Origin of the sequence: Lysobacter yangpyeongensis (assembly GCF_042655745.1) — a bacterium.
GTDB classification, from domain to species: Bacteria; Pseudomonadota; Gammaproteobacteria; order Xanthomonadales; family Xanthomonadaceae; genus Agrilutibacter; species Agrilutibacter yangpyeongensis.
Genome location: NZ_JBHSNM010000002.1, coordinates 732,531 through 781,085, shown reverse-complemented (window position 1 = coordinate 781,085; position 48,555 = coordinate 732,531). Strand labels below are relative to the sequence as shown.

39 protein-coding genes (1 of these 39 cut by a window edge) are annotated in these 48,555 nt (G+C 68.0%); 19 read left to right on the top strand and 20 right to left on the bottom strand.

Translation table 11 applies throughout. The annotated features are described in order from the left end of the window. Positions 1-134 precede the first annotated feature (134 nt). Positions 135-2,297, top strand: coding sequence for a PxKF domain-containing protein (locus tag ACFPN1_RS10305; protein WP_386754824.1), 2,163 nt, complete (start codon positions 135-137; stop codon positions 2,295-2,297). Positions 2,298-2,389: 92 nt separating this feature from the next. After that, positions 2,390-2,596 (top strand): YdcH family protein, encoded by a 207-nt coding sequence (locus tag ACFPN1_RS10300; protein WP_386754874.1) that lies wholly within the window; start codon positions 2,390-2,392, stop codon positions 2,594-2,596. Between the two features lie 72 nt (positions 2,597-2,668). Here ACFPN1_RS10300 and plsB read toward each other — a convergent pair whose 3' ends face one another. Together plsB and ACFPN1_RS10290 are read right to left on the bottom strand one after the other, a co-directional pair. After that, positions 2,669-5,527 carry a glycerol-3-phosphate 1-O-acyltransferase PlsB gene (gene plsB / locus ACFPN1_RS10295; RefSeq protein ID WP_386754873.1) on the bottom strand — a complete coding sequence of 953 codons (2,859 nt, stop codon included), beginning with the start codon at positions 5,525-5,527 and terminating at the stop codon, positions 2,669-2,671. A 70-nt stretch (positions 5,528-5,597) separates the two neighbouring features. Continuing rightward, a complete protein-coding gene (locus ACFPN1_RS10290) occupies positions 5,598-6,530 on the bottom strand; it encodes a hypothetical protein (protein WP_386754823.1) in 933 nt (310 codons plus the stop codon). Positions 6,531-6,790: 260 nt separating this feature from the next. Here ACFPN1_RS10290 and ACFPN1_RS10285 point away from each other — a divergent pair, with 260 nt between their 5' ends. The 5 genes from ACFPN1_RS10285 (at position 6,791) to ACFPN1_RS10265 (ending at position 12,400) form a co-directional block, all read left to right on the top strand. Further along, positions 6,791-7,306 carry a Csu type fimbrial protein gene (locus ACFPN1_RS10285; RefSeq protein ID WP_386754822.1) on the top strand — a complete coding sequence of 172 codons (516 nt, stop codon included), beginning with the start codon at positions 6,791-6,793 and terminating at the stop codon, positions 7,304-7,306. A 2-nt stretch (positions 7,307-7,308) separates the two neighbouring features. Further along, positions 7,309-8,022: a fimbrial biogenesis chaperone gene (locus tag ACFPN1_RS10280; protein ID WP_386754821.1), complete on the top strand. Its 714-nt coding sequence runs from the start codon at positions 7,309-7,311 to the stop codon at positions 8,020-8,022. Continuing rightward, positions 7,982-10,387 carry a fimbria/pilus outer membrane usher protein gene (locus tag ACFPN1_RS10275; RefSeq protein WP_386754820.1) on the top strand — a complete coding sequence of 802 codons (2,406 nt, stop codon included), beginning with the start codon at positions 7,982-7,984 and terminating at the stop codon, positions 10,385-10,387. Before ACFPN1_RS10280 ends, ACFPN1_RS10275 begins: the two co-directional genes overlap by 41 nt. Further along, the gene (locus tag ACFPN1_RS10270; RefSeq protein ID WP_386754819.1) at positions 10,384-11,319 is read left to right on the top strand and encodes a Csu type fimbrial protein; all 936 of its coding nucleotides are present in this window, start codon (positions 10,384-10,386) and stop codon (positions 11,317-11,319) included. The genes ACFPN1_RS10275 and ACFPN1_RS10270 overlap by 4 nt, the downstream gene beginning before the upstream one ends. Positions 11,320-11,737: 418 nt before the next feature. Next, a complete protein-coding gene (locus tag ACFPN1_RS10265) occupies positions 11,738-12,400 on the top strand; it encodes a peroxiredoxin (protein ID WP_386754818.1) in 663 nt (220 codons plus the stop codon). 1,491 nt (positions 12,401-13,891) lie between these two features. Here ACFPN1_RS10265 and ACFPN1_RS10260 read toward each other — a convergent pair. Both ACFPN1_RS10260 and ACFPN1_RS10255 read right to left on the bottom strand, forming a co-directional pair. After that, positions 13,892-14,800, bottom strand: a complete 909-nt coding sequence (locus ACFPN1_RS10260) for a 5'-nucleotidase, lipoprotein e(P4) family (protein WP_386754816.1) — start codon at positions 14,798-14,800, stop codon at positions 13,892-13,894. Positions 14,801-14,898: 98 nt separating this feature from the next. Beyond that, on the bottom strand, positions 14,899-16,878 hold the full coding sequence (locus ACFPN1_RS10255; RefSeq protein ID WP_386754815.1) for a UvrD-helicase domain-containing protein: 1,980 nt from the start codon (positions 16,876-16,878) through the stop codon (positions 14,899-14,901). 217 nt (positions 16,879-17,095) lie between these two features. Here ACFPN1_RS10255 and ACFPN1_RS10250 point away from each other — a divergent pair, with 217 nt between their 5' ends. The 3 genes from ACFPN1_RS10250 to ACFPN1_RS10240 all read left to right on the top strand — a co-directional run bounded on the left by ACFPN1_RS10250 (position 17,096) and on the right by ACFPN1_RS10240 (position 19,453). Continuing rightward, positions 17,096-17,908 carry a tetratricopeptide repeat protein gene (locus ACFPN1_RS10250; protein ID WP_386754814.1) on the top strand — a complete coding sequence of 271 codons (813 nt, stop codon included), beginning with the start codon at positions 17,096-17,098 and terminating at the stop codon, positions 17,906-17,908. Positions 17,909-18,018: 110 nt separating this feature from the next. After that, positions 18,019-18,777: an SEL1-like repeat protein gene (locus ACFPN1_RS10245; RefSeq protein ID WP_386754813.1), complete on the top strand. Its 759-nt coding sequence runs from the start codon at positions 18,019-18,021 to the stop codon at positions 18,775-18,777. A 46-nt stretch (positions 18,778-18,823) separates the two neighbouring features. Next, positions 18,824-19,453, top strand: coding sequence for a thymidine kinase (locus ACFPN1_RS10240; protein ID WP_386754811.1), 630 nt, complete (start codon positions 18,824-18,826; stop codon positions 19,451-19,453). A 16-nt stretch (positions 19,454-19,469) separates the two neighbouring features. Here ACFPN1_RS10240 and ACFPN1_RS10235 read toward each other — a convergent pair whose 3' ends face one another. From ACFPN1_RS10235 to mutM, 3 genes are all read right to left on the bottom strand, one after another. Then, the gene (locus ACFPN1_RS10235) at positions 19,470-22,280 is read right to left on the bottom strand and encodes a serine/threonine-protein kinase (protein ID WP_386754810.1); all 2,811 of its coding nucleotides are present in this window, start codon (positions 22,278-22,280) and stop codon (positions 19,470-19,472) included. A 46-nt stretch (positions 22,281-22,326) separates the two neighbouring features. Next, positions 22,327-22,890: an ECF-type sigma factor gene (locus tag ACFPN1_RS10230; RefSeq protein ID WP_386754808.1), complete on the bottom strand. Its 564-nt coding sequence runs from the start codon at positions 22,888-22,890 to the stop codon at positions 22,327-22,329. A 116-nt stretch (positions 22,891-23,006) separates the two neighbouring features. After that, entirely contained in the window at positions 23,007-23,819 is an 813-nt protein-coding gene (mutM, locus tag ACFPN1_RS10225; RefSeq protein ID WP_386754807.1) for a bifunctional DNA-formamidopyrimidine glycosylase/DNA-(apurinic or apyrimidinic site) lyase, read from the bottom strand. A gap of 347 nt (positions 23,820-24,166) precedes the next feature. Between mutM and ACFPN1_RS10220 the strand changes: the two genes are divergently transcribed. The 8 genes from ACFPN1_RS10220 to ACFPN1_RS10185 all read left to right on the top strand — a co-directional run bounded on the left by ACFPN1_RS10220 (position 24,167) and on the right by ACFPN1_RS10185 (position 29,924). Next, positions 24,167-25,354: a DesA family fatty acid desaturase gene (locus ACFPN1_RS10220; protein ID WP_386754806.1), complete on the top strand. Its 1,188-nt coding sequence runs from the start codon at positions 24,167-24,169 to the stop codon at positions 25,352-25,354. Positions 25,355-25,440: 86 nt separating this feature from the next. After that, positions 25,441-25,773, top strand: a complete 333-nt coding sequence (locus tag ACFPN1_RS10215; RefSeq protein ID WP_386754872.1) for an EF-hand domain-containing protein — start codon at positions 25,441-25,443, stop codon at positions 25,771-25,773. Positions 25,774-25,950: 177 nt separating this feature from the next. Further along, a complete protein-coding gene (locus ACFPN1_RS10210) occupies positions 25,951-26,916 on the top strand; it encodes an NAD-dependent epimerase/dehydratase family protein (protein WP_386754805.1) in 966 nt (321 codons plus the stop codon). A gap of 112 nt (positions 26,917-27,028) precedes the next feature. Continuing rightward, positions 27,029-27,754, top strand: a complete 726-nt coding sequence (locus ACFPN1_RS10205; protein WP_386754804.1) for a glycosyltransferase family 2 protein — start codon at positions 27,029-27,031, stop codon at positions 27,752-27,754. A 31-nt stretch (positions 27,755-27,785) separates the two neighbouring features. Next, the gene (locus ACFPN1_RS10200) at positions 27,786-28,127 is read left to right on the top strand and encodes a lipid-A-disaccharide synthase N-terminal domain-containing protein (protein ID WP_386754871.1); all 342 of its coding nucleotides are present in this window, start codon (positions 27,786-27,788) and stop codon (positions 28,125-28,127) included. A gap of 344 nt (positions 28,128-28,471) precedes the next feature. Then, positions 28,472-28,708, top strand: coding sequence for a 50S ribosomal protein L28 (gene rpmB, locus ACFPN1_RS10195; RefSeq protein ID WP_386754803.1), 237 nt, complete (start codon positions 28,472-28,474; stop codon positions 28,706-28,708). A 12-nt stretch (positions 28,709-28,720) separates the two neighbouring features. Then, positions 28,721-28,888, top strand: coding sequence for a 50S ribosomal protein L33 (gene rpmG / locus ACFPN1_RS10190; protein WP_175489134.1), 168 nt, complete (start codon positions 28,721-28,723; stop codon positions 28,886-28,888). A 553-nt stretch (positions 28,889-29,441) separates the two neighbouring features. Next, entirely contained in the window at positions 29,442-29,924 is a 483-nt protein-coding gene (locus ACFPN1_RS10185) for a hypothetical protein (protein ID WP_386754802.1), read from the top strand. 82 nt (positions 29,925-30,006) lie between these two features. On the opposite strand, the gene ACFPN1_RS10180 is transcribed toward ACFPN1_RS10185, so the two are convergent. The 10 genes from ACFPN1_RS10180 to acs form a co-directional block, all read right to left on the bottom strand. Continuing rightward, a complete protein-coding gene (locus ACFPN1_RS10180; RefSeq protein WP_386754801.1) occupies positions 30,007-32,232 on the bottom strand; it encodes a M20/M25/M40 family metallo-hydrolase in 2,226 nt (741 codons plus the stop codon). Between the two features lie 200 nt (positions 32,233-32,432). After that, positions 32,433-34,694 carry a M4 family metallopeptidase gene (locus tag ACFPN1_RS10175; protein WP_386754800.1) on the bottom strand — a complete coding sequence of 754 codons (2,262 nt, stop codon included), beginning with the start codon at positions 34,692-34,694 and terminating at the stop codon, positions 32,433-32,435. A 665-nt stretch (positions 34,695-35,359) separates the two neighbouring features. Further along, the gene (locus ACFPN1_RS10170) at positions 35,360-35,914 is read right to left on the bottom strand and encodes an NADPH-dependent FMN reductase (protein ID WP_386754799.1); all 555 of its coding nucleotides are present in this window, start codon (positions 35,912-35,914) and stop codon (positions 35,360-35,362) included. Between the two features lie 273 nt (positions 35,915-36,187). Then, positions 36,188-37,960, bottom strand: a complete 1,773-nt coding sequence (locus ACFPN1_RS10165) for a GGDEF domain-containing protein (RefSeq protein WP_386754797.1) — start codon at positions 37,958-37,960, stop codon at positions 36,188-36,190. Between the two features lie 49 nt (positions 37,961-38,009). Next, positions 38,010-38,288, bottom strand: coding sequence for a hypothetical protein (locus ACFPN1_RS10160; RefSeq protein WP_386754796.1), 279 nt, complete (start codon positions 38,286-38,288; stop codon positions 38,010-38,012). 74 nt (positions 38,289-38,362) lie between these two features. Then, complete coding sequence (locus ACFPN1_RS10155; protein WP_386754795.1) at positions 38,363-38,563, bottom strand: hypothetical protein; 201 nt, start codon at positions 38,561-38,563, stop codon at positions 38,363-38,365. Positions 38,564-38,627: 64 nt separating this feature from the next. Next, entirely contained in the window at positions 38,628-39,590 is a 963-nt protein-coding gene (locus tag ACFPN1_RS10150) for an SAM-dependent methyltransferase (protein ID WP_386754794.1), read from the bottom strand. Between the two features lie 67 nt (positions 39,591-39,657). Further along, on the bottom strand, positions 39,658-40,236 hold the full coding sequence (locus ACFPN1_RS10145) for a GNAT family N-acetyltransferase (protein ID WP_386754793.1): 579 nt from the start codon (positions 40,234-40,236) through the stop codon (positions 39,658-39,660). A 70-nt stretch (positions 40,237-40,306) separates the two neighbouring features. Beyond that, complete coding sequence (locus ACFPN1_RS10140) at positions 40,307-41,590, bottom strand: pepsin-like aspartic protease (RefSeq protein WP_386754792.1); 1,284 nt, start codon at positions 41,588-41,590, stop codon at positions 40,307-40,309. Positions 41,591-41,817: 227 nt separating this feature from the next. Further along, entirely contained in the window at positions 41,818-43,767 is a 1,950-nt protein-coding gene (gene acs / locus ACFPN1_RS10135; protein ID WP_386754791.1) for an acetate--CoA ligase, read from the bottom strand. A 177-nt stretch (positions 43,768-43,944) separates the two neighbouring features. Between acs and ACFPN1_RS10130 the strand changes: the two genes are divergently transcribed. Further along, positions 43,945-46,053 carry a M13 family metallopeptidase gene (locus tag ACFPN1_RS10130; protein WP_386754790.1) on the top strand — a complete coding sequence of 703 codons (2,109 nt, stop codon included), beginning with the start codon at positions 43,945-43,947 and terminating at the stop codon, positions 46,051-46,053. 228 nt (positions 46,054-46,281) lie between these two features. Here ACFPN1_RS10130 and ACFPN1_RS10125 read toward each other — a convergent pair whose 3' ends face one another. From ACFPN1_RS10125 to pip, 3 genes are all read right to left on the bottom strand, one after another. After that, a complete protein-coding gene (locus ACFPN1_RS10125) occupies positions 46,282-46,734 on the bottom strand; it encodes an SRPBCC family protein (RefSeq protein WP_386754788.1) in 453 nt (150 codons plus the stop codon). An 86-nt stretch (positions 46,735-46,820) separates the two neighbouring features. After that, the gene (locus ACFPN1_RS10120) at positions 46,821-47,600 is read right to left on the bottom strand and encodes a TSUP family transporter (RefSeq protein ID WP_386754787.1); all 780 of its coding nucleotides are present in this window, start codon (positions 47,598-47,600) and stop codon (positions 46,821-46,823) included. Between the two features lie 4 nt (positions 47,601-47,604). After that, on the bottom strand, positions 47,605-48,555 hold the 3' portion of the coding sequence (pip, locus tag ACFPN1_RS10115) for a prolyl aminopeptidase (RefSeq protein WP_386754786.1). Its footprint extends 6 nt past the window's final position; only the last 951 of its 957 coding nucleotides appear in the window; its start codon lies beyond the right edge, outside the window — the gene reads right to left on this strand; the stop codon is at positions 47,605-47,607.

The window sequence follows — 48,555 nt, the reverse complement described above, 5'->3', positions numbered from 1 at the left end:
CTCGGTGAGCTGGTGGTACGTCACGGTTGGGGCTCCTTTCTTGCCGGATCAGAGTCCCAACCAGTCTGCCAGCTCACCCCTGCATTCTTGGGGGCTGGAGTTGTCGCACTTACTTTGGCAATTTCCGATTCGGCATGCTGCAGTGCTTCGGCAGTCCGATGGTGAGCGAGAACCTGCCGATCGAGCCGCTGCGGCAGTTCGACGTGGGCTACGAGCACGGTTGCGGCGTGCTCGCGCTCGATGGCCACGCGCATTGCTGGGGCCGCGAAGTCGACGGCAAGACGCTGGTGCCGCCGGGATTGTTCCGCAATCTGAGCGGCGGCCTGATGCACAGCTGCGGCGTGCGTGCGGACGGCACCGGCGCGTGCTGGGGCTACGACGGCGACGGTCAGACCGTGCCGGTGCTGGCGCCGGAGCGCGCGTTCCTCGCCATCCAGGCGGGCGAGCGCCACAGCTGCGGGTTCGACAGCGGGTTGCACATCCGTTGCTGGGGCCTGGACGCGGAGCTGCCGTACGACCCGAACGAACCCGGCCAGCTGCCCGAGTTCGCCACCTTCCGCGCGTTGTCGGTCGGTGCGCACCACAGCTGCGCGATCCGCACCAGCGGCCGCCTGTTCTGCTGGGGCGCCGACTGGAGCGGACAGTTGCAGAACATCCCGCAGGGCACGTTCGTCGCGGTGTCTGCCGGCAGCTCGCACACCTGCGCGATCCGCACCGATGGCACGCGCGAATGCTGGGGCGAGCCGTGGATGACGCCGCACCTGGAACTGGACCCCGAGTCCGTGCCTGGCGTGCGGCCGGGCGAGTACCTCAACGTGCAGTTCCAGCTGCGCAGCGACGGACCGCTGCCGGTGCAGGCGTCGACGTATGCGATCGTCGCCGGCACCTTGCCGTGGAGTTTCTTCCTCGATCCCAATGGCGTGCTGCATGGCAGCGCGTACCAACCGGGTCGCTATCCGATCACCGTCGAAGGCCGCGACCAGAACGGCTTCGCCGCGCGTCGCGAAGTCGTCGTGTCGATCGACGACACGCCGCCGCTGATCCAGGCGCAGATCGCCGGCACCCTCGGCGACAATGGTTGGTACATCAGCCCGGTCAATCTGAGTTGGTTGGTGAGCGAACCCGAATCGTCGATCCGCTATCAGGACGGCTGCGATCCGGTGCAGGTCCAGTGGGACACGCAGGGAATGGATTTCCACTGCTTCGCCGACAGCGTCGGCGGCAACACCGTCGAGAGCGTGACCCTCAAGGTGGACACGCAGGCGCCGATCGTGTCGGTGCAATCGTTCACCGCCGACGGCGCGCTGGCGACCGTGACGTTCGAGGGCCACGACTCCCTGTCGGGCCTGGCCGGCTTCGAATGCGCGCTCGATGGCGGCGCCTATGCGGCCTGCGCCTCGCCGCTGGTGCGCACCTTCGCGCCGGGACTGCACGAACTGCTGGTTCGCGCCGTCGATGCCGCGGGCAATCGCAGCGAGCCGGCCTACAAGAACTGGGTTACCGACGCGACGCCGCCACAGGTTTCGGCAAGCGTGACCGGTCCGCTCGGCGCCAATGGCTGGTATGTCGGCAACGTGCAGATCAGCTGGCAGGTGAGCGATGCGGAATCGGCCGTCGGCGGTATCGGCTGCAACACCGTGCAACTGACGGTCGACACGCCCGGCGCCAGCTTCACCTGCACCGCCACCAGTGCCGGCGGCACGACGGTGCGTACCGTGACCGTCAAGCGCGACGCCACCGCGCCGACGCTCCTGCCGTCGGTGAACCCCGGCACGCTGCTGCTCAACAGCCCGCAGCAGGCCAAAGCGAACGGCAGCGACGCGTTGTCCGGCATTGCCGGCGAAACCTGCGCGCCGCTGGCGACGGCCAGCGTCGGCGCCAAGTCGGTCGCCTGCAGCGTCACCGATGCCGCCGGCAACAGCGCGAGCGCCAGTACCGGCTATCGCGTCGTGTACGGCTTCGTCGGTTTCAGCTCGCCGGTGCAGAACCCGTCGGTGCTGAACGTATCCAAGGCGAGCCGTTCCGTGCCGCTGCGCTGGCGTGTGGTCGACGCGCAGGGCGCGCCGGTCGCCAACCTGACCGCGGCCGGCGTCAACGCCACCGCCATCGCCTGTCCGGTGACCACCGAAAGCCGCATCAGCACCTACGGCGGCAGCAACGGCCAGCTGCGCAACCTCGGCAACGGCTATTACCAGCTCGACTGGATGGCGGCGAATTCGCTGCGTGGCAGCTGCCGGCGGCTGGAGCTGGACCTGGGCGACGGCGAGGCACGGTCGGCCTGGTTCAAGTTCAACTGAAGCGTCGCATGCGGCGGGCCTGTGCGCCCGCCGCATGCGGATTCCTCGGTTGCCTTGGGCAAGCCGCGCCGGCAGCGTAAGCTCGGCCCATGATCGAAGCCGACGATCCCGCCGCCATCGCCCGCAAGCTGGCCGAACTGAAGGTCGAACACCGCGACCTCGACCTGGCGATCGAACGGCTCACCGCGGACGTGTCCGCCGACGAGCTCAGCATCAAGCGCCTGAAGAAGCGCAAGCTGTGGCTGAAGGACTGCATCGCGCGGCTGGAAAGCGCGCTGATTCCCGACCAGCCCGCATAGCCGCGCAATCTGCGATGCACGCACCGGAGCGCGACGGCCGCGTGCAGCGACCGTCGCGACGTGCCGTCGCATTCACTCGCCGGACTTGCCCGACTCCGGACTGATCTTCTCGATCGTGTGCCGCATCTCGCGGCCGAGGATCACCTTGGCGTCCTTCGCCCAGGCGGTCAGGTGGTGGTCGAAGGTGAGCTTGCCGTTCCCGTCGGGCCACACCAGGCGCAGTTCGCGCAGCTTCTGGATGAAGCCGCGGAACAGCGACTTGTCGAAGAACTCCGGCGCCGCCGGCGCGTACAGCAGCGACAGCCGCTGCGCGGCGAGATGGCACAGGCTTTCCAGTTCGCCCGAGCTCAGCGTGCCGGCGCCGTTCTTGGCCAGCACCGAGATGGCGATGTAGTAGCGCTCGAAGGCCTGCTGCAGCGAGTGGCCGATCGCGCGCAGGCGGAACACCTCGTCGCTCTGGCCGGCGTTGCGCGCGAGGATCCCGCCGTCCTCGTCGCTCACGCGTTCGAGCAGGCCCTCGCCGACGAACAGGTCGACGGTGCGCGACAGGCGCTCGCCGAACTGCTCCGCGGTCCACGGCAGGAACAGTTCCGCCTGCAGGAACGGATACACGTTGCGGCCCAGTTCGAGCACGCGCGTCAGGCTCATGCGCCGGTTGTGCTGGAAGCAGCACGCGATCCACGCCGCCGCGGTGAACAGGTGCAGCACGTTGTTGCGGAAGTAGCTGAGCAGCACCGCCTTCTCGTCATCGACGCCGAGCACGTCGCCGAGCGGATGCTTCGTGCGTTCCAGCACGTTGATTTCCTCGCCGTGGGCGATGATCTGCTCGGGCGTGTGCGGCGTGACGGTGACGCGGTCGGAGAACGGCAGGTCGGCGAGCAGCTTCTGTGACAGCGCGATCTGCGCGCGTAGGTCGCCTTCGCCCATCGCGTGCTTGGGCGTGGACAGCAGCGCCAGCGCCAGCAGGTTGATCGGATTGACGTCCGCGGCGCGGTTGATGTTGACGTTGATCTTCTGCGCGAGCGCGTCGACGGTGTCGGAGAGCCACTTGGGCTTCTCGTCTTCCGGCACGGGCCGGCCGTCCCAGCTCGGCGCGTGCTCGGCGAGCACGTCGCCCAGCAGGATCGGCTCGCCGAAGTTCACCACCACCTGGCCGTAGTTGCTGCGCAGCACCCGCGGGATGCCCATGAGCAGCGCCCAGACCGATTCCTTTTCCTTCGGCTTGCCGGTGAGTTCGTCGAGGTAGCTGTTGCCTTCCATCAGCTTCTCGTAGCCGATGTAGACCGGCTGGAACAGCACCGGGCGCGTGGGCTGGCGCAGGAAGCCGCGCACCGTCATCGAGATCATGCCGCCCTTGGGCTGCAGCAGGCGGCCGGTGCGCGAGCGGCCTCCTTCGGTGAAGTACTCGATCGAATAACCGTTGCCGACCAGCTGCGCGACGTATTCGCTCAGCACCGCCGAATACAGCACGCTGCCGCGGATGCTGCGGCGGATGAAGAACGCGCCGCCCTTGCGCAGCAGCGTTCCGACCACCGGCAGGTTGAGGTTGACGCCGGCGACGATGTGCGGCGGCACCACGCCCTTGGTGTAGAGCAGGTAACTCAGCAGCAGGTAGTCCATGTGGCTGCGGTGGCTGGGCACGTAGATGACTTCGTGGCCCGGCGCGGCGGCCTTGAGCTTGTCCAGGTGGTGCACCAGCACGCCGCGGTAGATGCGGTTCCACACCGTGGTGAGCAGGAAGCTCGCCGAACGCACCACCGGGTGCGAGTAATCGGCGGCGATTTCGTAGGCGTAGCCGTGCGCCTTCTTCCACGCCTCGGTGAGCGAGGTCTTGTCGCGCGCGGCCTGGTCGGCGATGGCTTCCTTGACCGAGTCGGAGGCGAGCACGCTGTCGATCAGCAGGCGCCGCGTCGACAGGTCGGGCCCGATCACCGCCGCGCGCAGGCGGTGGAAGTGGGTGCGCAGGACGCGCGACAGCTTGCGCACGGTGCGCTCGGGCGGCAGGCCTTCGTCGAGCACGCCGCGCAGCGACACCGGCGGCGCGAACTGCACCAGCGTGTCGCGGCCGTTCAGTGCGATCGACAGCAGGCGGCGGAAGCGGCCCACCAGCGTCCAGTTTTCCGAGAACAGCACCGAGAACCAGCCGCTGTTCTTGTCCGGCGCGCGGCCCACGAAGATCGAGACCGGCACCAGCTGCACGTCGAGTTCGGGTTCGGCGCGGTGCGCCTCGAGCAGGCGGGCCAGCGAGCCCGAATGGGTCTTCGGCGACGGCGCCGGCGGCGGTGCCGCGGGGGTGCCGGTGATGGTTCCGGTGATCGTGCCGGTGATGCTGTCGGCCAGCGGCGCCAGCGCGCTGACGTTGCGGCGCGACAGGGCGAGGTAGGCGCGCTTGCGGCCGAGCGGGTCGCCCGGCAGCGGCTGCAGCGGGGTGGGCAGGCCGGCCTGGCGGCAGGCGCGTTCCAGGATCAGCGCGTTGGACAGGCCGTAGTCCTCGAGCACGTAGCAGACCGGCCGGCCGCCCAGCAGGGCGAGGTGTTCGGCGGCGGTCTGCGGCTCGATCTTCAGTTCGACCCACGGCTCCATCAGCCAGCCCAGCAGCTTCGCCCACAGCGGGCGGCGGGCGGGGGCGGCGGGGCGCGGATCGGCGGCGAAGGCGGGCGGCGCCGCCATCGGCAGGTCGGGTTGCGCCGGTTCGGGCTCGGCGGCGGTGGCGGGCGATGTCGGCGGTACGGGTTCTACCGGCGCGGCTTCCGGTGGCGTGGGTTCCGACGGCGCGGAGCCGGCGGCAGCGGGCATCGCCGGGACCGTTTCGGCCGACACGGCCGGTGCCGCGGATGCCGGCGTGGCCTTGGGATCGGCGGATGCCGGGGTCTGCGGACGCGAGGGTTCGTCGTCCGGGAAGAGGGAAGTCTGGTTCGGCATTGGCGGGATTATGCCGGCCGATCGGCGCCAAATCTCGGAAGTGGGCGGCCGCGGCCGGGTCGGAGGGGGCCGCGGCCGCTCAGCGGCGCGCGGGCGTGCGGCTGGGCGGTCCGCCGCTGCCGCCGGCGAGGGTGGCCGCACCGGCTTCGGTTTCGGCCCGGCGCAGCAGGTCGCTGAGGTACCAGCGGCCGCCCCGGCGCTCGACCCGGACGAGGGCGTCGATGGGTTCGCCGGCGAGGGTGTACTCGATCCGCACCCGCGCCTGGTCGCCGGTCTGCTCGGCCAGCGTGACGCGCATGCCGGCCAGGGCGGCGTCGAAGTCCAGGCCGTAGGCGGCCAGCGCATGCTCCACGCGGACGAAGAACGGGCCCAGTCGCTGCAGGCTGGCTTCCATCCCGGCCCGGTGCAGGCCGTCCGGCCCGCCCAGGCCGGTGGTGCGGGCCGCCAGGGTGATCTGCGGCAGCACCTGCCGCGCGCGGGCCGGGTCGGCGAGCGGCGCGCGCTGTCCCCAGCGGGAAAGGGCGCCGATCAGCTGGCGGTAGTGATCGCGTTCCTCGTCGCTGTAACTGCCCTCGTTGGCGACGTACTGCACGGTGAACAGGCCCAGCGTGGTGGCCGCGTCGCGGATCTCCTTCTGCGCGCCGGCGAACTGGCGGCGATAGGCCGCCAGCAGCGTCTGTTCCGAGCGCGGCGCCGACAGCGCGGCGAGGAAGCCCTGGAATTTCTGGTCCAGCGGCAGTTCGCTCAGCGGCCACAGCGTGCGGCCCTGGTCCCAGGCGGTGGCCAGCCGCGCGTGCAGGGGTTCGGGAACGGCATGGCGGGCGTAGGCGGCCAGGTCGTCGCGCCGCAGGTCGTCGACCAGCTGCTGCACGGCGGCCACGGGCGAATCCGGGCCGGCCTCGGGCGCCGAGCTACCCGGCACGCAGGCCGCGGCGGCGAGCAGCAGGAGGGTGGCGGCGACGGCACGGATCCGGGCAGGCGCGGGGCAGATGGAAGACGGCAACGCAGGCATCGGGGGCGATCTTGGCCTGCGGTCTGCCGGCGCCACAAGCCAAGGCGGTCGCGAAATCGTTTCCGCGGCGACGCCGGCAAGCGTCAGCTAGTGACGTGCCCCGACGGTCATGACGTAAAAGCGACGTGAAGGCCGCAAGGGCGGTCCCGCAGGCCGTGCAAAACGAAGCGCCAGCATTGGCATGGTTCGTGCTACGTTACGCGACCCGGATCACATTCTTGCAAAGGACGGCTCCACCCATGTCGTTGAGATTCCCGAAAATGAACCTCCAGAAGACCGTCCTTTTTGCCGCTCTTGTCGTTTCGCCCTTCGCCGCCAGCGCCGCCAACACCACCGCCAACTTCGGCGTGCAGCTGACCGTCCAGAACTCCTGCACCCTCACCGCCGGCAACACCGCGTCCGACATCGACTTCGGCAGCGTCACCGGCAACATCACCGCCGATCGCGATGCGGCGACCTCGCTGACCGTCAACTGCAACAACGGCGCGCTGTACCACGTCGGCCTCAACGACGGCCTCAACGCCTCGGCCGGCCAGCGCCGCCTGGCCAGCGCCGCCAATCCCGGCCAGTTCGTGAGCTACGAGCTGTACACCGACGCCACCCGCACCAACCGCTGGGGTCAGACCGCCGCCGGCGGCACCGCCAACGACGTCGACGGCACCGGCAACAACGCCGACCAGACCTTGACCGTGTACGGCCGCGTGCCGGGTACGCCGCTGCAGTCCGTCGGCGCCGGCGTCTACAACGACACGATCACCGCCACGATCGAATTCTGATCATGAAACGGGCAGTCCCCGCCGCGCTCCTGGGCGCGGCGTTGGCTTCGTTCGTGCCCGCGTCCTGGGCACAGGGTCAGCTGCAGGTCGCGCCCACGCTGGTCGAACTGGCGCCGGGCGCCACCGCCGGCCGCATGACCGTGACCAATACCGGCGATGCGCCGATCGCGGCGCAGGTGCGCGTCTTCGCCTGGAGCCAGGCCGAAGGCGAGGACCGGATGGCCGCGACCAACGACGTCGCGATCAGTCCGGCGATCATGCAGATCGCTCCCGGCGCCAGCCAGGTGGTGCGGCTGGTGCGCGAAGGACCGGCCCCGCAATCGCGCGACGGGTCCTACCGCCTCGTCGTCGACGAACTGCCCACGCCGGGCGAAACCGCACAGACCGGCATCCAGCTGCGTCTGCGTTTCGTCGTGCCCGTGTATCTGCGGGCGGCGAAGGCGGCCCCGCCCGTGCTGCAGTGCCAGGTGCATGCAGCGTTCCTGGCGTGCAGCAACGGCGGCGGACAGGCCGCACAACTGGGCGCGTCGCGCCTGATCGATGGCCACGGTCACGCGATGCCGCTGACCCCGGGCCTGTTTGGATACGTGTTGCCCGCCAGCGAGCGTCACTGGACGCTCGATACCGCGGCACTCGCGCGCCTGGACGGCGAACTGCAGCTGGAAACGCGCCTCAATGGCCAGCCGCTTTCGATTGCCGTCGGTCGTGCGCCCTAGGTCGCTGACGCTTGCCCTCGCCATCGCGCTGTCGTCGTACGTCACGACGGCGAGCGCGGGTGCGGGTGCGGGCACCGGCACCGGCTCGGTGTCGCTGGGCGAGCTCGGACTTCCCGACATCGGCGGCGTCGCCGCGGCGACCGGCGCCGGCGACACGCAACTGCTGTACCTCGAGGCCTACCTGGGCGAACGCCCGCTTGGCCAGCTTGCCCGCGTGCAACTGCGCGAGGGCCGCCTGTTCATCACCCCCGACGACCTGCGCCGACTCGGCGTCGTCGTCGATCCGGCCCTGCCCACCGACGAATCCGGCCTGATCGCGCTGGACGCGGTGACCGGGCTGAGCTACCGCTACGACGTCGAAGGCCAGCGCCTGATCCTCGACGTCGCCCCGCAGCTGCGCCCCAACCAGTCGCTGGGCTACCGCATTCCGGAAGCCGTCGAGGCCACGCGCAGTGCCGGCCTGCTGCTCGACTACGACGCCTACGGCCGCAGCACCGACCACGAGGACACGCTGTCGCTGGGCACGATGCTGCGCGCGTTCGGCCGCTTCGGCGCGATCGACAACAGCTTCGTCAGCCGCGCCGGCGACCGCGCCGATGCCTACCAGCGCCTCGACACGCGCTGGACCTACAGCGATTCGCGCCACATGACCACCTGGAGCGCCGGCGACTTCATCGGCGGCGGGCTGGCGTGGTCGCGGCCGGTGCGCATGGGCGGCGTGCAGCTGCGCCGCAACTTCGGCGTGCGCCCCGACCTGATCACCTTCCCGGTACCGCGCTTCACCGGCCAGGCGACCGTGCCCTCCTCGGTGGAGTTGCTGGTCGACAACGTGAAGCAGTTCGGCGCCGACATCGACGACGGCCCGTTCGTGCTCGACAGCTTCCCGCGCATCACCGGCGCGGGCGAGGCCACGCTCGTGGTGCGCGATGCGCTGGGCCGCACCACGCAGACCAGCGTGCCGATCTATGTCGACTACCAGCGCCTGGCGCCGGGCCTGAGCGATTTCAGCCTGGAAGCCGGACGCCTGCGCCTTGGCTACGCCACCGACCACGACCGCTACGGCGACGACGTCGTCGCCAGCGGCAGCTACCGCCGCGGCCTGTCGATGTCGGTGACCGGCGAGGCGCACGCCGAGTACGGCCCCGACCTGCGCCTGGCCGGCGCGGGCGTGGTGTGGGCGCCGGCCGGCCACCTCGGGGTGGTCACCGCCTCGCTCGCGCGCAGCGAGGGCAATGGCAGCGGCGATCAGCGCAGCGCCGGTTACCAGTGGATGAGCCCGCGCTTCGGCTTCGACCTGAAGGCACAGCGACGCTCGCGCGGTTTCCGCGACCTGGGCGACCTCGCCGAAGGCGGCGTGCCCACCTCGCTGCGCGCGCAGGACCAGGCGTCGGCCTGGTGGGCGATGCCGCGCGGCAGCCTCGCCTTCTCGTGGCTGCGCTGGCGCAGCCACGCTGGCGACGAGGACAGCGTGCGCACGCTGACCTGGTCGCAGGTGATCGGCCACCGCCTCAACGCCAGCCTGGGCGTCTTCGACAGCGACAGCTCCGGCGCCGGCTTCAATCTCAACTTCAACCTGCCGCTGGGTCGCCTGCGCGATGCCTCGCTCTCGGCCAGCCACAGCCGCGACCGCGACGACGCGATCGCCGCGGTGCGCCAGTCGCCCGGCTACGACGGCGGCTGGGGCTGGGAACTGCAGGCGGGCGATCGCGACGGCCGTTACGGCCTGGCCTCGACGACGCTGCGCGGCCGTTACGGCGAAGCCACCCTCGGCGCCGACCACGATCGCGGCGACACGAACTATTTCGGGCAGGCCAGCGGCAGCCTGGTGTGGATGGGCGGCGCCACTTTCGCCAGCCGGCGCATCGGCGATTCCTTCGCGGTGGTGAGCACGCAGGGCGTGCCCGGCGTGCCGGTGCTGTACGAGAACCGCTTGTTCGGCACGACCAACGCGCGCGGCTTCGTGCTGCTGCCCGATCTGCGCGGCTGGCAGCGCAACCGCGTCGGCATGGATCCCGACGCGCTCGGCGTCGAATACCGCGTGCCGCCGCTCGAGCAGATGGTCACGCCGGCCGACCACGGCGGCGTGCTCGTGCGCTTCGACGTCGCCCGCGTGCATCCGGCGATGGTGACCCTGCTCACCGCCGGCGGCGCGCCGATGCCGGCCGGCACGCAGGGCCGGATCGTGGACGGCGATGCGTTTCTCGTAGGACTGGACGGCCAGGCCTATCTCGCCGACCTGCCCGCCGGCGGCACGCTGGAAGTGGAACTGCCGGGCAGCACCTGCCGCTATGCGCTGCCGGCGCAGTTGCCCGGGGACACGGGCGTATTGCAGCTGGGGCCGCTGCCTTGCGGAGCACTGCCATGAGCCTGCGTTTCGTCCTGGTCCTGTTCGCCCTGCTGTTGCTGTGGCCGGCGCATGCGCAGGCCCAGTCGACGTGCTCGACATCGGCGCAGACGCTGGCGTTCGGCACCATCGGCACCCCGACCGCGCAGCGCGACACCAGCGCCAACGTCACGGTCACCTGCTCGGGCAGCCCCGGCAGCGTGCGGCGCGTGTGCGTGTCGATCGACGCCGGCACGTTCCCCAGCACGGTGAACAGCCGGGTGATGGTCAACGGCCTGTTCAACTGGCTGGACTACGGGATCACCACCACGCCGGGTGGCGCGAACTGGGGCAACTACTTCGGCTCGGACGGCCAGGAAGTCCAGGTCACCATCGGCGGCGGTGGCAGCGGCAGCGAAACGGTGGCGATGTACGGACGCATCGCCGCGAACCAGAACCTGCCGGCAGGCACCTACACATCGTCGCTGACGGTGCGGGCGCGCATTCCCAGCGGCGGCTCGCCCTGTTCCAACCTGACCGGCTCGTACCAGACTCCGTCTTCGTTCCTGGCCACGGTGACGCTGGGCGGAACCTGCACCATCGCCGCCTCGACGCTGAACTTCGGCACGGTGGCCAATCTCACCGGCGGCGTGTCCGCGAGCGGCGCGCTGACGGTGACCTGCAGTAGCGCCATGCCGTACACGGTCGCGCTCAACGCCGGCACCACGGCGGGCAACACGATCGCGGCGCGCAAGCTCAGCCTGGAGGGCAGCGGCCCGGGCATCGTCAGCTACCAGCTCTACCAGGACGGCGGGCACACCACGATCTGGGGCGACGGCACCGCGGGCGCCGCCTATCCGGGCACCGGCACGGGCACGGCCCAGACGATTCCCGTGTATGGCGACGTTCCCGCCCAGGCGACGCCGGCGGGGGGCACCTACCGCGATACGGTCACGGCGACAATTACGTATTGAGCGCCTTCTCAAGCGGCCCGCCGAAGCGCGCATCCGCGGGCAGAGGCCCTGCGCGCAAAAAGAAAGGGAGGCCGGTGGGCCTCCCGCAATCCGGCCGAGGCCGGAGGACTTGGTTGTGGCGCTGTTCCGGATCAACCGGACCGCCGCAGGTTAGCCGCCTTTCCAAGTTTAAGCAATACATTGCCATGACTTTATAACTTATTGATTTTTAACACGAGTGGCTTGTGGCCGAGCAACCGATATCCGGTCGCCCGCCGCCGCCGCCGGGGCGTATAAGAAAGCCTGCGGAGGAGTAAGCGCTCCTCCGCGAACGCGAGTGGGAAAAGACGCCGACCTCTGCGCGCGCGCCCTGCGGAGGCGCGCCGCCGTGGGGACTCGCGTCGTTCCGAGGGCGCCGAACGGGCAGAGGAACACCACCATGGCACTCAGGATTGGCGATACCGCCCCCGACTTCACCGCCGAGACCACCGAAGGCCGCATTGGCTTCCACAACTGGCTGGGCGATTCGTGGGGCGTGCTGTTCTCGCATCCCAAGGACTTCACTCCGGTCTGCACCACCGAGCTGGGCTGCGTCGCGCAACTCAAGCCCGAGTTCGACAGGCGCAACGTCAAGGTCATCGGCCTGAGCGTGGATTCGGTCGAAGACCACAAGCGCTGGGCGAACGACATCCGCGACACGCAGGGCGTGGCGCCGAACTATCCGGTGATCGGCGATTCCGATCTGAGCGTGTCGACGCTCTACGACATGCTGCCGGCCGGCACCCAGGGCGCCGCGGCGGGCCGCACGCCGGCCGACAACCAGACCGTGCGCACGGTGTTCGTGATCGGCCCGGACAAGAAGATCAAGCTCGAGCTCGCCTATCCGATGACCACCGGCCGCAATTTCGACGAGGTGCTGCGCGTGATCGACTCGATCCAGCTCACCTCGAAGTACAAGGTCGCCACACCGGTGAACTGGAAGCCGGGCGACGACGTGATCATCGCGGGTTCGGTGTCGGACGATGATGCGAAGCAGTTGTTCCCGCAGGGATGGACGGCGGCGAAGCCGTACATCCGGATGGTCCATCAGCCCAACGCGTGAAGGAGTGATGACGGGCGGGCCGCGGTGCGCGGCTCGTCCGTGGGGTGGGCGTGCAGAGTTTTTGCGTTTCCGTCAGCGGAAATCTGTCCGTCGTCATCCCGCGAAGGTGGGCATCCGGTGACTGTGCTTTTGCTTGCCATCCCCGCGAAGGCGGGGGGCAGTGACTTTGCTTCTGCCCGTCATCCCCGCGGAAGCGGGGATCCAGTGACTTTGCTTTTGCCCGTCATCGCCGCGAAGGCGGGGATCCAGTGACTTTGCTTTGCCCGTCATCCCCGCGAAGGCGGGGATCCAGTGACTTTGCTTTGAGGTTTCTCGCTCGTCACCCCGCGGAAGCGGGGATCTGGTCCTTTGCCTTGAAGTCTTGAACCCTTTGACTCGCCAACCCCGCGGCTTTCAACGGACGAATGTCTGCAGCGAAGATCCAGCGACTTTGCTTCTGCGCGTCATCCCCGCGGAAGCGGGGATCCAGTGACTTTGCTTTTGCTCGTCATTGCCGCGAAGGCAGGGATCCATGGACTTTGCTTTGAAGCTTTGAAGCTTTGAAGCAACAACAACATCAAAGGCTTTCGCCCCTGCGGGGCGAGTTACTTTTCTTTGCTTGCCCAAAGAAAAGATAACCAAAAGAAAGGGCACCCCGGAGCTACGCGCCCTCCGCTTCGCTCCGGGTCCGCGGACGGGCCGGGGCTTTTCGACAGGACATCCCTGTCCTGTCGAAAAGCGCGCGGCATCCCTGCCGCGCGCCCTGCGGGCCTGATCCGTCCCGCCCGCCGCTGCGCTACGGGGCCCCGACAAGTTCAACGTCAAGGTCAAAAGCAGGGGCAAAAGCAGGGGCAAAAGCAGGGGCAAAAGCAGGGGCAAAAGCAGGGGCAAAAGCAGGGGCAAAAGCAGGGGCAAAAGCAAAAAAAGAGCAACCGTGCGGACCAACGTGTCAGCGCGCTTCGCTCGTCATCCACGCGAAGGCGGGGATCTGGTCCTTTTCCTTTGACTCGCCATTCCCGTGGCTTTTCAACGGACGAATGTCCGGTCGAGCGGGCATCCAGTGACTTTGCTTTGCTCGTCATCCTCGCGAAGGCGGGTATCCAGGGACTTTGCTTTTGCTCGTCATCCCCGCGAACGCGGGGATCCAGTGACTTTGCTTTTGCTCGTCATCCTCGCGAAGGCGGGGATCCAGCGACTTTGCTTTTGCTCGTCATCCTCGCGAAGGCGGGGATCCAGCGACTTTGCTATTGAAGTCCTGAAGCTTTGAATACAGGGGGCCGAGACCGCGTCCATCCTGTCCACGCTGCGCAGCGCCTACACAAAGGCAAAGCAATCGGTCAGGTGAGTGGATACACGGCGCAAAAGCAAAGGCACTGGATCCCCGCCTTCGCGGGGATGACGAGCGAAAAACTTCAAGACAACGCAGTGCGATCGCCGGCTTCGAAGAGATGCCAGGCGAAAGTACGACCGACCTCATTTCCTCAAGACGATGCCGATCGAAGAGGGGCAGCCTCACTCCCTCGCATCATCCAGCGCCGCTTCCTTCGCGGCGCGGCGCGCGGTTTCCGGCTGGTTCCAGGCGTTGTCGAACAGCGCCGGTTCCCAGCTGCCGTAGAGCGGGTTGGGCAGGGGCCACCAGCGTTCGCCGATCCAGGACTGGTACGGCGCGATCGCGGCGCGGCGGCCTTCGCGCGTGTTCGACGCGATCTGCACGAAGTCGCCGACCTGGTCGCCGAACTGCATCAGCACGCGGTAATTGCGCGCGACCAGCTGGCGGCGACAGGCCTTCTCGGAACCATGCTGCTCGCAGCCGTCGACCACCGTGCCCAGGCCGAGAAACTGCGCGTCGTCCGCTAGCGGAAAGCCCGCTGCGCGCAGGTTCGCCAGCGTCGGCTGCGCCTGATCGGCGTCGCGGTTGCTGATGTAGAAGACGGTGACGTCGCGCTTCGCCGCGGCGGAGAGGAATTCGACCGCGCCCGGCAACGGCTTCGCCCTGGCCTCGTTCACCCATTCCCGCCATGTCGCACTGTTGAAGCCGCGATGCTCGCGGATCTGCCGCACCGTGCTGGGCGAGTTGTCGAGCACCGTCTCGTCGATGTCGACGATGATCGCAGGTGCAAGCCTGGCGTAGTCGTTGCGACGTTCCTCCTTCGGCAACGCATCCCAGGTGCGGTCCTTCAGCGCGGCGTCGAGGCGCTGCCCCGCGGCGCGGTAGAGCGCGGTGTAGACCAGGTCGCGTTCGACCGAGGTCTGGTACCACACGGTGGCGTTGAGACTGTCGTCGGGCGGCGGGTCCTGCGCCGGTGCGGCGGCGACAGGCGCGGGTGCTTCGACGGCCGCGGTCGGCGCATGCGTGGCGCAGCCGCCGGTCAGGGCGGCGAGCAGGGCGAGGGCGGGAAGCGCGGGAGGCGAAAGGCGCATGGCGTCGGTGTCGATGAAAGAGACGGCCGAGTGTACCCAAGGCGCGCAACGGCGCCGTGGCAGTCGTACGCGCGCAAGCGCGGAACCGGCGCGCGGGGTCAGCTTTCCAGCAGCGCCTTGATCGCGGCGAAGCCGGCGCTGGCGCGTTCCTTCTTGCGCTCCGCATCGGCGACCGGATCGGCGCCGTCACGCTGCAGTTCGGCTGCCGGCAATTCATCGAGGAAGCGACTGGGCTTGAGCCGCACCTTGTCGCCCCAGCGCGAGGCCTCACGCGAATGCGACAGCCACAGCTGTTCCTTCGCGCGGGTGATGCCGACGTAGAGCAGGCGGCGTTCCTCGTCGAGGCTGCCTTCCTCCAGCGCCATGTCGTGCGGCAGCGTGCCGTCCTCGCAACCGACGATGAAGACGTAGCGGAACTCCAGGCCCTTGGCGCCGTGCATCGACATCAGCCGCACCTGGTTGCCCGCCTCGCCCTTGTCGGCGTGCGAGAGCAGCGCGAGTTGCGCGGCCAGTTCGCCCGGGCCCGAACCCTTGCCGCCGTCGAACCAGCCCGCGAGTTCCTCGAGATTTTCCTTGCGGCGCTGGAAGCTGGCTTCGTCCTTGCACTGCATGCGGATCGCCATGAGCATCCCGGACTTCTCGCCGAGCACGCGCACCAGTTCGGCCGGGCTCAGTCGCTGCGCATCGGCGCGCAGCGAACGCACGATCTGCATGAAGCCGTCGAGCGCGTTGGCCGCGCGCGGCGCCAGTTGCTTCAGCGCGCCCACCGATTCGGCGGCGCGCGACATCGGCATGTGCTGGCCGTGCGCGAGTTCGGCGAGCTTGGCCAGCGTGGTCGCGCCGACTTCGCGCTTGGGCGCCTGCACCGCGCGCAGGAACGCCGCGTCGTCGTCGGGATTGGCGATCAGCCGCAGCCATGCGAGTGTGTCCTTCACTTCCTGCCGTTCCAGGAACGCGGTGCCGCCGCTGAGGTGATACGGAACGCGCAGCAGCTGCAGCGCCTTTTCCAGCGGCCGACTCTGGTGGTTGCCGCGGAACAGGATGCAGAAGTCGCTCCACGGCGCGGCATGCTTCTGCGCGAGGAAGTGGATTTCCGACGCCACCTTCTCCGCTTCGTGCGCGGCGTCGCGGCACTCCCACACGCGGATGCGTTCGCCGTCGGGCTGGTCGCTCCACAGCGTCTTGGGATGTTCGTGCGGGTTGTGCGCAATCAGCGCGTTCGCCGCGCGCAGCACGCGGTTGGAGCAGCGGTAGTTCTGCTCGAGCTTGATGATCTCCAGCGCCGGATAGTCCTTGCCCAGCTGCAGCAGGTTGTCCGGATTGGCGCCGCGCCAGGCGTAGATCGACTGGTCGTCGTCGCCCACGCAGGTGAACAGACCTTTCGGCCCGGCCAGTGCTTTCAACAGACGGTACTGCGCGTCGTTGGTGTCCTGGCATTCGTCGACGAGCAGGTAGCCGATGCGCTCGCGCCAGGCCAGGCGCAGGTCTTCGTCGGCTTCCAGCAACTGCACCGGCAGGCGGATCAGGTCGTCGAAGTCGACGGCGTTGAACGTCGACAAGCGCTGCTGGTACTTGCCGTACAGGATCGCCGCGTCCATCTCGCGCGGGCTCTGCGCGACCGCGAGCGCTTCTTCCGGCGGCAGGCCGGCGTTCTTCGCGCGGGAAATGAGGTTGCGTGCGTTGTCGAGCACGTCCGGCTTGCTGCCCGGCGGCAGCAGGTCCTTCAGTTGCGCGGCGGTGTCGTCGCTGTCGAACACGGAGAAGCCGCGGCGCAGCCCGGCCCTGGCGTGTTCGATCTGCAGGAACTTCAGCCCCAGCGCGTGGAAGGTGCAGATGGTCAGCCCGTCGGCCGCATCGCCCTTGATGCGCTTGGCCACGCGCTCCTTCATTTCCTTCGCCGATTTGTTGGTGAAGGTGATCGCGGCGATGCGGCGCGCGGGCATGCGGCCCGAGGAAATCAGGTGCGCGATCTTCTCGACGATGACGCGGGTCTTGCCGCTGCCGGCGCCGGCGAGCACAAGCAGGGGGCCGTCGGTATGCAGGACGGCGGCGCGCTGGGGAGGATTGAGGAAATGCATGCGGACGACAGGCGAACTGGCCGCGCATTCTACCGGGCGGGCGCCGGCATTCCGCGACGCGCGAGCCGATTGAAGGCCGCATGCTGCTCGTGGGCGCCGCGACCCGCGTATTCCCGGCTTCTGCGTGGCGCGGGGCTGCCGCGTAGGTCGTCAGTTTACCTGCGGCGATCGCGTCGGCCGGCTAAGCTTGCGCACCCAATCAAAGCGGATGAAACGGATGTCGAAGCAGCGTGTGTGGCAGTGGTCGGTCCTGGCGCTGGTCCTGGGAATCATGCCCGTGCTGGACGTGCGCGCGGAGCAGGCCGTCGTGCCGCCCGATCCGCTCGAGGATCCGCTGCTGATCACGGCCGGATTCCTGGGCCACCACCAGGATCTCAAGTACCGCCTGCTCGGCATGAAGGCGTACGAGGCCAAGGATTTCGACAAGGCGATGCGTTACTTCCGCCGCGCCAGCTATTTCGCCGACAAGCCCTCGCAGGGCATGGTCGGCGAGATGTACTGGAACGGCGAGGGCGTCGCTGCCGATCGCGCGCTCGCCTACGCCTGGATGGACCTGGCCGCGGAGCGCGGCTACACCGGTTTCATCGGGCTGCGCGAGAAGTACTGGAAATCCCTGGATGCGGCCGAACGCGCGCGCGCCATCGAGGAAGGCCAGGCGATCTACGCGCGCTTCGGCGACGCTGCGGCCAAGCCGCGCTACGAGACGGCGCTGCGCCGCGGCCGGAAGGAAATGACCGGAAGTCGTACCGGTTTCAATCACGGTGTGAAGATCGAGCTTCCCGGTCCGTCCGGTTCGCAGATGATCGAAGGCTCGAAGTTCTACGACGAGCGTTACTGGGACGCGCGCAAGTACTGGGCGTGGCAGGACAAGATCTGGGCACGGCCACGCATCGGCAAGGTCACCGTGGGTGAGCTGGAGGTGGCGACGGACGCGGTCGACACCCGCATCCCGGAAACTGCGCCGGAGATCGACGCACCTGCACCCGAGGTTCCGCCGGAAGTGCCGCCCGAACCCGCGCCGACGCCCTGAGGGCGCCCGTCGGCGTGTCCGCATCGGCACATTCGCCGTAATTGCGGCGTGGTCCGCCGGGGCGTAGCGTTCGTTCATCGCTACGCCTTTCCGGCTGACGGAGTGCGTCCATGAACGTGCGCCCCGCGTGTCTCGTGGTTGCCTGCCTGCTGGCCTTCGGTCACGTGGCGGCCAGCGAAAAGCTGCAATTGGTCGATGCCAGCTTCATGGAAATCGACGCAATGCTGGTCTCCGCGCGCGGACGGCCCAACGAGGAATGGCGGCTCAACGGGCTCAAGTCCTACCAGAGCGGGCATTACGACGAAGCGGTGCAGCGTTTCGAGCGCGCGGCCACCTACGCGGACAAGTATTCGCAGCACTTCCTCAGCCTCATCCATTGGCACGGCGCCGGGGTTCCGGTCGATCGCGTGCAGGCCTACATCTGGAGCGACCTCGCCGCCGAACGCGGCAGCCGGCCGCTGCTGGCGATCCGCGAGAAGATGTGGTCGCAGCTCGACGCGGACGAACGCGCGCGCGCCCTCGCGCAGGGCCCCGCCTTCTACGACCGCTACGGCGACGCCGTGGCCAAGCCGCGCGCCGAGGCGGAGATCCGCCGCTTCGCCCGCGACATGACCGGCAGCCGGGTCGGTTACCGCAGCCAGATGATGGAAAGCGGCGGCGGCCCGGTGAACGGTGCCTTCGTGGCCGACATCGGATCGAATGCGGCCGCCTATGCGGTATCGGTCGCCGGTTCGCCGGACGAGTTGTACGGGCGCGACGGCGGACTGCGGCGCCTGCAGGGCTACTGGCGGGAACAGGACGCGCTGCTGGATCGCGCCAGCGGTCGCGTCGAGGTCGGCCCGGCAACGCGCGCACGTCGCCGGCCGTAAGCGCGTTGCCCAAGTCGTGGATCGCATGCGCGGATAAACTGCGCGCATGGCCAAGCTCTACTTCTACTACTCGGCGATGAACGCCGGAAAGACCACCACGCTCCTGCAATCGGCGCACAACTACCGCGAGCGCGGCATGCGCGTGCTGATCCTGACCCCGCGCCTGGACGATCGCGCGGGCCGCGGCACCGTCGCCTCGCGCATCGGCCTGAAGGCGGCCGGGCATGCCTTCAAACGCGACGACGACCTCGAGCAGATCGTGCGCGCGGACATCGATGCACATGGCCGGCTCGATTGCGTACTGGTCGACGAGGCGCAGTTCCTCGCCAGGCCGCAGGTCTGGCAGCTGAGTGAAATCGTCGATGCGCTGCGCGTGCCGGTGCTGTGCTACGGCTTGCGCACCGACTTCCGCGGCGAACTGTTCGAAGGCAGCCAGTACCTGCTGGCCTGGGCCGACGAGATCAACGAGATCAAGACGATCTGCCACAGCGGCAAGAAGGCGACGATGACCGTGCGCGTCGACGAGGCCGGGCGCGCGGTGCAACAGGGCCCGCAGGTCGAGATCGGTGGCAACGAGCGTTACGTGTCGGTCTCGCGCGCGGAGTTCAAGAAGGTGATGCGCGGCGAGAGCTCGGTCGAAGGCCTGCCGGAACCGCAGCAGCCGCCGTTGCTGTGAGAGGCGACGCGCGGCCTCAGTGGCAATCGGCGCGAATGCCCAGTACTTCGCGCAACACCGCGCCGCCTTCGGGCATCGCCGCCTGCATGTCGGCGGCTACGGCATCGAGAGCAGGTCCCGCGAGCAGCGGCTCGCGCCGGCAGCGCGCTTCGGCGAGGTAGGCGCGCGCCAGCCAGCGGGTCTTGCTGCGTTCGCTGTCGCTCGGCGGCAGGCTGGCGATCTCGGCCAGGCGCCGCGCGGCCGCTGCATTGCCGGCGACGGCGAGCAGGCGCGCCTGCGCGAGTTCGGCGCGCAACGTGTGCGAGTGCTCCGCGCCGTAGCCTTCGCGCGTGAGCGCCACCGCGCTCTGCAGTGCCGCCTGCGCACGCGCATGGTCGCCCAGGGCCGCGGCGACTTCGCCGATCAGCCGGTCCGTGTCGCCCACGAGACCGTGGCGTGCCCCGAACTGGGCGACGCGCAGCCGCCGCGCTTCCTCCAGCAGGGGCAGCGCGTCGGCATCGGCGCCGGTGTCATGCAACACCATCGCCTGGTTGAACAGGCCCGCCGCAAGCAGGCCGCGATCGCTGCCCTTGCGCCAGATCGCCACCGCGTGCGCGAGCGCCGGCAACGCCGCGGCGAAATCGCCGCGCTCCCAGGCGGTGATGCCCAGGCTGTTGTAGTTGCGCGCGACGTCGGGATGCTCCGGCCCCAGGCGCGCGACCAGCCACTGCTGGGTCAGCGCGAATTCGCGCTGCGCCTGCGCGTAGCGTCCTTCGTCGACATGCAGCGCGGCCAGCTGGCGGCGCGCATCGACACCCGCGCGGCTGTCCGCACCGTGCAGTTGCAGGGCGAGATCGAGCGCGGCCTGGCAGTCCTTTTCCGCGGCGGCGGCGTGGCCCTGCACGCGCCGCAGCGCGCAACGCTGGCGCAGGATGTCCACCGCCAGCGGGTGGCGGGTGCTGACGTGCACGCGCAGGTGGTCCATGGCTTCGTCGTAGCCGCGCAGCGCCGCGGCGGTATCGCCCGCATCGCCCTGCAGCGCGGCCAGGTCGATCAGGTTCTCGACGATGCCCACGTCGTCGGAGGGCGTCTCGCGTCGCACCGCGAGCGAACGCTCGTACATCTGCCGCGCGCCCTGGCGCTCGCCGGCCGCGCGGCGGCAACGGCCCAGTTGCGAATAGAACTGGCTGCTCTGCGGCGGCAGCTGCGCCTGTTCGTTGCGGGCGAGATCGAGGAACGGCTGCATCAGTGCGATGCACTCTGCCGCCTGGTCCTGCAGCGCCAGCATCTGCCCGCGCAGGGTGAGCGACTCCAGCTTGAGGCTGTCGGGAATGTCGCGCGTGTTGTCGACGATGGCGGCCTGGCGGCGCAGCAGTGTCTGGGCTTCGCGGTAGTCGCCCAGGCCCAGGCGCAGCCGCGCGAGCAGGCCGAGCAGTTCGGCGCGCGCGCGCGGTTGCCGTTGGGGTTCGGCACGATCGCGCGCCTCGGCGGTGGCGAGCAGGCTGCGCAGATCCACGGCCTGGCCCGGCGCGCCGCCGGCCTGTTCGAACAGGCCGACCATGAAGTCCTGCATCGCCTGCGCGCGCGCGGCTTCGGCCAGCGCCTGCCGCGCCTGCCACGCGACCAGACCGATCGACAGTCCGAGCACCACCACCACGGTGGTCGCGGTCAGCAGCGTCCAGCGGTGCCGCGCGAAGTACTTGCGCACCCGGTAACCCACGCCCTGCGAACGCGCCAGGACCGGGCGGCCTTCCTCATAGCGGCGCAGGTCCAGCGCCAGCGCCTCGACCGAGGGATAGCGCTGCTCGGGCCGCTTCGACAGCGCCTTGAGCACGATGTTGTCGAGATCGCCGGCGAGCACGCGCGCACGCCGCCGCAGGTCGGCGACATGGCTGTAGTCCTCGTGCGTGTCGCGTTCGATCCGGCGCAGCACGGTCTGCGAGGGCTTGAGCGGATCGTTGAAGAGGATCGCGTCTTCCCACGCCGCATCGCTCTCGCGCTTGAGCTTGTAGGGCTTGCGGTCGGTGAGCAGTTCGTACAGCACCACGCCGAGCGAATACACGTCGGTCATGGTGGTGACCGGTTCGCCGCGGATCTGCTCCGGCGCCGCGTAATGCAGGGTGAAGGCGCGCATGCCGGTACGCGTCTGTTCCACCACCGGCACTTCGCTGTCGAGCAGCTTGGCGATGCCGAAGTCGAGCAGGCGCACTTCGCCTGCGGGCGTAACCAGGATGTTGGAGGGCTTCAGGTCGCGATGCACGATCAGGTTGGCGTGCGCGTGGCTCACCGCATCGCACACCTGCTGGAACATGCGCAGCCGTTGCGCGACCGGCTTGTCGAGCGCGCGGCAGTAATCGGTGATCGGCTCGCCGTCGACGTATTCCAGCGCGAGGTACGGCAGGCCTTCGGTGGTGATGCCGGCGTCGAGCAGGCGCGCGATGTGCGGATGCGCCAGCCGCGCGAGGATCTGCCGCTCGCGGGTGAAGCGCAGGCGCAGGTTGGTGTCGGTGAGCCCGGGGCGCAGCAGCTTCAGCGCGACGCGACGCTGGTAGAGGCCGTCGGCGCGCGAGGCCAGCCACACCTGGCCCATGCCGCCCTCGCCCAGCAGGCGGTCGAGCCGGTACGGACCGACCACCGTGCCGGGCTGCGCGCCCATGCGCGCCGGCGTGAGCGGTTCGGCCAGGAAGTCGGTGCGTTCTTCCTCGAGCGCGATGAGCGCCTCGAGTTCGTCGGTGAGCTCGGCGTCCTCGTCGCGCAGTTCGCGCAGGCGTTCGGCGCGCGCTTCCACCGGCAGCTCGAACAGCGCATCGAGCAGCGGGGACAGGCGTTGCCAGCGCGCAGGGTCCATCGGTGTTCCGTACTCCCCGTAGGCCGTCGTCGCGACGGCGGCGCGATCAGGAGTCCTTCAACGAAGCCAGCAGGAACATCCGCGCCTTCTGCCAGTCGCGACGGATGCTGCGTTCCGAACGCTCGAGCAGGGCGGCGATTTCCAGTTCCGACAGGCCGGCGAAGTAGCGCAGTTCGACCACCTGCGCGAGCTTCTGGTCGACCGCCGCCAGCTTGGTCAGCGCGACGTCGAGGCCGAGGGTTTCCTCGTCCAGGCGCAGGCCGCCTTCGACGTCCTCGGGCAGGTCGGTGACGCGGTGCAGGTCGCCGCCGCGCTTCTGCGCCAGGCGCTGGCGCGCGTAGTCGACCACGACGCTGCGCATCGCGGAGGCCGCGTAGGCGAAGAAATGGGCGCGGTCGTCGAAGTGGGCCTCGCGCCGGCCGATCAGCTTGAGGTAGGCCTCGTGCACGAGCGCGGTGGCGTCGAGCGTCTGCCCGTGCTGGCCGGCGAGCTGGCGCCGCGCCATCGAATGCAGTTCCGAGTAGAGGCGGGCGAGCACGTTGTCGAGCGCGCCGCGGTCGCCGCCACGGGCCGCATCGAGCAGCAAGGTGATGTCCGCACTGTCCGCCATGGAAGACCCGACCCCCGGAGATGAGCCGAATATAAACCCAATCCGGAAGCGGCTGTGCGCATTGCGGCGCGGGCGCGTCGGGGCGCGGGACGGCCGGTTCCGGGCGACGCGGTGGCCTACGTCTGGCAGTGCCCGCACCACACCGTGGCGCGCTGACCGATCGCCGCGTGCTTGAGCGGGCGGCCGCAGCGCGGGCAGGGCTCGCCACCGCGGCCATAGGCGGCCAGCTCCAGCTCGAAATAACCCGGCTCGCCGTCGGGGCGGATGAAGTCGCGCAGGGTGGTGCCGCCGCGGTCGATCGCGTAGGCGAGGATGCGCTTCACCGCATCGGAGAGGCGCCCGTAGCGTTCCCGCGACACCTTGCCGGCCGCGCGCAGCGGCGAGATTCCCGCCTCGAACAGCGCTTCGGCCGCGTAGATGTTGCCTACGCCCACCACCACGCGCTGGTCCATCAGGAAGGTCTTCACCGGCGCCTTGCGGCCGCGGCTGAGCGCGAACAGGGTGTCGCCGCTGAAGTCCGGCGACAGCGGCTCGGGGCCGAGGTCGCGCAGCAGTTCGTGGGTCGTGCCCGGCGCCTGCCAGAGCAGGCAGCCGAAGCGGCGCGGATCGGTGAAGCGCAGCACGCGCCGGGAATCCAGCGCCAGGTCCACGTGGTCGTGCGCCTTCACCGGCGTCGCGGCCGGCAACACCCGCAGGCTCCCCGACATGCCCAGGTGCAGCAGCGCGCTGCCGGCCTGGGTATCGAGCAGCAGGTACTTGGCGCGGCGGCGCACCGCGGCGATGCGTTGCCCGGGAAGCAGTTCGCGGACCTCGCGCGGGATCGGCCAGCGCAGGTCGGGGCGACGCAGGGTGACGCCGGTGACGGTGCGCCCCTCGAGGTGCGGGGCGAGGCCGCGGCGGGTGGTTTCGACTTCGGGCAGTTCGGGCATCGCCTTAGCTTACGGGCGTGGGTGCTCCCTGCCTTTCGGCGAGGCCGTAGGGGGCCAAGGCGGGGTCGAGCGCGGCAGGCGGGAGGTGTTGCTGTTTTAGGGAAAGAAGAAAAAGCGGAAAGCACCCCTCCCCAACCCTCCCCTTCGGCTGCGCCGAAAGGGAGGGGGAAAAACCGGCGTTGCCCGTTCAGCTTTGTCGTTTTGCTGAACCCTCACCCGGCTCTCGCCAAAGTGGGCAATCCGTACAGGGGCGCACGCCGGTCCGGGGTGGCAGAATCCCGGCGGGCTCGTCCTTTTCCCTTCACCCCTTCGCCGCGCGAAGGCGGGCGCGCCGTTCCGGAGTTTCCATGTCCGCATTGCTCGATTTCCTCGCCGGTGGCCTGCTGCAGGCCGGCTGGGGCACCCTCGCGATCTACTTCCTGGTCGCCACCCAGCTCACCATCTTCTCGGTGACCCTGTACCTGCATCGTTCGCAGGCGCACCGCGCGGTCGACTTCCATCCGGTGCTCGCGCATTTCTTCCGCTTCTGGACCTGGTTGTCGACCTCGATGGTCACCAAGGAATGGGCGGCGATCCACCGCAAGCACCACGCCAAGTGCGAGACCGAAGAAGACCCGCACAGCCCGCAGATCAAGGGCATCAGGACCGTCTTCTGGCGCGGCGTCGAGTTGTACAAGGAAGCGCGCGCCGACCGCGAGTCGATCGAGAAGTACGGCAAGGGCTGCCCGGACGACTGGATCGAGCGCCACCTCTACACCCCGTACGCCACGATGGGGCCGACCCTGCTGCTGCTGATCCAGTTCGCGCTGTTCGGCTTCGTCGGCGTCGCCCTGTGGGCGATCCAGATGGCGTGGATTCCGTTCTGGGCCGCGGGCGTCGTCAACGGCCTGGGCCACTGGTGGGGCTACCGCAACTTCGAGACCACCGACACCGCGACCAACCTGTCGCCGTGGGGCGTGTGGATCGGCGGCGAGGAGCTGCACAACAACCACCACGCGTTCCCGTCGTCGGCGAAGTTCGCGCTGCGCAAGTTCGAAGTCGACATCGGCTGGATCGCGATCCGCGGCTTCCAGAAGCTCGGCCTGGCCCGCGTGCTGCGCGTCGCGCCGACGCTGGACGTGCGCCCGAACATCGCCATGCCCGACGGCGAGACGATGAAGGCGCTGCTGGCGATCCGCTTCCAGGCGATGACCGACTACTACCGCAACGTCACCCTGCCGGCGCTGCGCGAAGCCAAGTTCAAGCTGCCACGCAAGCTGCGCCAGGGCCTGGCCGACGGCGGCCGCTGGCTCGACGAGGACAAGCGCGCCAAGCTGCAGTCGTGGATCGCCGAGCGTCCGCGCATGGCGCAGCTGGCCGAGTTCCGCGCCCGCCTGTCGCAGGTGCTGGACGAGCGCTCGCACGACGCGCAGGCCACGCTGGCCAAGCTGCAGGCGTGGTGCGCCGAAGCCGAGGCGTCGGGCAATGCGGCGCTGCAGGCGTTCTCGCTGCGCATGAAGGGCTATGCGCTCGCACCGGCGCGCATCGGTGCGTGACGATGTCCATGCGTGACGCACGCAAGAAACGGGAAGGGGCGGCAACGCCCCTTCTTCGTTTGCCGCGGAAGTCGTTCCGCTACACGGTGCTGGCGGTCGGCGCGACGCTTGCCGCACTGCTCTTGCCCGCGCTCGCGACGGCGCAGGTCGTGGCCACCCACGATTACCTCGATCGCATGGACGGCGACCGCGACGGCCGCGTGTCGCTGGCCGAATACCAGGCGTGGATGGGCTACGCCTTCGAACGCATGGACCGCAACGGCGATGGCCTGCTGACCGCCGACGAATTGCCCGGCGGCAAGGGCCGCACCGTGAGCCTGGTCGAACACCGCGAATCGCTGGCCGCGATGTTCCGGCGCCAGGACGCGGACCGCGACGGCTTTCTCGACGCGAAGGAGCTGGCCGCGCCACCGCGCTGAGGGGCAACACATCGCGTCCGAACGCAACGGACCGTGCATCAGGAAGCGGCGCGCCCCGGGCTACGTCGGTTTCGATGAACTTTTGTTCCCTATTCCCCACTCCCTATTCCCGCTCCTTCCGCACCGCTCCCAGCTGCGCGCAACCGCACTTCACCCCCGCTCCCCTAAACTGCGCCCATGACCATTCTCGTGACCGGCGCGGCCGGCTTCATCGGCGCCCACGTGTGCCGTGCGCTACTCGATCGCGGCGACGCCGTGATCGGCCTGGACAACTACAACGACTACTACGATCCGCAGATCAAGCACGATCGCGTGGCGGCGCTGTGCCCGGATGCCGACATCCGCGCGCTGGACCTCACCGATCGCGATGGCCTGGCCGCGTTGTTCGACGAAGTGAAGCCGGATCGCGTCGTGCATCTGGCCGCGCAGGCCGGCGTGCGCTACTCGCTCACGCATCCGCATGCCTACGTCGACAGCAACCTGGTCGGGTTCGTCAACCTGCTCGAGCTGTGCCGCCATCGTGGCGTGCAGCACCTGGCGTACGCGAGTTCGTCGTCGGTGTACGGCGATTCGGCGACACCACCGTTCTCCGAAGACCAGCGCATCGACCAGCCGCGTTCGCTGTATGCGGCGACCAAGGCCGCCAACGAGCTGATGGCGCATACCTACGCGCACCTGTACGGCCTGCGTTCGACCGGCCTGCGCTTCTTCACCGTGTACGGCCCGTGGGGCCGTCCGGACATGGCGCCGCTGCTGTTCTCGCGCGCGGTGCTGGCGGGGCGGCCGATCGAGGTGTTCAACCACGGGAAGATGCGCCGTGACTTCACCTTCATCGCCGACATCGTCGCCGGCGTGCTGGGCGCACTCGATCACCCGCCGGCGGACGAGCCGCCGCATCGGGTCTTCAACCTCGGCAACCACACGCCGGTGGAGCTCGAGCGCTTCATCGCCGTGATCGAACAGGCTGCGGGCACGCCGGCGCAGAAGGTGTACAAGCCGATGCAGCCCGGCGACATGGTCGAGACCATGGCCGATACGGCGCGGGCGAAGGCGGCCTTCGGCTTCGAGCCGGCGACGGCGATCGAGGCCGGCCTGCCCCGGGTCGTCGCGTGGTGCCGCGACTACTTCGGCGATCAGGCCTGAACACCGCACGACGCGTCCCACGGACGAGACTGACGTCGCAACTTCGGGCGGGTAGGATGCACGCCCAATGCCCCCGTTCAGCCGCGCCGATCGCGTGGCCTGAAGAACCGACATGACCGCATCGCCCGAACTCTCCGTCGTCGTGCCCGTATTCAACGAGCGCGATAACGTCCCGCCCCTGGTACAGGAAATCGTCGCCGCGCTGCGCGGCGTGGTGCCGTTCGAGATCGTCTACGTCGACGATCATTCGCGCGACGACACGCTCGCCGTGCTGCAGGGGCTGAAGGCGCAGGTGCCGGAATTGCGGGTGCTGCATCACGTCAGCCAGAGCGGGCAGAGCACCGCGATCCGCACCGGCGTGAAGGCCGCGCGCGGCACGTGGATCGCCACGCTCGACGGCGACGGCCAGAACGATCCGGCCGACATCCCCAGGCTCATCGCCAAGCGCGGCGAGCAGCCGGGCGAGGTCAAGCTGTTCGCCGGCTGGCGCGTCAACCGCCAGGACACCGGCAGCAAGCGCTGGGCCAGCAAGTGGGCCAACAAGATCCGCGCGCGCATGCTGCGCGACGACACGCCCGACACCGGCTGCGGCATCAAGCTGTTCGAACGCGCGGCGTTCCTCGACCTGCCCTACTTCGACCACATGCACCGCTACCTGCCCGCGCTGATGCAGCGTGCGGGCTGGAAGACGGTGAGCGTGCCGGTGAACCACCGCGCCCGCACCACCGGCGTGTCCAAGTACAACAACCTCAACCGCGCGCTGGTCGGCATCCGCGACCTGCGCGGCGTGGCCTGGCTGATCACGCGCAGCAAGCGCACCGCGGTCGAGGAGCTCTGAGATGCTGCTGGACGCCGCCGCCTCGTCCGCCATGGACGGTACCGGCTTCATGGACTCGCCGATCGCGTGGCTGGCCTGGACCGGCCTGCACATGTCGCCGTGGAAGCTGATCGGCCTGACCGGCGCGCTGATGTTCGGCGGGCGCTGGGTGGTGCAGTTCGTGGCGAGCAAGCGTTACGGCAAGCCGGTGATCCCGCGGCTGTTCTGGTACATGAGCATTCTGGGCAGCGTGATGACGCTGGCCTATTTCGTCTTCGGCAAGAACGATTCGGTCGGGATCCTGCAGAACCTGTTCCCGACCTTCACCGCCTGCTACAGCCTGTGGCTGGATATCCGCCACCGGGGCTGGCGGCGGGACAAGGCGACGCACTAGCGTCGCCCCGCGATCGCCGGTTCCTTCTCCCCGCGCGAGCGGGGAGAAGGTCGAAGCAGGCGACAGCCTGCCGAGGGAAGGGCGGATGAGGCGCAACGCAAGGAGCCAGGCTGGTACGCCTGTGGATAACCCTTGCCCGGGCCTCCTTCGCCGTGCATAATGCGCGGCTCGCTGCGTCCGGTCGGCCTCTGGCCTCGACCGGGCGGGACCCGGAACCACGATTCCGGCCCGCCGCCGGCAGCGGACATTTTCCGACCCGCATCGTGTGCCGCCGCAGAACACCGCGACGGAGGGGCCGCCGCCTCCCTGGCCAAGGGAAGCAACAATTACCTCTCGAGGTGCGTATGTCCCGCGTATGCCAAGTCACCGGCAAGCGCGTGCAGACGGGTAACAACGTCTCGCACGCCAACAACAAGACCCGCCGCCGTTTCCTCCCGAACCTGCACGAGCGCCGGTTCTGGGTCGCCAGCGAAAACCGCTGGGTGAAGCTGCGTCTTTCCACGGCTGCCCTGCGCACCATCGACAAGAACGGCATCGACGCCGTCCTGGCCGACCTGCGCAAGCGCGGCGAGAAGATCTGAAGGAGGATCTGAATCATGGCTTCCAAGCGCGACAAGATCCGCCTGATCTCCTCGGCCAACACCGGCCACTTCTACACCACGGACAAGAACAAGAAGAACACGCCGAACAAGATGGAGGTCAAGAAGTACGACCCCGTCGTTCGCAAGCACGTGATCTACAAGGAAGGCAAGATCAAGTGACGTTCTGACCCGTGCGCGCTGCGCACGGCTTTGTCAGAACGTCATCCCCGCATGCTTCAAGCGGGGATCCAGCGACTTTGGTTTTGCTTTCGTTCGAGAAGCCCGCCGCAAGGCGGGCTTCTGCTTTTTTGTGGGTCCCGAAACCGGGGCAACGGCAACAAGGTCGCTGGATCCCCGCCTTCGGGGATGACGAGCAACAACAGAGTCGCTGGATCCCCGCCTTCGCGGGGATGACGAGCAACAACAAGGTCGCTGGATCCGCGCCTTCGCGGGGATGACGAGCAACAACAAGGTCGCTGGATCCCCGCCTTCGCGGGGATGACGAGCAACGGCAAAGTCGCTGGTCCCCCGCTTGACCGGACATGCGTCCGTTGAAAGCCGCGGGGATGACGAGCAACAACAGAGTCGCTGGGTCCCGCCTTCGCGGGGATGACGAGCAACAACAAAGTCGCTGGATCCCCGCCTTCGGGGGATGACGAGCAAAGACGCGACGCAGCAAGGAGCGACGGTGCCACCGGAAACGCCCTCCCTACCCAATGGCCCGGAGAACGACATGAACATCCAGTCCCCGCAACGCGCCGCCCACGCATACGTGCAACGCCTGGTCGCTCCGCCCGAGCGCGTCTTCCCCCTGCTGTGCCCGGTGCGCGAGGCGGACTGGATCGAGGGCTGGCGCCCGACGTTCGTCGCCAGCGATTCCGGCGTGGGCGAAACCGATTGCGTCTTCGCCACCGCGGCGGAACCGCACGATGCGATCTGGTACGTCACCCGCCACGAGCCGGACGCAGGCTTCATCGAAATGCTGAAGATCACGCCGGGCGTCACCGCCTGTCGCTTCACCATCGGGCTGCACGCAATGGCGCAGGGTTGCGACGCGACCGTCACCTACCGGCATACCAGCCTGGGCACGCCCGCCGGCGATGCCTTCGTCGCGAGCTTCACCGCCGAGCACTACGTGGCGTTCATGCGCGACTGGGAAGCGCGGCTCAACCACTACCTCGTGCACGGCACGGCACTCCAGGGCGCGCGCGACTGAGCCGAGGCGACACAACACGACACAACGACGAAGCCCCGGTCTCCCGGGGCTTCGCTTCACACAACGGACGTTCGCGAACGGATCAGAACGCGATGCTCCAGCTGTCGATCCGGCCGACATCGCCATTGGCGTTGTCGCTGACGCGCAGCTTCCAGGTGCCGTTCATCGCCTCGCTCGACAGGTTCAGCGTCACCGTCTTGTTGATGTTGTCGGCGCTGCCGCCGCTGCGGTTGTGGAGGTTGTAGAGCGTGCCGTCCGGCGCGACCAGGTCGACCTTCAGGTCGCCGATGTAGGTGTGCACGATCGCCACCGTCACCGACGCATCCGCGGGCGCATTGCCGCTGCGGCCGGACACGGTGACCGGCGATTCCACCGTGGCGTTGTCGTTGATCGCGTAATCGGTGGTGTTGCCGTAGCTCGTGCGCGGCCCGGTGATCGTGTAGCTGCCGGTCAGGCTCATGCCGGAGAACGCCGAGTAGCCCTTGACCAGCACGTGCCAGGTCCCCGGCAGCGCCGACGGCAGCGCGCAGGATTCCGCGGTGGTGCCGCCTTCGGACTTGCAGTCGTAGCTGGTCGTCGTCGGCGCGCTGCCGTACTTCACGTACAGGTCGGCATCGCCGCCGCCGCCGGAAGTAACGAACTTCAGGCCGGTCGAATCGCTGGGCACGATCATCGTCCAGCGCTGTTCGCTGCCCGCCGCGCCGCCGATGCCGGTGACCGGCACGCCGTTCTGCAGCATCGTGCCGCTGCTGCCGACGGTCACCGTCTGCGACTTGCCGCTGCTCGCGCCGCCGTTGTCGGTGACGGTGAGGGTGACGGTGTAGGAGCCCGCCGCGGCATACGCATGGCTGGGATTGGCCGCCGTCGACGAAGTGCCGTCACCGAAGTTCCAGCTGCGCGAGGCGATGCTGCCGTCGCTGTCGGTCGAGGTGTCGGTGAAGCTGGCCGTCAGCCCGCTCACGCTGCTGGCGAAGTTCGCCACCGGCGGGACATTGCCACCGCTGCCTGCGGTCTTCGCCAGTTCGCCGAGGAAGGCGAGGCCGAGCCTGGCGAAGTGCGCCGACGGCGCCGCGGTGTTGCCCATGTTCGCCAGCGTGTCGCCGGTGCCATGGATGTTCGGGTTGTAGCCGCCGCTGGAGGTGCCGCCTTCGAACATGATCGCGGCGGGATAGCCGGCGCTCGTCCACGAGGCGTGGTCGGAACAGCCGTAGCCGCAGGTGTAGGTGCCGCGCTGGATGCCCAGCGGCGCGAGGTAGGTGTCGAACAGGTCGGCGAGGAACTGCTTCATGTCGGCGCTGGAGTAGTCGCTGACGATGCGCATCTCGGTGCCGCCGGTCTGGTAGTTGGTCATGTCCAGCTGCAGTACGCCGACGACGTTTTTGCCGGCGCTCGCGAACGATTGCGCGATCGCGTTGGAACCGCGCAGGCCGACTTCCTCGGCGGCGTAGCCCATGAACTTCACCGTGCGCTTCGGTCGCCAGCCGTTGGCGAGCGCCACGCGAACCACCTCGGTCAGCGTGGCGATGCCGGAGGCGTCGTCGTCGGCGCCGGGCGCGACCTGCGAGGTGCTGCCGCCGGCGCTGCCGTTGATCGAATCCAGGTGCGCGCCGAGCACGACGATCTCGTCGGGCAGTTCCGCACCCTGGATCGTCAGGATCACGGAAGGTTGCGTCGAGCAGTTGGCGCAGGCGAACAGCTCGCTGCTGACGTCGCTGCGTCCGCTGCCCAGCGCGTCCCAGGTGGACTTGATCCACTCGGCCGAGGTCTTGCCGGCCGGGGCGGCGTAGTAGCGGTTGGTGTAGTTCGAGAGCGTGGTGATGGTCGACTTGATGCGGTTCGCATCGACGCTGCCCAGCCACGGGTTCACCGTCGCGCCGTTGTCGATCGGCGCGGCCAGCAGCGCGTTTGCGCGCAGCGAGGGCTTCAGCAGCTGCGCGCTGCGGTCGTTGCGGATGAAGGCCTCGGCTTCGGCCTGGGTGTCGAAGGCGAAGAAGCCGCCGCAGCGGTTTTCCTTCTCGTGCACGTGGCGCGCGAGGTCGCCCACCTGATGCGCGCGCAGTTTCGCGATCACCAGCTCGTGACCCTGGCTGTCGCGGCGGGCCACGCCGTCGCTGGCGATGGCCTGCAGCCCGGCGGTGTAGGTGGCGCGCGCGGTGACGATGTAGACGGGCGCGAGCGGGTCTTCGGTGCGGGCGGGCGTGGCGGCGCGCGTCTGCGCCGCGGCGAGGGGGGTGAAGCAGGCGCCGGCGAGCAGCACGGCGATCAGCGGGGCGGCAAGCGACGCGCGCCGCCGGAAACGGAACTTCATCGGACTCTCCCTGTTGTCTGCATCGGCGCGTCCTGCAAGGTGCCGGAGCGGCCCAGCCGATGGATGGTGGATGCGACACCGGCGGGACTGGCCCGCCGGTGTCGGTTCAACTCATGCGACGGACGTGCGTCCGCCGGTGTCGATCACTGCATGCGTTCTTCGTCGGTGACCCGGATCGTGGCGATCCGGGTTGCCCGGCATCAGAACGTGATGCTCCAGCTGTTGATGTAGCCGGTGTCGAGCGAGGCGTTGTCGATCACGCGCAGCTTCCAGGTACCGTTCAACGCTTCCGTCGACAGGTTCTTGGTGTAGGTCTGCACGATGTTGTCGGCGCTGCCGCCGCTGTAGCTGCGCAGGTTGTAGACCGAACCGTCCGGCGCGATCAGGTCGACCTTCAGGTCGCCCGAGTACGTGTGGACGATGTTGACCGAGATCGAGGCAGTGCTCGGCGCATTACCGCTACGGCCCGAGACCGTGATCGGGCTGGAGATGCCCGTCGCGTTGTTGTCCGGGATGCTGTAGTCGGTCGTGTTGCTGTAGGTCTGCGTGCCGCCGCCACCACCGCCGCCGGTGCTGTAGTCACCGACGAGGCTGACGCCGCTGAAGCTCGAGTAGGCCTTCACGCGCACGTAGTACGTGCCCGCCTGCGGCGTGGCGAAGCTGCAGCTTTCGGCATTGCCCGACTTGTACGGACGGCAGTCGTAGGACGTGTCGGTCGGCGCGGAGCCGAACTTCACGTACACGTCGGCGTCGCCGGTGCCGCCGGACATGGTGAACACCAGGTTGCTCGCGCCGGCCGGCACGTCCAGCTTGTAGTTCACCGAGTTGCCGGTGGAGGCGCTGATGCCGGTGACCGGCACGCCCTTGGTCAGCGCGGTCGTGGTGCCGCCGCCGCCACCGCCGCCGCCCGAGCAGCTGACGCCGACGGTGTTGAACGCCGCGGTGACGTCGGCCACGGTGAAGCCCAGGTCCTGGGCCGCGGTTTCGACGCCGCACGCGCCCTGGTTGAAGGTCGAGCTCGCCGTCCAGTACAGCGCATTGGCGCGGGCCATGACCTTGAACGCCTTCGGCACGCCCCAGCCCGTCGTCTTGGCCAGGTTGCAGAACGCCTTGTTGTACACGCCGGAGGAGTAGTGCACGTCCAGGCCCGAGTTGTAATCGGCGGCATTGTCGATCGAGCCGCCGTCCTGGGTCGGGTTGCACATGTAGCGCAGCGCCTGGCCGGCGGCACCCTTGAAGATCTCCTGGCCCACGAGGAAGTCGTTGGTGCCCTTCCAGTAGTACTCGGTCGCTTCGCCGCCCATGTCGGAGAAGGCTTCGTTCATGCCGCCCGACATGCCCGAGTAGGTCAGGTTCGAGTGCTGCTCGGTGAAGCCGTGCGAGACCTCGTGGCCGGCCACGTCGGCGCTGACCAGCGGGTAGAACGTGCTGGCGCCGTCGCCGAAGCTCATCGTCGAGCCGTCCCAGAAGGCGTTCTCGTAGCTGCTGCCGTAGTGCACGCGCATGACCAGCTGGAAGCTCAGCGCGTTGTAGCCGGTGTAGGCCGGGTACATGTTGGTGATCACGCCGCCGAAGTAGTGCGCGTCGTTGATCGGCGAGTAGCCGCCGTTGATGGTCTTGTAGGTGTTGCGCGGGCAGGTGTACGAGTACGCCGTCGTGCCGCTGCTGCCGCCGTTGAGGTTCACCGACTTCACGTTGGCGTTGTTCATCGTGCAGGTCGAGCCCGACTGCGCGACGTCGAGGTAGCCGTAGATGCCGCCCGAACCCCACTCGTACTGACCGGTCTTGGTGTTGCCGCCGGGGCCGGTGCCGATCGCGGCGTGGGTCAGGCCTTCCCACTTCTTGAGCACGCGGCCGTTGTTGGCGTCAACGATCACGAACGGACGCGTCGGCGCGCCGCCCTTGGCGTTGTCGGCGAAGTACGACACGACGTAGACCAGGTGCGCACGGTCGTTGTCGTCGACCCACACCATCAGGTCGCTCTTCTCGTTTTCGGTGCGCTTGGTGGTCAGGCTGTTGCCCAGGCCGGCCTGCTTGCCGATCGACAGCGCCTTGCCCTTGTCGAGCTTGGCGACGACCGACGGCAGTTCGCGGGCGAGGCCGTCGACGCGGCGGCCGAACATGGCGCGCACGTGGCCGTTGCGGTCCTCGGCGACGACGACGCTCTCGCCGAACACCGGGATGCCGAGGTGGGTCTGCTGGTAACGGCGCACGGTGCCGTTGCTGGTGTCGGTGCTGAGCAGCTTGAGGCCGGAGGCGGCATCGAAGCCCAGCATCTCGGCATGGCGGTCAGCGACCTTGGCGGCGATGCCGGCGCGCGCGGCGACGGCGTTGTACTGCGCTTCCATCCGGTGGGCGTCCTGCTTGTGCAGGTCCACGCGCGAAGCGGCCATGGCCGGGGCACAGGCGATGGCGAATGCCAGCGGCGTCAGGGCAAGAACGTTCAGCTTGCTGCGTTCCACTACTCTCTCTCCTTGGTGAAATGGGATGTCGATGCCGCTGGTGGCGGTGACGCCGTCCTGGCGCACTTCGCCGCCGTGCCTTGCACAGGCGTGGGCATCGCGATGGGGTGGGACACCGGGCGAATCGGACTGCCATGGGACGGCCAACAGGGAGGCCGCGCTACAAGAAACCGCACGTGCTGCAAGAGTCGCGACGCTGCCGGTAGACGTCGACGACGATCGCCCGCGTCGGCGGGCGAAACGAAGCTCAGGACGGATCGGGCACGTGCAGTCGCGGGCGCAACCAGGCGGTGCGCGTGGCAGTCGGGGCGGGAATGGGCGACATGGGGGCTCCGGGACATGCATCGGCAACAGGTGCCGTCACCCGGGCGAGAGCGTGGGCCGTGGCGCTGCGCCGATGGCGCGCGCGTCCGGACGTCCGTGTGCTTCCGCGTCGTGCCGCATGTCGGACCTCGTGCGCCGAGCGGCAGCACGCGTTCCGGCCATCGGTTCAACGAACCGACGGCTGTGATGCGGAGGTGACGACGAGTGGTCGACCGGCCCGGGTCTCCACTCCTGCCGCGGCCCATGCGGCGCCGGGCATCCTGCACACCCGGCAGGTGTCGTGCACGCCGCGCCGCAACAATACGCAGGCGACTTCGCGCGCGCGGCGCGGCTGGAAACGGTTACTCGCTCGCGTGTCTGCGGACGAAGGCGACGAAGCGGTCCATCCACCCCTGCAGGAACTCGCGACTGCCCGCGCCGATGCCGCCGTCCGCATCGAACAGGCCTTCCTTCGCGTGGATGAAGGCCTCCGGCTGGCCCAGCGTCGGCACGTCGAGATAGGCCAGCACACCGCGCAGGTGCTGTTGCGCCACCGCGGTGCCGATCGCACCGATCGACGCGCCGATCACGCCCGCCGGCTTGCCGGCGAAGGCGCTTTCTCCGTACGGACGCGAGGCGTGGTCGATCGCGTTCTTGAGCACGCCTGGAATGGAGCGGTTGTACTCGGGCGTCACGAACAGCAGGCCATCGGCGTCCCGGATCTCGTGCTTCAGGCGCAGCACCACGTCGGCCTGGTGCGCGTCGTCGTCCTGGTTGTACAGCGGCAGGTCGTCGATGCGCAGGTGCTGGAAGGCGAAGTCCGGCGGCGCCAGCTTCGCCAGCGCGTTGGCCAGTTGCCGGTTGAAGGAATCCTTGCGCAGGCTGCCGACGAGGACGGCGATGGTGAGCTGGGCCATGGCGAACTTCCGCAGCGGAGGTCGGCAGAGCGTGCGCCGGCAGGTGTTAAAGCGGTGCGTGTTGCGGAGCGCGGCACTTGAGAACTTCCCTTCTCCCCGCGCAAGTGGGGAGAAGGTGCCCGAAGAGCCTGCCCCCGGAATGCCTTAATCGGGGGGCGGATGAGGGGCGCTCTTCCGCGGGCCGGGCACAACGAACACGCAAGCCAAGCGAATCCCGAAAGAAAAACGGCGAAGCCACAGGGCCTCGCCGTCAGTGAATCCAATGCTGGAACCTCAAGCGTGCGCCTGCGCCCTCACCAGCACCGGCCGCTCCTCATGCGCACACACCCGGTCGCGCCCTTCCGCCTTCGCGCGATACATCGCCCGATCGGCGTGCATGAACAGATTCTCGAACCCATGCCCGCACAGCCGCGTCGTGGCGCAGCCGAAGCTGGCCGTGATCGGCTGGTCGTGATCGATCGACGTGGTGTCGATCGCGGCCAGGTTCTCGCGGCACTGCTGGGCGATGCGCTCGGCCGCCTGCAGATCGCCGCCGCAGGTGAGGATGGCGAATTCCTCGCCACCCAGTCGGCCGAACAGGTCGCCCTCGCGGCACGCAGCGCGGCAGGCATTGGCGACCTGCTTGAGCACCCAGTCGCCGGTCGCATGGCCGTGGCGGTCGTTGATGTGCTTGAAGTTGTCCAGGTCGAGCAGCACGAGCGCTGCCTCCCGGTTCGCCGCCTTGCTGCGCGCCAGATGCGCCTCGGCTTCCTCGCGGAAGTGGCCGCGGTTGCTGATGCCGGTCAGGCTGTCCACCTGCGCCTGCTTGCGGAACATCATCTGCACGCGCTTGACCTTGTAGGCCCAGTAGGCGCCGACGCCGAGGATCATCAGCAGCATGGCCGTCAGCAGCTGGTTGTTCTGCGCGGATTTCTTCGAGAGGTCCTGCTGCAGGCGCAGGACGTCGTTCTGGCGCTGCAGGAGTTCAATCGACTGGTTTTTCTGTTGCAGCTCGTGACGGCTCAGCTGGAAGGCGAATTCGCGGGCTTTGACTTCGTCGAGGCGGGCCTTGTCGGCTTCAGCGTATTGGCGATATTCGTCGAGTGCGGTTGCGAGATCGCTGTTCTTGAGAGCGATCTCGTACAGAACCCGATGAGCGGAAACTAACGGCATCAAGTAAGAGTTTTTGTCGCCGCGTTTTAAGGTGATTTCCGCATGTTGTTTGGACGCTTCAAGATCTCCCGTGGCAAGGTGATATTCGGCAAGCTGGCTGTGAAACTCCCCAATGAGCCACGGGTATCTGGTGGCCTCGACTTCTGCGAGATGTTCCTGAAGAAGCGAAATCGCTCTTTCAGTCTGGCCTCTAGAAGCCCAGCGCCGCGCAAGGTACCCTCGCATAAGATTGCTTGGAATGGGCTCGTTCTGTGCGGCACACTCAGCAATTGCTGCGACGGCGATGGAATCATCTTCCAGGTGCGTGCCCAGTCCAAACGAAGCTTCTACGCGTACCTGTTGCGCGATGCAGTGATTTCTCGGGGAGGCATCCTGCTCCAGCAACAGCTCCGCGTAGTGCTGGCCGAGAGTGAATTGACCGTATTGGTTATAGAGAACAGCCGCGACCAAATAGGCCTGCTGCCGCAATTCGGCATCCGGGACGTTGTCGATCATGCCCATCGCATGTTCGAGGTGGCGCAGGCCGAGCGAAAAGTCCCGTGTGATCGCTGCGCTGTTTGCAACCAGTAAGGCAGCGCGGAATTTGATCGGAATTTCGGGCGACTCGTCGTATATGGAGAGCGCCAGTTTGGTAGCTGCTTGGTACTTTCCGGTTACGACGAGTTGATAGGCGTGCAGGAGTTGCACACGACGCTTCTGTGTTGGGCTTGCAACTGCCGTTAGTTCGTCAAGCTGCGCCAAAGACGCAGCCAGTCTGTCCGGGCTCCTACTGCGTTCCGCCTCGGCGCGACCCAGCAACTGGTCGATGTCTGGTTGTGAGGCGGATGCATTGGCCGAAAGGGATGCCGAAATAAGAGCCGCCATTGCTACCAAGCGAATCATTCTGAATTCCATAGCCGTCTCCTTGCGCGGGGCTGTCTTGGTCTGGCGGCTCGCTCAGACGTCACGCACTGACGGAGGAGCTTTCACGGTCCGGTACGTCCTCTCCGTCCGCGGGCTCTTCGTCCTGTTGGGGCTCGTCGTTCTCGGCGGGAACCACCATACACATCATCTTGAGTCGCCCGCCCAGCGCCTTGCTCAATGCTTGCGCGTTTCGGTCCAGCAGTGCCTTTTGAGCAGAGGGATCCATTTCGGTCTTAGCTATGGCGGCAGCAAATTCGTCGTCCGATAGCGGCTTCGGATTGCGGGCCAGGGCTTCCAGGAACTGCACAGCGATGGACATCTTTGACTCCTTACTGCTCGGTGGTGTGCGGTGGTGGTGCCGAGGCGGCTAGAGCCGCCTCGGCGATTTGCTGATCAATCGGGAACAAAAACAAGGCAGCGCATCGCCGCACGCCCGTCAAGCGCGTGGTTAATCGCATTGGTGTCGCGCGCCAGCAGCGCTTCGCGCGAAACGGCGTCCACGCCGAGGGCTTCGACGGCCTGGGCGTAGTTCGCGGCGGACAGCGTGTTGGGCGAGGCGCCGAGGGTTTCGAGGAAATGCACTACGTTGGACATTCACTGGTCTCCTTGTGGGTGGGTGTTGCGCTTGGTTGTTATTCCTTCGTGGGCAGGGTGGTGCTCACGATGCTCGTTGGGTCTTGCCCAAAGCAAAGTCACTGGATGACGGACGTTCGTCCGTTGAAAGCCCCGCTTTCGCGAGGATGACGACTTGGGAGCGAGCGGCGGTGTCGGTGGCGTCGCTGACCGGCGTAACGCCGGCATTCGCCGCCGCTTCCGCGCGCTCCACGGCTTCGATCCGCGCCAGCATCGCATCGTCGCGCTGCAGGGGCATGCAGGGCGGCACGACGAGCGTCGAATGCATGTGCAGCGGCGTATCGGGCAACGCGTGCAGCGGCACGGTTTCCATGCGCGGCTGGGTGATGGGCAGCGTCGCGGCTTCGTACACGGTGACCGGGTGGTCGAGCGGGTAGTCCTCGCGCAGGCGGTCGACCAGCAGCTGGCGGTATTCGCGGCCGGTGGCGAAGCGGCGGTAGGTGCGGTCGCCGGCGATGCCGACCTGCCACAGGACCAGATAGGCCGACGGGTCGAGGCGGCGGCGGTAGAACATGAACTGGCTGGCTTCGTAATGCGCGCAACCGACCCGGCCCGGATCGATGCCCAGGTCGGCGTACAGGCAGTCCTCGGCGGAAACGCCGGGTTCCATGTGCGCATCGAAGCCTTCGCGGCGCGCCTGCGCGATCGCATCGTGCGGGGCCTTGGCGAACACGCCGGGGTGGCCGTAGAAGGCGCCGCACACGGTCTTGCCGGCGCGGACCTCGGCGAGCATGTCGTTGACCATGCCGCGGTAGGTCTGGTGGCGCAGTTTCCCCTCGGCGTAGTGTGGCTGCAGGCTGCGCACGTCCGGGTGCATCTGCTGCAGCCACAGCTCGACCACCGGGTCGGACACGGCGACGAACACGACGTCGGATTGTTCGATGTGGCTGCGCGCGCGCGGCCCGATATGGGCCCCCAGCATCATCCCCAGGCCGACGCAGACCAGGCGGCCCGGCTTCGGCGTGTTCTCCCCGGCAGGCGTCTCCACGCGCTGCTTCTCCCCAGAAAACAGACCGTTGACGATACCTCTCCCGCCGGATTTTGCAAAACCGGTCTCAGTTGGCGGACCGTCGGGACTCCCAGACGGCCTTTGGCAATTCCCAATGTCCGATTCCGTCCGGAGCGCCCGCGCGCGTCCGGATGAAGCCGAAGGGGGCCAGAAGCCGTTCGATGACCGGCAGGCCGTCGTCCTCCGCGCTACGGGCGTCAATGGCGCCGAGCCCGAGGTCGGTAAACCCGTAGTGCAGCAGGGCGACGAAGATCTCGCCGCAGACGCCGCGGTTCCACCATTCCGGAAAGAGCATGACGCCGATCTCGGCGCGCGCACCCTCGCGACGCAGGGCCGCAAGGCCGGCACGTCTGCCCGTCGTCTGCTCGTCGACGCGCCAGAAGCGATGGCCCGGGGTTTGGGCGCGATTGTGACGACACACATTGGCGAAACCGCGGACAGCCGCCTCGACGGTCAGGGGCTCGGCGATACGGTGCATGACCGCAGCATCGCCATAGATGTCGCGATATAGCGCGAGGTCGCTGTCGTTGCCGGATTGGAATAGCCGCAAACGCAATCGCCGCGTGTCCAGAGCGGCGTGGTCAAGTGTTGCGGGACTTATTGCAGTGGTGTCCGTAGCAGTCATGTCAGATTTGCCGGTACGTCGAGAGCCCCTGGGTGCGGCCTTCAGCCTTCCCCCGGGATACGGGCATCGATCAGCTCGCCCACTTCGCATCCGCACCCCGCGCCTTCGCCACGCGCACGCAGCCGCCGTTGTCGGCGCTGCGATCGAAGATGCAGTACTTCTCCGCCAGCAACGGCAGGCCGAGGATCGACTGGTTCGGCCAGTTCTTCAGCTGGCTCGCCAGCAGGCAGTAGGCCTGTCCGGCGCGCATCGCGTTGCGCGGCCAGTAGTGCTCGTCGGTGCAGGTGAGCCGGGTCTCGCTGCCGTCGGGGGCGCGCAGATAGAAATGCAGCGCGGGCCACGCGACCGCATCGACCTCGGCATTGGCGATGCCCTGCTGCTGTTGCGCGAAGGTCTGCTGGAAGCGTTCGACCAGCGCCGGCAACCGTGCGTCGTAGCGGGCGAGGCCGTCGATCACGGCGCGGTACAGCGTGGCCTCGAGGATCAGGAAACTGCAGCCGGTATCGAGGATCGCGTTGCTCGCGGCGCGGTGTTCGTATTTTTGATCCAGCGCCGGCGCTTCGATGCGCGGGCCGTCGCCGACCTGCACCGCGACCAGATCGGCGTTGTAGTACAGGTGGTCGACGAGCTGGATCTCGCGGAAGTCGCCTTCGTGCAGGCGTTGCGCGTGGTCTTCGTCGTGCCGTTCCGAACTGCCGAGGATCATCACGCCCTGGTTGAGCGGATCGCTGGCGAGCAGGTCAGCGTCGGCGTTGTCGTCCTCGACGTGCACCAGCGCGCGGCGCATCAGCAGGGCGAAGCGGTTGTCGATGCGACCGGCATAGGCCAGTGCGCTGAACAGCGGCAGCGGCGTGACGCGCGGCTGCTCCTTGAGCAGCGTGGCGAAGTCGCCGAGGTTTTCGTCCTCCCGGTCGAACGGCCACGGCCAGGTGAGCGGCGGGTCGACGCCGCGCGCGGCGAGGTAGTCGCGCACGTCGTGCGCGGTGTTGAGGCCGCTGTAGGCGAGGCCGAACAGGCCGTCGGCCTCGCGCATGTCCTGCGCCTGCGCCTGCACGCGCGAGAACTGCGCATCCTCGAGACGCACGCTGCCGTGCAGGCCGTCGAAGTGCACTTCCGCCGACAGCACCGGCCCGGCCCACACGCCCTGGCCGTAGCGCACCTCCTGCGCCCACGAGGTCGGGGTGTGGCTGGGGTCCTGGTCGGGATCGTAGGCATGCGGCAGCACGACCAGCGTGCTGCTGCCGGTGTCGAGCACGAAGTTGCCGGGGCGGCGGTCGCGGCCGATCGCCAGGCGCACGGTGTAGGCGCCCTTGGCGTAGGCGAGGGTGATGGGGAGATGGAGGGCGCGGGTCATGCGGGGGATTGGAGCAGATCGTGCGAGTCGATGCGATGCCATGAGGGGCGGACGCATTTGCCTTTGCTCGTCATCCCGGCGGAAGCCGGGATCCATTTGGACTTTGTAGTTTGTCCGGATGGGGCAAGTGCAGAAGCAATAGCAAAATGGATCCCGGCTTCCGCCGGGATGACGAGGGTTTGGCGGGCGCGGGACGACGAAGGTCGCTTACGTCGGGATGACCCGCGTTACGGCACCCGCCGCTGCTGCACCAGCGATTCGACGACCGAAGGATCCGCCAGCGTCGAGGTATCCCCCAACTGCTCCGGCGCGTTCTCGGCGATCTTGCGCAGGATGCGGCGCATGATCTTGCCGCTGCGCGTCTTGGGCAGGCCCGGCGCCCACTGCAGGTGGTCGGGCGAAGCGATCGGGCCGATCTCCTGGCGCACGTGCGCGATCAGTTCCTTGCGCAATTCCTCGCTCTCGGTCTCGCCGGCGATCAGGGTGACGTAGGCGTAGATGCCCTGGCCCTTGATGTCGTGCGGGAAGCCGACCACGGCCGCCTCGGCCACCTTCGGATGCGACACCAGCGCGCTCTCCACTTCCGCGGTGCCGATGCGATGCCCGCTCACGTTGATGACGTCGTCGACGCGGCCGGTGATCCAGTAATAACCGTCGGCGTCGCGGCGGCAGCCGTCGCCGGTGAAGTACATGCCCGGATAGGTCTTGAAGTAGGTGTCGATGAAGCGCTGGTGGTCGCCGTACACCGTGCGCATCTGGCCCGGCCACGAATCGAGCAGCACCAGGTTGCCCTCGGCTTCGCCTTCCAGCAGGTTGCCGTTGGCATCGACCAGGGCCGGCTGCACGCCGAAGAACGGCTTGGTCGCCGAACCGGGCTTGAGGTCGGTCGCGCCGGGCAGCGGCGTGATCAGGATGCCGCCGGTCTCGGTCTGCCACCACGTGTCGACCACCGGGCAGCGCGCATCGCCGACGACTTCGTAGTACCAGCGCCAGGCTTCCGGATTGATCGGCTCGCCGACCGTGCCGAGCAGGCGCAGCGAGGCGCGCGAGGTCCGCTTCACCGGCGCTTCGCCCTCGCGCATCAGCGCGCGGATCGCGGTCGGCGCCGTGTAGAAGATCGTCACCTGGTGCTTGTCGATGACTTCCCAGAAGCGCGACACGGTCGGGTAGTTGGGCACGCCTTCGAACACCAGCGCGGTCGCGCCGTTCGCGAGCGGGCCGTAGACGATGTAGCTGTGGCCGGTGACCCAGCCGACGTCGGCGGTGCACCAGTAGACGTCGTCCTCGCGCAGGTCGAACACCGCTTCGTGCGTGTAGCTCGCCCACACCAGATAGCCGCCGGTGGTGTGCAGCACGCCCTTGGGTTTGCCGGTGGAACCGGAGGTGTAGAGGATGAACAGCGGGTCTTCCGCGTTCATGCGCTCGGGTTCGCACTGGTCCGGTTGTCCGTCGACGACCGCGTCGTACCAGCGGTCGCGCGGCATCTGCATGTGCACCGCGGCGCCGGTGTGGCGCACCACGAGCACGGTCTCGACCGAATTGGTGCCGGGCAGTTTCAGCGCGGCATCGACGTTGGCCTTGAGCGGAATCTTCCTGCCGCCGCGCAGGCCCTCGTCGGCGGTGATGATGAGTTTCGATGCGCAGTCGTGCACGCGGTCGGCGATCGACTGCGGAGCGAAGCCGCCGAACACCACCGAGTGGATCGCGCCGATGCGCGCGCAGGCGAGCATCGCGACGACCGCTTCGGGAATCATCGGCAGGTAGATGGTGACGCGGTCGCCTTTCTTCACGCCGAGTGCGCGCAACGCATTGGCGAGCTTGCAGACGCGCGCGTGCAGCTCGCGATAGGAAATGTGCTGCGCCGGTTGCGCGGGATCGTCGGGCTCGAACACCAGCGCGGTCTTGTCGCCGCGCGTGGCGAGGTGGCGGTCGAGGCAGTTGACGCTGGCATTGAGTTCGCCGTCGGCGTACCAGCGGATGTGGAAGTCGTCGAGCCGGTAGCTGACGTCCTTGATCCGCGTGGGGGTCTTCATCCAGTCCAGGCGCCCGGCGACGTCGGCCCAGAACGCGTCGGGTTCGCGCACCGATTGCGCGTAGAGACGTTCGTAATCGTCGCGCCGGATGCGGGCGGTGGCGGCGAAGTCGGGCGGCACGGGGTACAGGTCTGTTGAGGACATGGACGCGGTCCGGAGTGAGGAGAGGCCCAGTGTGCCGCAAGCGCGGCGGCCGGGGCAGGGTCGCGAGGCGGCGTTGTGCGCATCGCAGCGCGGCTGAACACGCCGGCGTGGCTTCCTGCACATGCGCCGACGAGGCATCCGGGCACCATCGCGGTTCCTCCGTCATTTCCGCCGCCCATGCCGACCACTGTGGCCCGCCGCCTGAACCGCAACCTCCTGTTCCTCGCTCTCGCCTGCAGCCTCGCCGCGTGCAAGCCGTCCACCGACACCGCGACCGCACCGGCACCGACCGAAGCCGCCGCGACCGCGCCGGCGATCGGCGTGGACCTGGCCGGCATCGACAAGAGCGTGAAGCCCGGCGACGACTTCGATGCCTTTGCCAACGGCACCTGGCGCAACAGCGCGACGATTCCCGACGACCGCTCCAGCATCGGCACCGGTTACGAGGTGCAGAAGAAGGCCGAGCAGCGCAATGCCGACCTGATCAAGGGTCTGGCGGCGAGCAATCCCGCCGCCGGCAGCGACGCGCGCAAGATCGCCGACTACTACGCCGCATACATGGACGAGGCCGGCATCGAGGCGCGCGGCCTGCAACCGCTGCAGCCGGAACTGGCGAAGATCGATGCGATCGCGTCCAAGGCCGACCTCGCGCGCGTACTCGGCAGCGGCCTGCGCGCCGACGTCGATCCGCTCAATGCGACCAACTACCACACCGACAACCTGTTCGGCCTGTTCGTCGCGCAGGGATTGCAGGATCCCGAGCACAACGTCGCCACGCTGATGCAGGGCGGCGTGGTGATGCCCGATCGCGAGTACTACCTCTCCAACGACAAGGAGATGATGGAGACGCGCGCGAAGTACCTCGAGTACGTGACCGCGCTGCTCCGGCTCGCCAACGTCGCCGAGGCCGAAGGCAAGGCGAAGGACATCGTCGCGCTGGAGACGAAGATCGCGAAGGCGCAGTCCTCGATCGTCGACACGCAGGACGTGCACAAGGCCAACAATCCGTGGGCGATGGCGGACTTCGCGAAGAAGGCGCCGGGCCTGGACTGGAACGCGTACTTCGCCGCCGCGGGCCTGTCGGACGAGAAGACCATCGTGGCCTGGCAGCCGCTGGCGATCACGCGCCTGTCGGCGCTGGTCGGTAGCGAGCCGCTCGAAGTGTGGAAGGACTACCTGACCTTCCACGCGCTGAGCCGCAACGCCGACCTGCTGCCCAAGGCCTATGCCGACCTGCGCTTCGGTTTCTTCGGCACCACGCTGCAAGGCACGCCCAAGCAGAAGGACCGCTGGAAGCGCGCGCTGGATTCCACCAACAACGCGCTCGGCGACGCCGTGGGCAAGCTGTACGTGGAGAAGTACTTCCCGGCCTCGTCCAAGGCGCAGGTCGAGGAGATGGTGAGGAACATCCTCGCGGCGTTCGCCGAACGCGTCGACACGCTGGAATGGATGACGCCGCAAACGAAAGCCAAGGCGAAGGCCAAGGCGCAGACGATGCGCGTGAGCGTCGGCTATCCGGAAACCTGGCGCGACTACGGCGCGCTGGAAATCCGCGCCGACGATCCGCTCGGCAACCGCCTGCGTGCGGAGGAGCACGAGTACAAGCACCAGATCGCCAAGCTGCACCAGAGCGTCGATCGCGGCGAATGGTGGATGACGCCGCAGACGGTGAACGCGGTGAACCTGCCGCTGCAGAACGCGATGAACTTCCCCGCCGCGATTCTCGAGGCGCCGTTCTTCGATCCCAGGGCCGACGCCGCCGCCAACTACGGCTCGATCGGCGCCGTGATCGGCCACGAGATCAGCCATGGCTTCGACGACACCGGCGCCGAATTCGACGCGCAGGGTCGCCTGGCCAACTGGTGGACGCCGGAAGACGCGAAGCACTTCAAGGAGGCCACCGCGCGGCTGGCGGCGCAGTACGACGCCTACGAGCCGCTGCCGGGCCTGCACATAAAGGGCGAGCAGACGCTGGGCGAGAACATCGCCGACGTGTCCGGCCTGACGATTGCGTACCTCGCGTACAAAAAGTCGCTGGGCGGCAAGGAAGCGCCGGTGATCGACGGGCTCACCGGCGACCAGCGCTTTTTCCTCGCCTATGCGCAGGGCTGGCGGTCGAAGATGCGCGACGCCGCGCTGCGCCAGCGCGTGCTCACCGACGGCCATTCTCCGGGCCGCTGGCGCGCACAGACCGTGCGCAACATCGATGCCTGGTACGACGCGTACGGCGCCAAGCCGGGCGAGCAGCTGTACCTGGCGCCGGCGGATCGGGTGAAGATCTGGTAGGCGGCGACGCCGCACACGCGCGCCATGAAAGCGACCGCAAGCTGCGGTGCCGTGATACCTCGCGAGGTTTGGTCGGACCTGCGCGAGGTATGCCGCGATTTCCAGCGATGGGTTGCGGCGGGCTCGCCGTCGGAGTTTCACGAGCCAAAGTAGACCTCGACCGGCGTCTACGGCCTGGCAGCCGCGCAGCTCACATCGGCGGGCACCTGTGGCGCGTGAGGTTAACCGCTAGCACGTTGGGTCGCGGCAGGGTTCGGCCGGACGACCCTCGCAGGCGCACATCAGGGCGTGGGCTTCTCGGGCCATAGCCTTGCGGGCAACGGTGCGCAGCCATGGCCCCAGCATTGCGCCCAGCAAGCCCGTAAACGAAAGCGAGAGTTCCACATCGCATCCACCCGTCACCGGGGCAATGCGGTGGTCGCCTGTGACCCGGATGCCCGGGTGATGCGACTCCCAGGTGAAACCCTGCTCCGGATCCCAGCGGGTAACGGTCCACAACGCGGGACGCAGGCCAGGCTGTTCGATATATGCCTTCGACCCAAGGCCGGGTGATGCGGCATCCAGTATCTCCAACCGCGAAATGGTTGGGCACCAGCGGGGCCAGTCGGCCAGTGCACTCAGCACTGCCCATGCCTGTTGTGGGGGCACCGCGATCCGCTGGCGAATGCTTGCATGGGTCATGGGAGGTCGTGCGAGGCGAATTGAATCGGGTCCGGGTCATCCGGGGGTGAATCATGGCGACAGCGCGATTCGCGCGGCGGTGGGCATCATGAAGCGAAGAGCGAAGAGAGCCAATCACCAACTCCCATCAGCAGCTTCGCAGTGAGCAGCAGTGACATCGTCACCAGCATCGGGCGGATCAGCCGGGTGCCGGCGCGCAGCGTGAGATGGGCCCCCAGCCTGCCACCGGCGCTGCTCGAGATGGCCATCAGCAGCCCTAAGGGCCACAACACTTTGCCGCCGATCCCCAGGACCAGCAGTGCTCCAAGGTTGCTCGAAAGGTTCAGGACCTTGGCGTGCGCCGTCGCCTTGACCAGCCCCATGCCGAACCATGCCACCAGCGCCGCGGCCAGAAACGACCCGGTTCCGGGGCCGAAAAATCCATCGTAGAAACCGATGGCGGTGGCCGTCGCGAGCAGCGCGCGCGCGTTGAAGCGAGCGTGCCGGTCTTCGTCTGAAACTCGCGGTGCGAAGGCGAAGTAGCCCGCCATCATCACCAGCAGGACCGGAACCAGACCCGTCAGGAACGCAGGGTCAACGAACTGCACGGCCGCGCCTCCGAGCACCGCCCCGACCGATGCGCCAATCGCCGGGCGGACGATGCTGCGCAGATCGATGCGGCCGCTGCGGGCGAAGGTGTGGACGGCGCTTGCCGCGCAGAACGCGCTCTGGACCTTGCTCGTCGCGATCGCGGACACCGGGGGCACGCCCGCCGCCATCAACGCCGGAATCGTCAGCAGGCCACCCCCTCCGGCGATCGTGTCCACGACCCCCGCCACGAAGGCTGCGCCCGTCAGCAGGGCGACGGTGCCGACGCCAAGATCCATGTCGTCAGGATTCGCTGGCCAGTGCAACCAAGCGATCCGCGCAACGGGCTGTCGCATCGAGGACGGCCTGCAGGATGGCGTCATCGAAGGCGCTGTGTCCGGCCAATACGACCCGCAGATCGAGCTCCGGCCATGCCCGCTTCAGTGCATGCGCTGCCTGCATTGGGCACGCGATGTCGTATCGACCTTGGACGAGCGTGGCGGGGATGTGCCGGATGCCGTCGATCCCATCAAGCAGCGGCGTGTCCAGGAAGCAGCCATGCCTGAAGTAGTGCGCCTCGATCCTGGCGTTGGCGATGCCCTCGTCCGTCGCCATCTCGGGCGACGGGCGCGGGTCGTGCACCAGCGTGCTGCTGCCATCGGTCCAATCCAGCCATGCCGCTGCGGCGGCCGCACGGATTTGCCTATCGGGATCATCGAGGCGGCGCCAATACGCCTCGACGAGATGGGCGCGTTCTTCCTGTGCGATGTGCTCCTCGTATGCGGACCAGCGTTCGGGAAAGATCCAGCGTGCGCCGCCGGAGCGTTCGTTGAGCCAGTCGATCTCCCCGTCTGTACCGAGAAACAGCCCGCGCAGAATCAGCTCGATCACGCGCTCCGGATGCCGCTGGGCGTAGGCAAGTGCGAGCAGGGAGCCCCAGGACCCGCCGAACACGACCCAGCGTTCGATGCCAAGCCGGCGCCGGATGGATTCGAGGTCGTCCACCAGATGCGCCGTCGTGTTGTTCGTGACCTCTCCGCCTGGCGTCGACTTGCCGGCCCCGCGCTGATCGAACAGCACGATGCGGAACAACGCCGGATCGAAGAAACGCCGCTGCGGCGTGGAGATGCCACCACCCGGGCCGCCGTGCAGCAGGACCACGGGGAGTCCGTCCGGGTTGCCGCACTCCTCGACGTAGAGCGCGTGCAACGCGTCGACGTGCAGATGGAAGGCGAGCCGCGGTTGGAGGGGGGG

Excerpts from the sequence above, each read along its gene's own strand:
- ACFPN1_RS10305 (WP_386754824.1), top strand. The coding sequence starts at position 135 with ATGCTGCAGTGCTTCGGCAGTCCGATGGTGAGCGAGAACCTGCCGATC.
- ACFPN1_RS10290 (WP_386754823.1), bottom strand. The coding sequence starts at position 6,530 with ATGCCTGCGTTGCCGTCTTCCATCTGCCCCGCGCCTGCCCGGATCCGT.
- ACFPN1_RS10285 (WP_386754822.1), top strand. The coding sequence starts at position 6,791 with ATGAACCTCCAGAAGACCGTCCTTTTTGCCGCTCTTGTCGTTTCGCCC.
- ACFPN1_RS10280 (WP_386754821.1), top strand. The coding sequence starts at position 7,309 with ATGAAACGGGCAGTCCCCGCCGCGCTCCTGGGCGCGGCGTTGGCTTCG.
- ACFPN1_RS10275 (WP_386754820.1), top strand. The coding sequence starts at position 7,982 with ATGGCCAGCCGCTTTCGATTGCCGTCGGTCGTGCGCCCTAGGTCGCTG.
- ACFPN1_RS10270 (WP_386754819.1), top strand. The coding sequence starts at position 10,384 with ATGAGCCTGCGTTTCGTCCTGGTCCTGTTCGCCCTGCTGTTGCTGTGG.
- ACFPN1_RS10265 (WP_386754818.1), top strand. The coding sequence starts at position 11,738 with ATGGCACTCAGGATTGGCGATACCGCCCCCGACTTCACCGCCGAGACC.
- ACFPN1_RS10260 (WP_386754816.1), bottom strand. The coding sequence starts at position 14,800 with ATGCGCCTTTCGCCTCCCGCGCTTCCCGCCCTCGCCCTGCTCGCCGCC.
- ACFPN1_RS10255 (WP_386754815.1), bottom strand. The coding sequence starts at position 16,878 with ATGCATTTCCTCAATCCTCCCCAGCGCGCCGCCGTCCTGCATACCGAC.
- ACFPN1_RS10250 (WP_386754814.1), top strand. The coding sequence starts at position 17,096 with ATGTCGAAGCAGCGTGTGTGGCAGTGGTCGGTCCTGGCGCTGGTCCTG.
- ACFPN1_RS10245 (WP_386754813.1), top strand. The coding sequence starts at position 18,019 with ATGAACGTGCGCCCCGCGTGTCTCGTGGTTGCCTGCCTGCTGGCCTTC.
- ACFPN1_RS10240 (WP_386754811.1), top strand. The coding sequence starts at position 18,824 with ATGGCCAAGCTCTACTTCTACTACTCGGCGATGAACGCCGGAAAGACC.
- ACFPN1_RS10235 (WP_386754810.1), bottom strand. The coding sequence starts at position 22,280 with ATGGACCCTGCGCGCTGGCAACGCCTGTCCCCGCTGCTCGATGCGCTG.
- ACFPN1_RS10230 (WP_386754808.1), bottom strand. The coding sequence starts at position 22,890 with ATGGCGGACAGTGCGGACATCACCTTGCTGCTCGATGCGGCCCGTGGC.
- mutM (WP_386754807.1), bottom strand. The coding sequence starts at position 23,819 with ATGCCCGAACTGCCCGAAGTCGAAACCACCCGCCGCGGCCTCGCCCCG.
- ACFPN1_RS10220 (WP_386754806.1), top strand. The coding sequence starts at position 24,167 with ATGTCCGCATTGCTCGATTTCCTCGCCGGTGGCCTGCTGCAGGCCGGC.
- ACFPN1_RS10210 (WP_386754805.1), top strand. The coding sequence starts at position 25,951 with ATGACCATTCTCGTGACCGGCGCGGCCGGCTTCATCGGCGCCCACGTG.
- ACFPN1_RS10205 (WP_386754804.1), top strand. The coding sequence starts at position 27,029 with ATGACCGCATCGCCCGAACTCTCCGTCGTCGTGCCCGTATTCAACGAG.
- ACFPN1_RS10200 (WP_386754871.1), top strand. The coding sequence starts at position 27,786 with ATGGACGGTACCGGCTTCATGGACTCGCCGATCGCGTGGCTGGCCTGG.
- rpmB (WP_386754803.1), top strand. The coding sequence starts at position 28,472 with ATGTCCCGCGTATGCCAAGTCACCGGCAAGCGCGTGCAGACGGGTAAC.
- ACFPN1_RS10185 (WP_386754802.1), top strand. The coding sequence starts at position 29,442 with ATGAACATCCAGTCCCCGCAACGCGCCGCCCACGCATACGTGCAACGC.
- ACFPN1_RS10180 (WP_386754801.1), bottom strand. The coding sequence starts at position 32,232 with ATGAAGTTCCGTTTCCGGCGGCGCGCGTCGCTTGCCGCCCCGCTGATC.
- ACFPN1_RS10170 (WP_386754799.1), bottom strand. The coding sequence starts at position 35,914 with ATGGCCCAGCTCACCATCGCCGTCCTCGTCGGCAGCCTGCGCAAGGAT.
- ACFPN1_RS10165 (WP_386754797.1), bottom strand. The coding sequence starts at position 37,960 with ATGGAATTCAGAATGATTCGCTTGGTAGCAATGGCGGCTCTTATTTCG.
- ACFPN1_RS10160 (WP_386754796.1), bottom strand. The coding sequence starts at position 38,288 with ATGTCCATCGCTGTGCAGTTCCTGGAAGCCCTGGCCCGCAATCCGAAG.
- ACFPN1_RS10155 (WP_386754795.1), bottom strand. The coding sequence starts at position 38,563 with ATGTCCAACGTAGTGCATTTCCTCGAAACCCTCGGCGCCTCGCCCAAC.
- ACFPN1_RS10145 (WP_386754793.1), bottom strand. The coding sequence starts at position 40,236 with ATGACTGCTACGGACACCACTGCAATAAGTCCCGCAACACTTGACCAC.
- ACFPN1_RS10140 (WP_386754792.1), bottom strand. The coding sequence starts at position 41,590 with ATGACCCGCGCCCTCCATCTCCCCATCACCCTCGCCTACGCCAAGGGC.
- acs (WP_386754791.1), bottom strand. The coding sequence starts at position 43,767 with ATGTCCTCAACAGACCTGTACCCCGTGCCGCCCGACTTCGCCGCCACC.
- ACFPN1_RS10130 (WP_386754790.1), top strand. The coding sequence starts at position 43,945 with ATGCCGACCACTGTGGCCCGCCGCCTGAACCGCAACCTCCTGTTCCTC.
- ACFPN1_RS10125 (WP_386754788.1), bottom strand. The coding sequence starts at position 46,734 with ATGACCCATGCAAGCATTCGCCAGCGGATCGCGGTGCCCCCACAACAG.
- ACFPN1_RS10120 (WP_386754787.1), bottom strand. The coding sequence starts at position 47,600 with ATGGATCTTGGCGTCGGCACCGTCGCCCTGCTGACGGGCGCAGCCTTC.